Raw genomic sequence first — 55762 nt, forward strand, 5'->3', positions numbered from 1 at the left:
AACTATAATGAACACTGTACGATTTCAAATGACATCGGAGGTAATTCATGAATAATTCGACTTTCAGAAAAAGAGTAGTGTGGTTTATTAATAGCGAAATCGACCGCGTGTTGATTAATCTCAAGAACGGGGCGGTCAATAAAGAAAATGCGATAGGAAGTTTAAATACGTTATATCAGGCCGCATCGACGATAAAAGATTCTGATACTATGATACATATATGCAAGGTCATTGACAAAATTAGAGATTCTAAGCATACCATTGGTTTGTTCTACTTTACGGAAATGAGAAAAGAATCTTATTAATAGAGACTAAAAAGCAGGGTGCTTGCGGTTCATGCAGGCACCCTGCTTTTTGGTGCGCCCGGCATGGTTGCTAACTCTAGTTCAAGTCCCAAACGGTTAAGGCGCTAACGGAATGGAGAGGTTGACGTTCGTGCCAGAAGCTGGGCGATCTATGGCGGCAAGATTGGATTAACCGCCAATTTTTAAAGGAAGAGGAAAACATGCCTTTGTCCGTTACGGTGAGGAGAGGCATCGAGTTTATCGAGCCGATCACGTCTTTCTATTGGGAGAGCATGAGTGGCGGGGGAAAAACTTTCAACCTTTTTACAACGAAATCGTGAATATTCCATTGTTTCTATGGGATCCAAGATACAAGGCGCAAAGCATGAGAAGCTACGCTCTGGTGCAGACGATCGATTTGGCTCCTACGCTCCTGCATTATTTCGATATACCCGTTCCGGGTGATATGCAGGGCAGATCGCTGCATTCCGTTCTGGAAACCGGAGCAGCCATCAGAGAAGTGTTAATCCGTTCCTATACGGCGATATGCTGTTTGATCTTCAAAGCGATCCGAAGCAGCAATCCGTCATCGAGGATCAGGAAGTGGAAGCCGGCATGATCAGGCATATCGCCCGGCTTATGAATGAAAGTGACGCCCCCATAGAGCATTACGAAACTCGATATCGATCCTGGTTATGACGAAAAAAGTGAAAAATAATAAGACAACGTGGCATTTTAATTATAGTATAGAGACAAAGAGGATGAAGGGAGAATGAAAAAGGATGTTTGAGCATCTCGTTGCCTTTAAATTTCACGAAAAGCTGGAGTCGAGCAAAGAAAAAGAATTGCTTGAAACTTTGCATGGCTTTAAGGATGTCATCCCTGGCATTATCGAGCTGACCGCAGGGTTGAATCAAACGCATGAAACGGATAATATCCATGGCTATACTCTGGGACTCCGCGTCACCTTCGCCGACCGGCAAGCCTTATTGGATTACGGTCCGCACCCGGCTCATCAAGCTTTTGTGAAAATGCTCGACGGGTTGATTGCTAATGTTATCGTTGTTGACTATCCGAACGGCTGTTGAAGTCGCGCCGGCAGATAAGCAGCCAGCCGCAGGCGCAGCCGGTCCGGGTTGTTTTTCGTGCTGGTGGGAGGGGATATAGCAATAGCAGGATGCACGGTTCAATTCCATTTGGTATAATTACATCTACTATTAAGCATGGCAACAAATATTCCGAAAGTACGGTGGCTTATAAACGATGGGTACAGCAGCATTGAATGATAAACGAATTGTGATCGCAGGATCGCGCAAAACGGATGAAATGGCTCTGATCGTAGAAAAACAGGGCGGCACGCCAATCATACGTTCTCTCCAGGGCTTAACGATGTTTGAGGAGACGGCGCTGGCCGAACCTTTGCGATCGTTCGCAGAGCGGGGAGCCGATTGGGTCATATTGACGACGGGAATGGGTTCGGACAGCTTAGTGAATACAGCAGAAAGACTAGGTATTAAAGATGAGGTGTTGAACGCATTATCGAAAGCGAAAATTGCGACAAGGGGCTACAAAACCTCCGCATTTCTCAAGAGGAATAATTTCCAGGCGGTTGTCAGCGATGATGACGGGACGATGCAGAACCTTATTGAAAACTTAGACCGTTATGATTTCCAAGGTCAGCGGGTTTGGATCCAGCTTCATGGGGAGCCGGCGCCAGAGCTGGTAAGTTTTCTAGGGAACAAAGGAGCCGCGCAGGTAGAAACGGTATTGCCTTATAGGCATGTTCCTCCAGAAGCTGGCGCGTTGGATACGTTTATGTCTGACCTTGCGGAGAGAGCTGTGGATGCGGTCTGCTTTACGACGGCGGTTCAGGTTCATTATTTGTTTAAGTACGCTAAGGAAGCAGGACTTGAAGGGGTGCTGATTGAAGCCTTAGAGGGGCCGGTCGTGGCAGGCGCGGTTGGTAAAGTAACGGCTCAAGCGCTTAAAGAGTATGGAGTGAAGCGGATAATCGTGCCGGAGCTGGAGCGAATGGGCGCATTGATTATTGAGCTAGCCCGATATTATGAAGATGCTGGGCGATAGGATGCTGAATAAGGGGTAAAGAGGAGGGGTTGTCCACTTGGACAGCCCCTTTTTTGGCAGCAAAAAAAAGTTATCTTAAAGGGTGAGATTACCTCGTTTGTGAAATTAGATTATATCAATTACAGAAGGATTAATGGAGACGAAATAATCATGCGGACAATTTCCGCGTTGTCCCCTAGCACATACAATAATGGTGTATAGCCTAATCGGTGCTGGAAGGGGAGTAGCGCTGTGAGTAAGCGAACTTTAATGGTCGTGTCGCTTGTCATTTACGTATTGCTGGCCATTTTATTCATCATCTTATCCATTTTCCACTAAACACATAGCTGACAAAGGACTGCCCTGAGAGTAGAGCTTTCTGCTTCAGGGCAGCCCTTCGCATTTCTGCATTCATTGAGATACCTTGTCTTGGCAGAACTTCAGCTTCCGATAATCCTTTGGAACGATGCCCTTCGTCTCACGGAATATGCGGGAGAATGTTTTGTAGGAGCCGTAGCCTACCTCGAGCGCAATTTCCGCGACGCTCATGTCGGTGGAGACAAGAAGACTGCACGCATGGCGCAATCGCAAATCATGCAGGAAATGAACGAAGGTTTGTCCTGTCGTCTGCTTGATGACTTCGCTTATCCGCGAGACGCTTAAGGAGAAGCGGCTTGCCAGGTCGGAAAGCGCCAGATCATCCTGATAATGGCGGTGGATATGGTGAATGATAGGCCAAACGGATGCATTAGCTTTGGTAACCGCTGGTGTAACGGGTAACGCCGGAGCAGCCTTCCTGCGATACCGGTCAAAGCAAGCCAATATTTCTTTCAGCCGGATCTGCAGCATCGTTCGCCGCCAGGGCTCCTGCCCCTTATATTCGCGATACATATCTTCTATTAAAAATCGCATCCGCTCATTTTCCGGACCGCTTAGCTGAACGAACGAAGGCATCGCATTTTGTGCGATTAAATCCATCAGTCCCTCTTCCTGACCGGGCTCCATAAGCAGGTCCATGCTGAACATGCAATTATATAAGACTAAGGTGCTTCCCGGCTCGGTGAACAGCTCATGAACCTGATATGGCAGCACAAACGTGAACGTGCCGGGCAGCATTTGATGCTTGGCATCATTAATGGATTCGGAGCCTCTGCCGTCGACGACATAAGAAAACTCCAAAAAATCATGCCGATGCGGACGGAAACCGTGATAAAGCCGATTTAAGCTAATATGGAGCGGAGAAGATGTGTTCATATTTGGATACGTTTTCAAATAATCGGGTATATAGGTCATGAAATGGTTGATTCCTCCGAAAAATTGAGACTTTTTCCGAAAAACAAGCACGCTTTATTGTCCTGTATATTCTAACATAAATATTGTGATCAGGCTTTAGCTTAAGGATGAGAAGTGTTGAGGAGGAATTATATTGACAACTGCAAATAAAATTAGAATCGGTATTATCGGCGCAGGCAACATCGGCGGCGTGCATGCAAGCGAGTTTTCCAAATTAGCGGAGCTTTGCGAAATTACGGCGATTACGGATGCGTACTTGCCGCTTGCCGAGGAGAAGGCGAAGCAATATGGCATCATGAATGTGGCTGCCTCACCAGAAGAGCTTATACAGCTTGCGGATGTAGATGCCATCATCATCGGCGTGCCTAACCAATTCCATGCGCCGCTTGCCATTCAAGCGATTGAAGCAGGCAAGCATGTGCTGCTCGAGAAACCGATGGGCATTAACGGCGATGCAGCGCGGCAAATTATGAAAGCAAGTCAGAGCTCGAGCAACGTCGTGATGATCGCTCATCAAATGCGCTGGGAATCGGTTCCGATGCAAATCAAGGAACAAATCGACCGCGGCGAGCTTGGCAAAATCTATACGGCAAAAACGGGCTGGTTCCGCCGCAAGGGCATTCCGGGCTGGGGAACCTGGTTTACGCAAATGGATCAGTCAGGCGGCGGACCGCTTATCGATATCGGCGTTCATATGCTTGATTTGGCATTGTATTTGATGGGCAATCCGAAGCCGGTATCCGTATACGGGGCGACTTACGCGGAGTTCGGTCCAAACCGCAAAGGCATTGGCACTTGGGGCAAGCCGAATTGGAACGGCAAATATGACGTTGAGGATCTGGCGACAGCTTTGATCAAAATGGAGGACGGCAGCACCTTGTCGCTGGAAGTGAGCTGGGCGGTTCATATGGATACGGATAACACGCCGTTCATTCATTTGATGGGCTCGGAGGGCGGAGCAAGCTATCGCGGCGCTCAGGGCAAGCTGCTGACGGAGAAATTCGACCGGCCAATCGAGACGGAGCTGCGCAAGGCGGACAACGATGAAGGCGAGCGCGCCCGCTTAAGCCGCCATTTCCTGGAGTGCATTCGCGATGGCAAGCAGCCGATTACTTCGGTCCTGACGGGTCTGACTAACAATTTGGTGCTTGATGCGATCTATGAATCGTCCCGTACGGGCAATGAAGTAAAGCTGGATTGGAACTTGGGATAAACAAATACAAATAAAGAGAGGTATTATCCTATGCTTAGAGGTTTAACTGGTGCCGGTCTTGGCCGGATTGAAAGCGATGAGCGGTTCATCGAGCTGGCCGCGGCGAACGGGTTCCACGCGGTTGATCTGGATGCTGCTTCGCTCGTAGAGCGCCACGGCGTGGAAAAAGCCCGCGATTTGCTTGCAAGCCATAACATCGTGATTGGCTCGATCGGACTGCCGGTCGAATGGAGAACGACGGAGGAGGCTTTTCTTGAAGGGTTAGCCAAGCTTGCTCCCGCTGCTGCGGCTGCGGCAGCGCTTGGATGCACGAGCTGCTGCACGTACATTTTGCCTTCGACCGATTTGAAGGCCGCGCATTTCATGGCGCTGGCAACGCGCCGGTTGCGCACTTGCGCGCAAATTTTAGGAGCGTACGGCATTCGTCTCGGCCTTGAGTTTGTCGGTCCGCATCATTTGCGCACGCGCTGGGCGAATCCGTTCATTTGGACGCTTGAGGAGACGCTTGATTGGATCGGAGCAATCGGAGAAAGCAATGTAGGCTTGCTGTTCGATGCGTATCACTGGTATACGAACGGTCTAACGATTGCCGATATCGAAGCGCTTCGCGCGGATCAAATCGTGCATGTGCACATCAATGACGCGCCAAACGTACCGGTGGAAGAAGCGCTCGACAACGGCCGCATTTATCCGGGCGAGGGCGTTATCGATCTGGTTGGCTTCCTTCAGGGGCTGAACAAAATCGGCTACAAAGGGGCCGTATCGCAAGAAATTTTGACGGCAGAGGCTCCAAACCAGTCGCCTGAGGAGCTTGTGCTCCGCTCTAAGGCCGGATTTGATAAAGTATTTGGTGCTGCAGGCTTGTAATCGAAAAGCAAGGGGCTGTCCCAAAAGTCAGGTTTGAAGACTTAGGGACAGCCTCTTTCATTTGGCGCCTAGCTAGCTTCTAGCTTGGTGCAAGCAAGAAATTTGTAAGCGAAAAGTGGCTCAACACAATAATCAGTGCTTGACGTGTTTAGGCTTCACCTTAACGGACATAGAAGCCCTTATATGTGAAATTTAGGGTTGAATGGCTTTCTATCGGACTCAGAAGCCGTTATTTAACCATAATGAAGCCCAATCGTATGGATTTGCGTGAAAGCTTAGAGGTCAGCCTTTTTTTATTGTGTTGCTGTATGACGAGCCGTAACGCTAATTTTTATATGAATTTTCACGAAATCTAATGGGTACTGTAGGAGAGGACATTTCCGTTATGATAAATAATGACCGTTATTTGAGACGAATCTTTGAAAGCGATAACAGGAGACCGTAAACATGGGACAATGGGAAAAAGAGAAGCATCCATGGATGCTTTGGTACAAACAACCGGCCGCAAGATGGGAAGAAGCGCTGCCGATCGGCAATGGCCGATTGGGCGGCATGGTATTCGGCGGTATCGATAAGGAACGTATTCAACTAAATGAAGATACGTTATGGTCAGGCTTTCCGCGCGATACGAACAACTATGAGGCATTGCGTTATTTGAAGCAAGCGCGCCGGCTTATAGCGGAGAAGCGGTTCACAGAGGCGGAGAAGCTGATTGAAGCCAGAATGCTGGGTTCGAATACAGAATCGTATCAGCCGATGGGCGATTTGTATGTGGTTCAGCATTTTGCGCAAGAAGACGCCCGTCCCGTTAACTATACTCGACAGCTGGATTTGGATGCAGGGATCGCATCGACCAGCTTCCAGGCCGGAGATACCTTCTATAGACGCGACACATTTGTGAGTGCCGTTGATCAGGTATTATGCCTGCATTATGAAGCGGCTGGAGAACGATTGCTGTCATTAACTGCATCGCTGCTAGCCTCCATACAATTCGAGCTGTCTTCGGATAGCAGCAAGTCCATTGTCATGCACGGGCGGTGCCCAAGCCATGTCGCTGATAATTATATGGGCGATCATCCGAGGTCGGTGCTGTACGAGGCCGACTGCGGGATTACTTATCAGACAAAGCTCCAGGTGAGGCTTGAAGGCGGTGAAGCGTCGGTCAATGGGGACAGCCAATTCGTTATTCGAGGCGCGCGTTCCGTTACGTTTCTGCTATCCTCTGCTACAAGCTTTGTGAGTTTTGATCGTCAGCCGGTTAAAAGCGAAGCCGAGCTGCGCGAGCAGAACGTTCGCATACTGGCAGCGGCATCTTCCTTTGGCTACGGGCAGCTTCGCACGCGTCATATTCAGGATCATCGAAGCCTATACCAGCGCGTGCAGCTTGACCTTGGGCATACGCCCAATGAGCAGCTGCCGACGGATGTGCGTCTCGAAGCGTACAAGAGAGGAGAGCTGGATCCCCAGCTGGAAGGGTTATATTTCCAATATGGCCGCTATCTGCTGATGGCTAGTTCGCGTCCCGGGACTCAGCCTGCGAATCTGCAGGGAATTTGGAACGACCGGGTGCAGCCCCCATGGAACAGCGATTATACGACGAACATCAATACGCAAATGAATTATTGGCCGGCCGAGTTATGCCATTTGAGCGAATGCCATGAGCCGCTGCTTCAAATGATAGACGAGCTTAGCGAGAACGGAGCGCGCACCGCGGCTATCCATTATAACTGCGGAGGCTGGGTGGCTCATCATAACGTCGACCTGTGGCGCTCCGCCACTCCTACAGCGGGCCATCCGAGCTGGGCATTCTGGCCGCTTGGCGGCGTTTGGTTGACACAGCATTTGTGGGAGCATTATTTGTATAATCCGGATGAGAGCTTCCTTCGGGAAAAAGCATATCCGCTTATGAAGGGAGCGGCTTTATTTTGCTTGGACTGGCTGCAGGAGAACGAGGACGGGCAGCTCATGACCTCTCCATCCACGTCGCCTGAAAACAAGTTTCTATCTTCTGACGGAGAAGCAAGCAGCGCAGCTGAATCGTCGGCAATGGATATTACGCTTATCGGCGAGCTGTTTGAGCATTGTATAGAAGCGTCGAAATTGCTCCGGCTCGACGGGCAGCTTGCAGAGCGAATGTCCGCTGCCCGCAGCAAGCTTCCACCGCTGCAAATATCGCCGGAAGGCCTGCTTCAGGAATGGCATGAGCGGTTTGCGGAGCAGGAGCCGGGGCATCGGCATGTATCGCATCTTTACGGCTTATACCCGGGAACGACCATCAATCGTGAAGAGACGCCTGAGCTTCTGGAAGCGGGAAGAAGGTCGCTTGAGAGCCGGATTAACAATGGAGGCGGCCATACGGGCTGGAGCTGTGCTTGGCTCATCAATCTATATGCGCGATTGCAGGATTCAGAGTCGGCGTACCGCTTCATCCATACTCTGCTCGCACGCTCGACGCTGCCGAATCTATTTGACGATCATCCGCCGTTCCAAATCGACGGCAACTTCGGCGGCTCGGCAGGTATCGCCGAGCTGCTGCTGCAAAGCCATCTCGGGAGTATTGAGCTGCTCCCGGCGCTCCCGTCCGCTTGGCCGAGCGGCTTTGTGAAAGGGATCAAAGCAAGAGGCGGCTTCATCGTCGATATCGAATGGAAGAAAGGCAAACTCATATCCGCACGCATTCAGTCGACGCATGGGTCAACCTGCAGCCTGCGCTACCATGCCGGCTTTGCCCTTCATGCATCCGACGGTACGGCGGTCGATGCTTCCAAGCCATTCGCAACGAAAGTTAACGAATGTTTTATCGTTTCACCAGCAACCTTATAAGGAGTAACCGACAATGACGATAAAAACACGATTTCCGTTTGAGAACATAGAACTCCCGCTCGAGGAGCGCGTAACCGATCTCGTCTCCCGGTTTACGCTGGATGAGAAAATCGAATCGATGGTACAATACCAGCCTGAGATCGACAGATTAGGTGTCAAGCCGTACAAACATGGCACCGAAGCGGCGCACGGCATGGCCTGGCTGGGCGAGGCGACGACATTCCCGCAGCCGATCGGACTAGGCTGTACTTGGAATCCGTCCTTAATGAAGGAGATCGGTTCCGCGATTGGCGACGAAGCGCGCGTTTACTTCCAGCGAAACCCTGCGATTAACGGGCTTACGCTTTGGGCTCCGACCGTGGATATGGAGCGCGATCCGCGCTGGGGTCGAACGGAGGAAGCGTATGGCGAGGATCCAAAGCTGACCGGCGAGCTTACAACATCGCTCGTGCAGGGCATTCAAGGCGATCATCCGCAATATTTCAAAGCGGTGGCGACGTTGAAGCATTTTATCGGCAATAACAATGAAATCAATCGCGGCAGCTGCTCGGCAAGCATCGACCCGCGCAATATGAAGGAATATTATCAAGCCGCATTCAAGCCTGCCTTCGTAAAGGGCGGCGCGCAATCGATGATGACCTCGTACAATTCCGTCAACGGGATACCGACGATTTTGCACGGGGATGTCAACAAGGTAGTGAAAGAGGAATGGGGCATGAACGGCTTCATCGTTAGCGATGCTGGCGATTTGCTCGGTATCGTAAACGACCATAAATACTATGAGACGTATAAAGAAGCGGTAGCGCATGCCATCAAGGCCGGTATCGACAGCATTACCGACGAGAAAGAGAAATGCTGCGCCGCGATCCGCGAGGCGTTGGCAGAAGGGCTGCTCACGGAGCAGGATTTGGACAAAGCATTGATTAACACGTTCCGCGTTCGTTTCCGTTTGGGCGAATTCGATCCTGCTGATCAGATGCCGTATGCAAACGTACCTGAATCGAAGCTTTGCGCACCGGAGCACGGCGAATTGTCGCTGCAAGCGGCACGCGAATCGATCGTATTGCTCAAGAACGAAGACAAAGCACTGCCTTGGAATAAAGAGAAGCTGAACAGCGTCGCTGTTATTGGACCGCTCGCCGATGCCGTTTACCGGGATTGGTACTCCGGATCTCTTCCTTACAAGGTTACGCCGCTTGAAGGCATTAAGAGCAAGCTGGATGGAAAGAACGTAACTTTCAGCAGCGGAAATGACCGCATCATTCTGAAATCGTCGGCAAACGGTCAAGCGCTTCAAGCTTCTGCTGGGGACGGGGGCAGACTTCAAGCCTCCGGAACGGAAGTGGCAGGCGAAGTATTTGAATTAACCGACTGGGGCTGGGGCAGCTATACGCTGGAGAGTAAATCCTCAGGCAAGCTGCTTACGAGCGCGGACGATGTAAATATCGCAGCGGCGGCTAGCGAAGCGTTTGGCTGGTATGTCAAAGAGGTGTTCAAGCTCGACGAGCAAGATAACGGCCGATTTGCGATTCGGACCTGGAACGGCAGGCTGGTTACGGCGCCTAACGGCGGTGCGGATTCGCTCCAAGTGAAAGAAGATGAATCAATCGGCGAAACAGAACTGTTCACAAAGGACGTTATGGCGGATGGCATCGCAGAAGCGGTAGCGGCGGCGAAGGCGGCCGAAACGGCGATCGTCATTGTCGGTAACAACCCGCTTATTAACGGGAAAGAAGAAATTGACCGACCAAGTTTGGATCTCGCAGCTTCGCAGAACGAGCTGATCAGCGCAGTGTACGCGGCTAATCCGAATACGGTCGTTGTCGTCATTGGCAGCTATCCGTTTACGTTGAATGCCGTTAACGCACAAATTCCGGCGATCGTATATTTATCTCATGCGGGACAAGAGCTTGGCAACGCGCTTGCCGATATTTTGTTTGGCGACTATTCGCCGGCGGGCCGCCTGAATATGACGTGGTACAAATCGGAGGAGCAGCTGACGGACCTGATGGACTACGATATTTTGAAGGGCAAGCGTACGTATTTGTATTTCGATGGGGAGCCGTTGTATCCGTTCGGCCACGGACTAAGCTATGGCTCATTCCGCTACAGCGCGCTTGAAATTACGAACAATGCAACGAGTATGGAAGGCAATGTGACTGTACAGATTCAGGTGACGAACGAATCGTCCGTTGCGGCAGACGAGGTCGTGCAATTGTATGTACGCACGGAAGGCTCCAGAGTAGAACGTCCGCTCAAAAAGCTGGTCGGATTTACCCGCATCAGCTTGTTGCCAGGAGAAACGAAGGACGTTCAATTGATCGTTCCTGCCGAAGAGCTCGCGATATGGGATGTCACACGTGGTCGGTTTTGCCTTGAGACAGCTGAGTATACGTTTACCGCGGGAGGCTCCTCCGCAGACGCGAAGGTATCCGCAACGATTACGATTGCAGGAGAGACCATTCCGCCTCGTAATCTGGCATTGCAAACGAGCGCAGAAAACTATGACGAATACGCCAACGTGTATTTGGACGAAAGCAAAGAAGGCGGTACATGCGTCCGTTTATCGCAGCCAGAGGGTTGGATCAAATTCGCGGATGTCGACTGGTCAAACGGTTCATCTGCCTTTGCAGCGCGCGTTTGCGGCGGAGCGGAGGGCGGCGGAATTTCGGTCCTGATCGGAAATGCGACGGGTGCCGAAATCGGCTCCTATACGGTAAGTCCTGGCGGCGAGCAGGATTGGGAGACGATTCGTATCGAACTGCCAGGCTCGAAGCTGGAAGGCGACTTGTTCATTAGCTTAGAGGGAAGCGTCAAGCTAAGCAGCTTCCATATCCGGTAGTAACGATTAAAGGAGCTGTTCTCAGGATCGCAGACGCGACTGGAGGCAGCTTCTTTTATGTTTGCTCATGCGCAAGTTTGCTTTTTCGAGGAGTCCGACTTATCCTTTAGAATAACAAAGTATATGGAAAGAGAGGCTTTTAATCTGCCATGATGGATATTCAAATTGATTTATACCGCGATTGGATTAATACGGCGAAAGAAGTGTTTCGGGGCTCGGGACATCCTCTCCCTGACTCGATAAGCGACAGCGAGGCTTCTCTGGCTTATTATCTTCAGTCTGCGCCGAGCGAGGAAGAAGCATATATGCAAAGTGAGGCGAATAAAGAAAAGTTGCTTGAGCTGAAAAATATCATTTTAACAAACCTATATCAGAAAGCTTGCACTTAAAATGAACAATATTCGCATCAAAAACAAACTTATTTTTTCTTTCATACTTGTTGTGTTCGTTCCAGTGCTCATTGTGGGTATCTTTCTGACGGTTGCCTTTCGCCAAAATGTGCTTGACCAGGCGACTCAGCAAATAACGAACAATGTCGAGCGCATCAAGAAGCAGACCACGGATATTATCCGGATGCCGATTGAAATATCGGACAAGCTCCTCGTCGACAGCCGTCTGACGAATATCGTCAATACGCAGTACAAGACTACCTATGACGTTGTTGAAGCCTTTAGGGAATTTCACGATTTCCGCGATTATATTCATCTGTACCGCGAGATTTATAACATCCGCTTCTACACGATGAATAAGACGATTTTGGAAAATTGGGAGTTTCTGAAGCTGACAGCGCCCATAGCCGAATCCGGCTGGTACCAATCGGCTATGAAGCAGGAAGGCATACACTGGGCTTACATCCAAGATGAAACTAAAAGCAATCGTAAAACGTTAAGTCTCATTCGCAAAATAACGTTTCCGACCTATCGGACAAGCGGCGTTCTTGTCATCGGAATCAATCAGGTCGAGTTGAACGCGATGATTAGCCAAGAGCCGTTCGATACGATGATTATGGATGACAGCGGAGCGATTATTGCAGCCAAAAATCCGGAATGGGTCGGTCACAGCATAACGGAATTGGATTTTGCCAATCAATTGACGAATATCGCGGAGGGTACCTACGAATTCAAATTTGATGGCAAGCCGTCCAAAATCGTCGTTGAAAATCTAATTCCCTCGTCAAGCAGAAACGGTCTGAAAATCGTCTCGGTATTTACGATCGACAGCATTGTAAGCGGTGCGAACCGAATAAGCCTGCTCGGGTTTGGTATTATTATGCTCAGTCTCGTAATCGCGTTTATATTAATTTACATTTTCTCAGCCATCCTGGCCAAGCGAATGCTCGTTCTGAACAAGGATTTAAATAAAGTCGCGATGGGCGATTTGAATGTCATATCGAATGTGACGGGAAACGACGAAATCGGGATTTTGTCTAAGCAATTCAATAATATGGTCGTCAGCATACGCGGACTAATGGATGAGGTGACGGAGTCGCATAAGCAGCAAGCGCAGCTGCAGCTGCGGCAGAAAGAAATTAAGCTGAAGATGATGGCTAGTCAAATCAATCCCCATTTTCTGTTCAATGCGCTTGAATCGATTCGGATGAAGGCTCATATGAAGGGAGAAACGGAAATTTCTGTGATCGTTCGCATGCTGGGCAAAATGATCCGCCGAAATTTAGAGGTCGGTACGAAGAAAATCGCTTTAAAAGACGAGCTGGAGATCGTACGCTGTTATTTGGAAATTCAAAAATTCAGATACGGGAATGACCGTCTGACCTTCCGTCTCCATATTGACGAAGCCGGTCGTGAAATCGAAGTCCCGCCGCTTATTATTCAGCCGCTAATTGAGAATGCTGTTGTTCATGGGTTGGAAAATAGGGCTGAGGGCGGCTACGTTTCCTTAACGACTATCGTAAGCGGCAGTATGCTTAAGGTAGAAGTTGCCGATAATGGAATCGGCATTAGCGATGAGAAAATCCGTGAGATCAGCGATTCGCTGCATGATATGGAGGAAGAAGAGGAATACCGGATTGGTCTGCGAAACGTCCATCAACGGCTAGTCATGATATACGGCGATGGCTGCGGGCTTACGATTCATAGCGAAACGGGCATCGGTACGCGAATTACGTTTGAAATTCCGATAGGGGGTCATCCAAATGCATAAGGTGTTGATCGTCGACGATGAACCGATGATTCGAGAAGGTCTGAAGACGTTGGTCGATTGGGAAAAGCACGGCTTCACGGTCGTTGGCGTCGGAGCAAGCGGCAAAGAGGCGGTCGAGAAGCACCAAGAACTCGGTCCTGACCTCCTATTAATCGATATTCGAATGCCTGTAATGGACGGGCTTCAAGCGATAGAGCAAATTAGAAAAACGGATACAGCATGCCATCTATTAATTTTGAGCGGATATGCCGATTTTAATTATGCGAAGCAAGCGATCGCTCACAGCGTGGACGGTTATATTTTAAAGCCGATCGACGAGGATGAGCTGGAAAGCTATATCGAGCGGATAAGCGCGCAGCTTAAGAAGGAATCCGAGCAGCAGCTAAGCTCTGAGCAAACGACCATTCTTTTGCGCGAGGAGCTGCTTCAGCAGCTTTCGAAGGGGAAGTTTGACGCTGAGCTTGCCGCTAGCCAAGACTTAAAATCATTGCTGGGCGCTCAGGCGAAGTATTATCAGCTTCTGCTTATCGAGCTGTACAGCCGGGAGCATTCACTAACTATGAATGCGACGCTTAAGAAGAAGCTGACAGATATCGTGGAACGAAAGCAGATTGGCTGGGTTTTTTCCGCCGAGCCTTTTGTTGGCGTGCTGCTTAAGGATTATTTATTGCAAAATGATTCCCGCGAGCAAATAAGGCAATGGATCGAGGATTGCTGCGGCGAAAGAGTCCGGTTCGCAGCCGTCGCCAGCGAGCCGGTTCGAGATCCGGAGGAGCTTAGGCAGTGGTCGGAAGCAGTGGCCGGACTGCTTAAGCAGCGGTTTATGCTGAAGGGCCAGCAAATCCATATCGCTACTTTATCATCCGATCCAAGGCAGTCAGATGACAATCAGCGGGACGGGCTGTCCATTGATACACTTGCGCAGAAGCTGTATTATATGCTCGATATCGGCAGCAAGGAGGGCGTGAATAAAGCGCTGTTGGAGGCTTCTAATCAAATTTGCAACAACGAAAGCTCCGAGCAGGCAATCAAGTCCTGCTGGGCGCAGCTGCTTACGATCGTACTGAACAAAGCGGCGACCTTTAATCCGCACCTATCCGTGCAAGAGGACTTGAAGATGATTACCGCTTTATATCTCGCCCATCATTATGATGAGATGCTCGAACAGCTGCGGGAGCGGTTAGCGGATCTGGCCTTAAAGCTCGGAAAGTCTGACAGCTCCTCCGTCATGAAGCAAATGACAGATTTCATCGAGCGGCATTACAGTGAGAACATTAAGCTAGAGACGCTTGCGGATCTTTTCAATTACAATAGCGGATATCTGGGCAAAATGTTCAAAAACTACACCGGAGACCATTTCAATACCTATCTCGACCAGGTTAGGATTCAGCATGCGATCGAGCTTTTGCAGGAGGGACTAAAGGTGCATCAGGTGTCGGAGCGTGTCGGCTACGCGAATGTCGATTATTTTCATAGCAAGTTCAAGAAGTATAAAGGCGTATCTCCTTCATCCTTCAAGAATGCATCCGGAAAACCGGGTGCCGATTTATAAGCAAGACGTCAATACGGCTGCATTCTTACGAATCGCGAGCGGTACTGGCGTCTTTTTTTATGCCTTTCGGCCGATAATCCAACATAATGAAAGCGCTCGAAAGTGCTTATTTTCATATGATTTTAGGTCTAATTTATCGGGTGTAATGGCAGGGGCTTAATCGTTTATGATTAGTACAGATAAGAGAGGGTAAGCTACGCACATACAAAGAGGAAGCTTACGGAGCCGTTTTTGCCTGGAGCAAAGATACTAGGAGGATCACAGATGAAACCGCTAACAGAAGGTGCCCTAAAGGCAGAGGTGGTACAAAAAAGGAACCGTTTTTGGTTCAAAGCTTTTCAGCAGCGTTACTTGTATATGATGTCACTTCCATTCGTTATATGGATTTTCATTTTCAGTTACGTGCCTGTATGGGGCTGGCTGACCGCCTTCCAAAACTACAAACCAAAGGATTCAATTCTTAACCAAACGTGGGTCGGACTCGATAATTTCATCGAATTATTTCAAGATGAAAGATTTTATATCGTTTTGCGCAATACGCTGGCGATGAGCACGATGGGTCTTATTGTAGGATTCACGATTCCTGTCATTTTCGCGCTGTTGCTGAATGAAATGAGAGGACAGTTTTTCAAACGTTCGGTACAAACGATCTCGTATTTGCCGCATTTCGTGTCCTGGGTCGTAGTAGCGGGACTCGTATCGAAGATGCTGTCTACGGACGGCGGGGCCGTAAACCAATTGCTCATGTGGCTTGGCTTTATTGATGCTCCGATTCAGTTTATGGCCAAAGGCGAATTGTTCTGGGGTATCGTAACGTTGTCTGACCTGTGGAAGGAAATGGGCTGGAACTCGATCATATTTCTGGCCGCGATGGCGGGTATCGATCCGGAGCTTTACGAAGCCTCTACCGTTGACGGCGCGGGCCGATTCCGCAAAATGTGGCATATCACGCTGCCGGGCATTCGGACAACCTTTATGGTCCTTTTCATCCTGTCGATCGGCCACTTAATCAGTATCGGCTTTGAGAAGCAATTTTTGCTCGGCAATCCGCTAGTCTCCGATTATTCAGAGGTACTCGATTTGTATGCGCTCAAGTACGGGATCCAAATGAGCCGATATTCGTATGGTACGGCCATTGGTATATTCAACTCCGTAGTCAGCATCCTGCTCGTGTTTATCGCGAACGGCATTTACAAACGGGTCACCAAAGAATCGATCATATAGGAGGTAAGGCGTATGCAAGGAGTTGCAAAAAAACAAACAGGCGATAAAGTTTTTGACTTATTCATCTACGTATTCATGGCGATTGTAGCAATCGTAACCTTATATCCGTTTCTGAACGTGCTCGCGATTTCGTTCAACGACTCGGTCGATACGGTACGCGGCGGATTGACGATCTACCCGCGTGAGTTTACGCTCAAAAACTACGAAACGATTTTCGGCTTCGAGGGACTGCTCACGGGCTTTAAAAACTCCGTCATTCGGACAGTGCTCGGAACGCTGATCGGTGTCATATCGGCTTCGATGATGGCTTATACGTTGAGCCGTCCCGATTTTCAGGCAAGAAGATGGATGTCGGTCGTATTCGCCCTTACGATGTATTTCACCGGCGGACTTATTCCGGGCTTCCTGTTGATGAAAAACCTGGGCTTAATCGGTACCTTTTCCGTTTACATCATTCCTGCCATTTTGAGCGTTTGGAACGTGTTCGTAGTACGCTCCTACATTGACGGGCTGCCGTACGCGCTTCAAGAATCAGCGAAAATCGACGGCGCGAATGATTGGACTATATTTTGGAAGGTTATCCTTCCTCTTTGCCAGCCCGTACTTGCAACCATTGCGTTGTTCATCGCTGTCGGTCACTGGAATTCCTGGTTTGACACTTATTTGTTCAATAACCGGAATGCCGAAAACACGACGCTGCAATATGAATTGATGAAGGTGCTTCTGTCCACCCAAACGGGAAGCAACTATCGTGACCCGAACGCTCAGCAATCGCTTGCGGCCGTATCGCCCGAGTCTATTAAAATGGCGATAACGATTGTCGTAACGGTGCCGATCCTGCTCGTGTATCCCTTCCTGCAAAAGTATTTCGTAAAAGGGATGACACTGGGCGCAGTAAAAAGCTAATGTTGGTAATAGCAGAATTCCTGTTATATACATGCTGTTCATGCACAAGAAAAAAAGGGAGGCTTTTAAGCAATGAAAAGAAAATTGCAAATGGTTCTAAGCTTGATGTTGGCACTTGTATTCGTATTCGTCACCGCTTGCGGCAATTCGAATAATGAAGGCAGCACAAACAGCGGAACGAATGGAACCACGAACGATGGAACAAATGCAGCAGAAACGGCAGAGCCCATTACGATCCGTATTGCGTCTGGCGACAACAACCCGAGCTGGGATGACATGAACTCTGATGTCGGCAAAGCGATTAAAGAAAAAACTGGCATTACGATTAAACAAGAATTTCCTGTCGGCGGAACGGATTCTGATATGTTCGCCCTGATGGTAGCGAGCGATGATTATCCAGATATGGTTATGCCAAAAGGCAGCGCAGGCAAGCTGGTTGACGCCGGCGCATTGATCGACCTTCGTCCGCTGATCGAGGAGCACGCTCCAAATCTGCAAAAGATATATGGCGAATATTTCAACCGCCTGCGCTGGAGCGAAGAGGACGAAGCGATTTACACGCTTCCGCAAGGCGGAGTAGGCCAAACCTATTTCGATGCGGGCGGCGGCTTCCAATTACAGCACCAAGTGCTTGAAGCAGCAGGCTATCCTGAGATCAAAACCGTTAAAGATTATGAAGCGGCGATCAAAGCCTACATCGAGAAAAATCCTACAACGCCTGACGGACAACCGACAATAGGAATGTCGCTTAATGGCGGAGAATGGCAGATTTTGATTTCCGTAACTAACCCTGCGTTCTATGCGACCGGTGCACCGGATGATGGCGAGTTTTATATAGATCAAGAGACTCATGAAGCAATCATGCATTATCAACGCCCTATTGAAAGAGAATATTTCCGTTGGCTCAACCATATGAACAATATCGGCCTTCTTGACAAAGAAAGCTTCGTTCAAAAATACGATCAATACAAAGCAAAAATTGCTTCCGGCCGCGTTCTTGGTCTGATCGACCAAAACTGGGATTACGGCGAAGCTGAAAATGCTCTGAAGGCTGAAGGCAAGTTCGGTTCGACCTATGCAAGGTTCCCTGTAACCTTGGATGAAACATTCCAAGATCATTCGTTCCAAGGCACCGGCTACATCGCAGGTTATGGTGTCGGTATTACGAAGGATGCGCAAGATCCAGTACGCTTGATCAAATTCCTTGATTACCTTGCTTCTGATGAAGGTCAAGTACTCGTAAACTGGGGTATTGAAGGTCAGCACTATAATGTAGAAGATGGCAAACGTGTCATTCCTGCAGATGTACAAGAAATGAAATCGAACGACAATAATACGTTTAAGAAAACAACGGGTATCGGCAACTATTTGATCTCTGCCCGTTACGGTGACGGTGTGAAGGATCCTTCCGGCAACTATTACACGACGACTTTCCCGGAGCAAATTCAAGCGTCATACTCGGAACAAGACAAGAAGACGCTTGCGGCATATGGCGCAACGACATACAAAGATCTATGGCCTGCTGACGATGCTTTCCCTGAGCGCAAGTACGGCGCAGCTTGGACGCTGCCATTTGAAACGGGCTCCCAAGCCAACGTTATTTTCCAAAAAACGCAAGATATTATGAAGAAACGCATCCCGGAAGCAATTCTTGCTAAACCGGAAGATTTTGATAAAATTTACGATGCTTTCTTGAAAGATCTGGAAGATGCAGACGTGGCGAAATTGAATGCCGAGTTTACAAAGATGGTTAAGGATCGTGTAGCGCTTTGGTCAAAATAAGCTTAAAATAGGCGAGAAAGAAGAGAGCTCATAGCATGGGCTCTCTTCCCTCATTAACAATGATCTGAAGGAAAGAAGGGAGAACGGCTTTTATGATACATAATAAGCTTCCTAAAATATGGTATGGCGGCGACTATAATCCCGAGCAGTGGGATGATGCGACAATGGAAGAGGATCTGCGGATGTTTAAGCTGGCGGACATCGATGTCGCGACGGTAAATGTCTTCTCATGGGCGCGCATTCAGCCTAGCGAAGACGTTTATCGCTTTGAAGAGCTGGACAAAATCATAGATAGACTGCATCGGGACCATATTTCGATATGTCTGGCGACTAGCACCGGCGCTCATCCGGCCTGGATGGCCAAAAGATACCCGGATGTGACGCGCGTAGATTACGAGGGACGCAAGCGGAAATTTGGCGGCAGGCATAATTCCTGCCCAAGCAGCCCAACCTATCGTAAATATGCAGGTCTTGTCGCAGGCAAATTGGCAGAACGCTATAAGGATCACCCCGCGCTAGTCGCTTGGCATATCTCGAATGAGTATGGCGGTTATTGCTATTGCGATAATTGCGCCGAGGCATTCCGAATTTGGCTGCAGAAGCGCTACAACACGATTGAGCAGCTCAATAAAGCTTGGTATACAAGCTTCTGGGGCCATACGTTTTATGATTGGGACGAAATCGTGCCGCCGAACGCGCTTAGCGAGGAATGGGGCGAGAACCGTACGAACTTCCAAAGCATTTCTCTGGACTACCGCCGTTTCCAATCGGACGCTTTGCTCGAATGTTATTTATCCGAATATGAGGAGATTCGCAAGCACTCTCCGGACATCCAAATTACGACTAATTTGATGGGTACATACCCGGAGCTGGATTATTTCAAATGGGCCAAACATATGGATGTTGTATCTTGGGATAACTATCCTTCCATTGATACGCCGGTTAGCTACACGGCGATGACACATGCGCTTATGCGCGGTCTTAAGAGCGGACAGCCGTTCATGCTGATGGAGCAGACGCCCAGCCAGCAAAACTGGCAAGCGTACAATGCTTTGAAGCGGCCGGGCGTTATGCGCTTATGGAGCTATCAAGCGGTAGCGCATGGCGCGGATACGGTCATGTTCTTCCAGCTGCGACGTTCGATCGGCGCATGCGAGAAATACCATGGCGCCGTGATCGAGCATGTCGGTCATGAGCATACGCGCGTGTTCCGCGAATGCGCGGAGCTTGGCCGTGAGCTCACGCATTTATCCGATAAGCTGCTTGATTCCCGCATTGACGCTAAGGCGGCCATCGTATTTGATTGGGAAAACCGCTGGGCGGTCGAGCTTTCAAGCGGACCAAGCGTCGCACTCAAATACGTCGACCAGGTTCATAAATATTATGACGCCTTGTTCGAATTGAACATTCAGTCGGATATGATCAGCGTTGAAGAAAATTTGGAGCAATATGACCTTGTTATCGCACCGGTCATGTATATGATCAAACCCGGCTTTGCTGAGAAGGTGGAATCCTTCGTCGAGCGCGGAGGAACGTTCATCACAACCTTCTTTAGCGGCATTGTAAACGAAACGGATATCGTCACAACGGGCGGTTATCCGGGCAGGCTGAGAAAAGTACTCGGCATTTGGGCGGAGGAAATCGATGCTCTGCTGCCAGGCCAGCAAAATCAAATCGTAATGAAAAAAGCGGACGGCGCATTAAGCGGAACTTATACCTGCAGCATCCTGTGCGATCTCATCCATTCGGAAGGCGCAGAGGTGGTAGCGGAATACGGCTCTGATTTCTACAAGGGCATGCCTGTCGTCACCGTCAACAAGTTCGGTAAAGGAGAAGCATGGTACATCGCATCAAACCCTGACCAGCATTTCCTGCAGTCGCTGCTAAAGAATCTATGCGAGGCCAAAGGCATCGAGCCGGTGCTGGCGGCTCCTTCGGGCGTAGAGGTGACGCGCAGAAATAAAGACGGCAAATCGTTTACCTTTATTTTGAACCATAACGCAGAAGCGGCAGACCTGCAGCTTTCAGCAGAGCCGCGGAAAAATTTGCTGACAGGCGAGCTCGTAAGCGGAGCATTCAGCTTGGCTGCAAAAGCAGTAATGATCCTCGAGCGATCCTAGTCGCCTTACGTTTTGTGGCAGGATAGGCGGAACAAGCTCCCAATATGGGTATTCGTGCATATACTATGGTTAAAAGCCCGACATGAGAGGAGTAGTGCTTATGTCTACGAAACGCCGGCAGCCGTTCACAATCAGCTTACTCGTGCTCGTCCTGTACGTATTGTTAGTCCTGTTATTGTTCGCTATATGTCTATAAGAAAAGGATTGTCCCGAACCGGTTTATAGGTCTGCGGCAATCCTTTTTTTTGCTGGCATAATGCTACCTCCTATTACAAATAATGAACGAGAACAGACGATGCGGAAGATGTCATTCAGACCTAAGAAGAATCCGCGCGGCAGATAAGGAGAGTGCAGCATTGGCAACCAAAAGAAAACGCGGCCATAATTATAAGAAGATGTCCATGTCGCCAAAGGAATATCAATCATTCGCCAAAACGATGGAGCCTCCGCGGTCGATATTTGCGAATTGCATAAAGGCATTCGTTTTCGGCGGCGCGATATGCGTGGTTGGACAAGCCATTTCGGAGCTGTATGTGCATTTGATGGGAATGACTCAGGAAGCGGCAAGCAATCCTACGGTTGCAACGCTTATTCTGATATCCGTTATTTTGACGAGCCTTGGCGTATATGACAAAATCGCGCAGTGGGCCGGAGCGGGATCAGCCGTGCCTGTAACCGGGTTCGCGAATTCGATGTGCTCTGCCGCGCTTGAACATCGCAGCGAGGGGCTCGTGCTTGGCGTTGGCGGCAATATGTTTAAGCTGGCCGGATCGGTCATCGTTTACGGTACGGTTGCAGCTTTCTTCGTCGGTATAGCCCATCTCATTCTTGGAACTGGGGGTCAGTAATATGCTGCGCGGGAAACAATCGTGGTGGTTTGAGAAGCGCCCCGTTATTATCGGCGAAGCTACCGTCGTCGGTCCGGATGAAGGAGAGGGACCGCTCGCAGCCGATTTTGATCTGGTTCATCCGGAGCTGGACATGCAGCAGAAAAGCTGGGAGAAGGCGGAGAGATTGCTTCTGGAGCAGGCGTCCGAGTTTGCCATCCAGAATGCGCGCATTGAACGCGACCAGCTGCAATTTTATATTGGCGGAGATTTGATGAACCAAATTATTAGCAACAGCTTTGCAGCGCGTTCCCTCGGTATTCCGTATCTCGGTGTATTTGGCGCTTGTTCCACCTCGATGGAGTCGCTGGCTCTCGCGGCTTTGCTTGTTAATTCAGGAGCCGGAAGCCATGTGCTCGCAGGCACGTGCAGTCATAACTGTACGGCGGAGAAACAGTTCCGTTATCCAACCGAATACGGTTCGCAGAAGCCGCCGACTGCGCAATATACGGTGACCGGCGCAGGTGCTGCTATTGTAGCCGACCGGGGCGAGGGCGCGGTCGTGGAGTGCGCGACAATCGGTAAAATCGTCGATTTGGGTATCAAGGACCCGTTCAATATGGGAGCGGCGATGGCTCCGGCGGCTGTAGATACGATTCAAGCCCATTTTAATGATACAGGAAGATCTCCTCGCGATTACGATTTAATTGTAACGGGCGATTTGGCCGGGGTTGGACATCCTATTGCCGAGAAATTGCTGCTGCAAAACGGCGTACCCATGAATGACACGGTATTCAACGATTGCGGTCTGATGGTATACGATGTAGAAAAACAGAAGGTGCAGGCCGGGGGCAGCGGCTGCGGCTGTTCAGCTGTCGTTACTTACGGACATCTGCTGAAGCGGATTAAGAAAAGCGAATTAAACCGGATTTTAGTTGTTGCTACTGGCGCACTGCTATCGCCCCTTTCATTTCAACAAGGTGAAAGCATACCGTGCATTGCGCATGCCGTAGCTATCGCAAGAAAGGGGTAATGGTCATGATCTTTTTGTGGGCTTTTTTAGTTGGCGGCGCGATTTGCCTACTCGGACAATTAATGTTTGACGTGCTTAAGCTGACGCCGGCGCATACGATGGCAACTCTCGTTGTGATCGGAGCGATCGTCGATGGCTTTAATCTATACGATCCGTTGGTGAAATTCGCCGGAGCCGGAGCAACGGTGCCTATCACAAGTTTCGGCAATGCGCTCGTGCACGGTGCATTGACCGAGCTGCACAGCCAAGGATGGATCGGCGTGATCTCCGGTATTTTCAAAGTAACAAGCGCCGGTATATCGGCCGCTATCATATTTTCATTCTTAGCTGCGCTGGTCGTCAGGCCAAAGGGCTAGGTTTTGATTAAGCTTTGGAGGATCCTGTGTGATCCTCCAATTTTTTTTGTAGTGAAAAGATTTGTGCAGGGTAAAGGAAGTACTGTAAAATAGTAGTATTGAAGTTTTTACTCAACGTTATTTTTCGGGAGGTTATGAAATGGATATTCGTCCTGCAAATATGCAATTATGCGCCGCTATTCTACGAAACTTAGAAACTTGTATCCTGGGAAAACAGGAAGAAATCCAAAGATTGTTAATCGCTGTTATTGCTGGCGGACATGTTCTGCTCGAGGATGTGCCGGGAACGGGCAAGACGCAATTAGTGAAAGCGTTGGCAAAGACGATTGGCGGGCAATTTCGACGCATTCAATGTAACCCCGATTTACTTCCGACCGATATTACGGGCGTATCCATTTATCATCCGAAGCAGGAGGCTTTTTTATTTCGCCCGGGTCCGGTAATGGCAAATATTTTATTGGCGGATGAGATTAATAGAGCGACAACGAAGACGCAATCCGCTTTGCTCGAAGCTATGGAGGAAGGACATGTAACGGTTGACGGCGACACTTACGAGCTGCCGCGTCCGTTCGTTTTGCTCGCTACGCAAAATCCTATCGAGTTCGAAGGAACCTATACATTGCCCGAAGCGCAGCTAGACCGGTTTATGATGAAGCTGTCGCTCGGCTATCCGAATGAAACGGATGAACGGCAAATGGTGTTATCTAATGAAGGAATACATCCGTCCGACCGTGTAGAGCCCATGATTAATATAGCGGATATGCTCCATATTCAAGATCAGGTTCTGCAGGTGCATATTGATGAAGCCGTCGGCAAATATTTGGTTAGCTTGATCCGAGGCACGAGAGAGCACGCAAGCGTCATGCTTGGCGCAAGCCCTCGGGCGGCGCTTTCGCTCGCGAGAGCGGCAAAGGCAAGCGCATATATCCGGCAGAGGCAATTCGTCACGCCGGACGACGTCAAGGAGCTTGCGCCTTATGTGCTGGCTCATAGATTGCTGCTAAGAACAGAAGCGAGAATGAACGGGCTTAAAGCGGAGGATATCATTAATCAGGTGATTCAGACCACGAAAGTGCCGGTTCGGCTAGAGCGCTAATCTGATGATAGCCATCAAATCAACTAAGCTGCGTTGGCAGCTTGTCGCGGTTACTTATACGACCAGCCTCTTTTATTTCCTGTTTCAAGGCGGGAAAACCGCATTCATGCTTTTTATTATTTTGAATTTGCTCATCGTTTACTTGCTGCTTGGACGATGGAGCGGCATTCATAAAGTGAGCGGGAACAGAAGCTATGTCGGCCCGGGTACATCGACGCATGATCATTCGCTATCTGCCGGCAGCTCGCTTGAAGTCAGCTTAAACGTGAAAATTCCAGGTTATTATCCGCTGCCATATGTCATCGTTAGAGATCAATTGCATCGCCATAACGGTCAGAAGCTTGCTTTCGAAACGTCATTCGTGCCTAATTGGAAGCGGAGCGGGCAGGTGGCCTACCAAACGCCGCCGCTCCAGCGCGGCGAGTATCGATTTACGCATACGGAATGTCTATCTTACGACGTGTTCGGCTTGTTCGAGCATGCCGGGCATTTCGGATCGGAAACCGTATTTAGCGTACTTCCCCAAACGGTTCCGCTTAGGCAATGGCATGGCGTGCAGCGAGGGATTCGAGGTCCGTATTCGCATGCTGCAGCTTCCCGCTCGGCGAAGGAGACGACGCAGATTAACGGCGTCCGCGAATATTTGTACGGCGATCGTTTGTCCCGCGTTCACTGGAATGCTACCGCCAAGACCGGACAATGGAAGTCCAAAGCGTTCGAGCGCGAATCGCTTCCCCGCACGCTTGTTATTCTCGACCGAAACCCCGTCGGCTATAACGGCGAACTGGCGACGCGTTTCGAGCTGGCCGTTTCCGCGGCTGCTTCGCTGCTTGAGAAAGGGCTGAAGGAAGATACAGCTATGGGATTGCTCTCGATCGGCGAAAGCATGACGATGATAGATCCAAAGTCGGGTCTGGTCCAGCGCAATTTATTAATGAAGCATTTAACTTTTGTTGATGCGGATGCCCCGTGCCCGCTTTACGCTTCCCTGCAGCGGGCGGATCATATTCTGGAGCCGGGCTGCTTTGCTATTATCATTACCCCGGACACGGGCGCTGACGTTATCCGAAGCATGGAGTGGCTGTCCCGCAAAGGGATCCTCCCTTGCATGCTTCATATTTCATCTTCCACGGATAAGCTAAGCCATCATCCTTCATGGAAGCATGTGATACGCGATCGGGGATGGCCGGTATTTGAAATAAGCCAGCTCCAAGAGCTCCCTGTCGTACTGGAAGGGGGAGGAATGGCATGAAGCGCGGGTTAAAAGGCTTTGCCGCTTATTTAACGGCCGATTGGTACGAGAAGCTGTCTTCTGTATTTATCGCCGTTATTTTAGCCAATACGATTGCTATTTTTGAAAGCTACTGGTGGGATGAGACATACGCCATTGCTTACTTTACGATTTTTATGGCTGCGGCTGTCGATGTTTTGCTTCCGCATCGCATGCGGTTCATCAAGCTGCTGCTTCAAACAGCGGGCGCCATCATGATTACGACTCAGCTGGCTAGAATGGATTGGATCGTCGGAAGGCCTGAGCGCTGGCAGGAATGGGTTTGGTGGCTGCAAGTGCATGCCGTACAGCTTCATCCGTTCATATGGATTAGCGCAGTACTGCTTATGCTTCATGTTCTGTTCGGAATTTGGACGACGACACGGGCGCGCATGTTCGGTTTAATCGGCGTAAGTCTGCTGATTTTGACGATTGCGGATTCATTTACGCCGATTTGGCTCTGGGATGAGGCAGGAATGGTCGTGTTCATCGGGCTGCTCTGGCTCGTCGCGAACCACTTGTCCAGGCTGCAGCGCAATCATCCGAGAAGCTGGGAGGAGCTTCTCGAATATCCGCTTCAATTGATACTTCCGATTGCGCTCGTACTCTCTGTACTCATGACGGTTGGTTTGAACATGCCGTCACTCTCTCCGATTTTGCAGGATCCCTATACGATTTGGAAGGAATCCAGGGGAGAGAAGGTTCGGGTGTTTATCGGCGACAAAGGGGCGGATTCGAGAACGCCCGGCAGCACCGGCAATGCAAGCTCCGGCTACAGCAGGAGCGACGAGCTGCTTGGCGGCGGCTTTGAGTATGATTATTCACCGATGATGACCGTATCTACTTCGCACCGCAGCTACTGGCGGGGAGAGTCAAAGTCCATATATACCGGCGATGGCTGGGTAGATGGAGATGCAGAGGCTGATGATATAACCCGCGTCCAAAAGGGCGTTGAGCTGTCGAGCTTTGACGAGCCCCCTGCGGCAGGCTCCATTCAGGTTGATCAAATTGTGACCATGATCCGGAAGGATTCATATCCCGTATTGTTCGCAGCCTCTCCAGTGGCGAAGGTGAATTGGGTCGGAAATGATAAAGCGCCGATACCGAACGGCTTAATTTGGATGCCCGGCTCTTTGGAGCTTAGGCTGCTTGATTGGTCCGTCCAATATGAGAATTATCCGAAAGCCTACTCGTTAACCTCATCTGTTCCGGTATTGGACGAAGCTGCTCTAAGAAGCAGCCAAGCCGGGTGGCCGGGTTCGGCGAACGCGGCACGCAACGCATTTTATTTGCAATTACCGGATACGCTGCCCGCGCGGGTAAAGGAGTTGGCCGAGGAGGTTACCTCCGAGGGCACTAACGACTACGATAGGGCGAAATTGCTTGAAGCCTATTTGCAGCTTAACTACTCGTATAACAATAAGCCGGACGAGAGTAAGCTTACCGGCACAAGCGTCGATTTCGTCGATCGGTTTTTGTTTGAACTGCAGGAAGGATATTGCGATTATTTCTCCACTTCGATGGCCGTTATGGCGCGGAGTCTGGGTCTGCCCGCTCGATGGGTGAAGGGCTTTGCGCCGGGCGCGCTTCCGGTCAGCGCCTACGGGCCCCCAGAGGAGTATATGGGGGAGGAACTAAACCCGACAGGAGCAGGCACGTATACGGTTCGCAACTCAGACGCGCATTCCTGGGTTGAAATTTATTTCGAGGGCTTCGGATGGATTCCTTTCGAAGCAACCGCTGGTTTTTCGTTCCCTTATTCGGTGGCGGAAGAAGAAACAGAGCCGCTGCCGGAAGTGGATACGGATGGAGCAGAGGTGTCCTCGCCCAACGCGGCCAAAGGCGGTTCCAACGGAAAAGTTTGGGCTTGGAGCTCCGTCTCATTGCTTGCTGCGGCGGCGGCAGCTTGGCTTATCCTCCGTCGCGGGCAGGTAGTTGCCGCATGGCGCAAGCTCAGGCACGGTTCGTATACGTCAAATGACAGAATCGTAATTGAAACGCAGAAGCTGCTCCGCATATGCAAGAAACGGGGCATGGAGCGTCAGGAGCATGAGACGATGCGCGAAGCGGTGCTTCGTTGGTCGCAAAGCCAGAAGCGGTTGCGTGACGATTTCCGGGCGGTGCTCGACGGCTTCGAGCGGGCGAAATATAGTCCGGTCATCGCATCCGCCGAAGAAGCGGACCGGTTTGTCATTAAGGTTAGATCGCTGATCGATCAATTAAGATAAGAGGGTAGTCGATATCCTTATTCAGTTTATCCATGTCAAAGTTGCGGAATTGCCGTCTTCCATTGAAAATGGGGACGGTTTTTTTGCAACAAATTTGGTTTGTATGGTATAGTTTCGTAAGATAGCAGGCAGAAAGCAGAGGGATACCGATTATGTTTGAATGGCTGTTGCCGCATGTGCGCGTCAATACAGTATATGAAATTAATTTAGATGAGCTGCATTCACGAGGCGTTCGCGGCATCATTACGGATCTTGATAATACGCTTGTCGGTGCGAAGGAGGCGTTAGCAACGCCCGAGCTGGTGCAGTGGCTTGATTACGTGCGCTCACGCGGCTTTCAGGTGGTAATCGTTTCTAATAATAATGAGACGCGCGTTGGAAAGTTTGCCGGGCCGCTGAATATTCCATACATTCACGCCGCACGCAAGCCGGCACGCAAGTCCTTCCGCAGAGCGCTTGGCGTTCTCGGCTTGGCTGCAGAGCATACGGTCGTTATTGGCGATCAGATGTTGACGGATGTGCTTGGCGGTAATCGGATGGGACTCTATACCATACTTGTCACCCCGATTGCACCGGCGGATGAAGGAATCATGACGCGGGTGAATCGTCGGATTGAACGTTTCGCGTTAACTCGTTTAAGGAAAAAAGGGTTATGGTATGAGGGGGAAACCAAGTGAAGCAACAACAGCTAAGTCAGGCATCAGCGTCATGCGCGGGCTGCGGCGTGCAGCTGCAGTCGGAGCAGTCCGACCGGCCCGGATATTTGCCCGCAGCTGCGTTGGAACGCGAGCCGGTTATTTGCCAGCGATGCTTCCGCATTCGCAACTATAATGAAGCTTCATCGGTTGCAGTCGATCAGGATGACTTCCTAAGACTGCTCGGCAGCATCGGAAGTACGGACAGCCTAGTCGTGCATATCGTCGATTTGTATGATTTCGAAGGGAGCTTGATAACGGGACTTCAACGTTTTGTCGGCAATAATCCCGTCCTGCTTGTCGTGAACAAGATCGATCTGCTGCCGAAAGCGATGAACGTCAATCGCCTTCGCAATTGGGTACAGAAGCAAGCCAAGGCGGAAGGGCTGCGCACGGTCGATATCGTACTGTGCAGCGCAAAACGAAACATGGGCTTCGAGCATGTCATCGATGCGCTGGAGAAATACCGCAACGGACGCGACGTCTATGTGGTCGGCGCCACCAATGTAGGCAAGTCCACGCTCATTAATCGGCTCATTCGCGACTATAGCGATATGGAGCGCGAACTTACTACATCGCGTTATCCGGGGACGACGCTTGATGCCGTGCATATCCCGCTCGAGGATGGGAAAGCGATTATCGATACGCCGGGTATTGTCTATGAATCCCGGATGACCGAGGTCGTGCCGCGCAGCTTCCTAGGCTCCTTATTGCCGGACAAGTCGATAAAGCCGCTTGTCTATCAATTGAACGAGGGCCAAACGCTATTTATCGGCAGCCTGGTTCGGTTTGATTTTGTCGAGGGTGACCGTCAATCGTTTACCTTCTATATATCCAATGCGCTTAACATGCATCGTACAAAGCTTGAACGGGCTGAGGAGCTGTATGCCGATCATCGCGGCCAATTGCTTGGCGGACCTACGCTCGAGGAGCTGGAAAGCATTCCGGCATGGACAAGGCATTCGCTGCGCGTGAAGCGCGGTGTAAGCAAAGATGTGTTCATATCCGGTCTCGGCTGGATTCAGGTAAACGGTACGGGCGGAGCGCTAATTGACATTTTTGCGCCCAAAGGTGTAAAGGTCATGCTTCGCGACTCGATGATTTAACTTTGGGCTTTGGAAGGAGAACTCACAGTGACGAGTGCTGGCGAAGGCAATCGAATAGACAGTCATACAGTACTTTTCGGAGTTATCGGCAATCCGATTAGACATTCGAAGTCGCCGATTATGATGAACCGGGCATTTCGGGAAACAGGAATTAACGGCAGTTATCATGCGTTTCACGTGACGAGCGAGCGTCTGGCCGATTTTGCGTCTGGCGTGCGGGCGATGGGAATCCGCGGGGTGAACGTGACGATTCCACACAAGCTGGACATTATGCCGTTGCTGGATGACATTGATGCCGGCGCGCAAGCCATTGGCGCCGTTAATACGATCGTGAATGAGGACGGGCGGCTTATTGGCTATAATACGGATGGTATCGGCTACGTGCGTTCATTGAAGGAAGAAGCGGAGCCGGAGCTTGCAGGCAAAAGGATTGTCGTACTGGGTGCGGGCGGCGCGGCGCGGGGGATCATTTATGCCCTTACGAAGGAAAATCCGGCGCATATTGCAATCGCTAACCGATCCGTGGAGCGCGCCGAGGAGCTCGCCGAAGCATTCCGAGATCATTTGGTCATCGAATCGGTTCGGAATGAACAGCTGCAAACGGCATGCCAGCAAGCGGATATCGTTATTAACACAACTTCCGTCGGCATGTTTCCGAATACGAATGAAACGCCGGTCGATGCCGCCTGGCTAAAGCCGGGCGCGGTCGCAAGCGATTTAATATACAACCCGTTAAAAACAACGTTTTTGCAGCAGGCCGAGCAGCGCGGCTGCCGTATTCACGGCGGTCTGGGCATGTTCATCTATCAGGGCGCTTACGCCTTCGAATATTGGACAGGCCAGCCCGCGCCGGTCGCTGCAATGCGCGAAACCGTGCTAGCCTCCCTGCAAGGCTAACAAGACTTGACTATAGAAACTACTCCGACGATTGATCGAGATGAAAGAAGGAACACATACTATGCTTACAGGTAAACAAAAACGTTATTTAAGATCATTAGCCCATCATTTGACGCCAATCTTCCAGGTCGGCAAAGGCGGTACAAACGATCACCTCATTCGCCATATCGAGGAGTCCATCGAGTCCCGTGAGCTAATCAAGATTTCCGTTCTCAACAACTGCCTGGACGATCCTAAGGAAATCGGCGCAGAGATCGCAGCGGCAGCGGGCGCCGAGCTTGTCCAAGTTATCGGCAAAACGATCGTCCTCTACAAGGAATCCAAAGACAACAAACAAATCGAGCTTCCCAGCGCTGCTAGGAAATAAAGCATCGATTTAGCAATGATTTGGATTTCGTATGATTATTGAAATGGAATTGAATGGGTAGCGAAGCGGACAATCGTTCTGTAGAAACGTAGTGGTCGCTTCTTGTTCTCGGATTCTTACCTTTAAATGTTTAGTCTAATCAAAGAATCCGAGAACGAAAGCGATCGTAAGAATGATTGGCCCGCGCAGCGAATGACATTCAAGCCTTTTTCAATAGAAGGTTTCGAAACAAAGGAGGAGCGAAGAGCGTGAGCAAGATCGGCATTATGGGCGGCACCTTCGATCCGATCCACCTCGGCCATTTGATCGCGGCGGAAACGGCGCGCCAGCAATGCGGCCTGCACGAGGTATGGTTCATTCCGTCCTGCGGCCCTCCGCTCAAATCGGATGAACCGGGCGTCAGCAGCCAGCGGCGCTTTGAGATGGTGTGCGGAGCGATTGAAAGCAATGCTGCATTCCGAGCTTTGGATATCGAATTGCTGCGCGGAGGCGTAAGCTATTCGTACGATACCGTAACAGAGCTGCAGCGCCGCTACCCGCGTAATTCTTTCTCTTATATTATCGGATCCGATCGGATAAATGATCTGCCGCAATGGTATAAAATCGAGCAATTAGCAAAGTATATTACGTTTATCGGATTGGAGCGGCCCTCCGATCCAATCCTTATCGAAATGCTGCCGAGCTATTTGAAGGAACGGATAACGCTCATTCAAATGCCCGCAATCGATATTTCGTCAACCGCAATAAGAGGTAAGGTGAGTGAAGGGCAATCCGTTCAATATTTAGTGCCCGATTCTGTGCTGAGCTACATAAGGAGGTACAGTCTGTATGAATCGTGAGCAAATGATCGAAAAGGTAAAAGTTGAAATGCCGGAGCGTAGATGGCTTCATACGCAGGGCGTAATGGAAACGGCGGTTGTATTGGCCGAACGGTTCGGCGAGGATCCGGTGCGCGCCGAGCTTGCAGCCATTTTGCACGACGTTTCCAAATATTGGCCGACTGAACGTATGGCGGGTATTATTCGCGACAAGGGCTTGCCGGCTGAGCTGCTGCTTTACGATAAAGAGCTTTGGCATGCGCCTGTTGGCGCTTGGGTAGCTGAGCATGAGTACGGCGTAACGGACGCAGGGGTGCTTGATGCGATAAGATACCATACCTCAGGCAGACGAGGCATGTCGAAGCTAGAGAAGATCGTGTGCTTGGCCGATTATATGGAGCCGGGACGGGATTTTCCCGGCGTTGACACCATTCGGGAACTAAGCCGGGAGCATCTGGACCAAGCGCTGCTGGCGGGCTTTAATTCTACAATTTCCTTTTTGTTAGAGAAGGGGAAACGGATATTTCCGCTAACGCTGGAAGCGCGCAATTGTTTGCTCGAATAAAATAGATAACAGGAGGCTGAGCCTATGGCGGTACATTCGGATGAATTGCTTCAAATAACGGTCGCGGCAGCGGAAGATAAAAAAGCGGTGCGGGTCGTTGCTTTAAATTTAAAAGAAATTTCATTGGTAGCCGATTATTTTGTCATTTGCAGCGGCAACTCGGATACGCAGGTGCAAGCCATCGCTGCCGAGATCAGAAAGCAAGCGGAGAAAAACGGCACACGCGTTCGCGGCATCGAAGGTATGGACACGGCCAGATGGGTTCTGATCGACCTTGGCGACATTATCGTCCATGTGTTTCACCGCGATGAACGTGATTATTATAATATTGAGCGGCTATGGTCCGATGCGAAGGTCGTGGAATTCGCATGAGCTTCGTAGCGGGGACTACACAGACGTTAAGGGTGGCACGCGAGGTGTCGCCCTACGGCTATTTCTTAAGCGACGGCGAATCGGAGGTACTCTTGCACTATACCGAGCTTGTCGGCTCAAAGCCGAAAATCGACGATGAAGTAGAAGCCTTTCTGTTCTATGATTCGGAGGACCGTTTGGCAGCTACGATGAAGAAGCCTCTGCTCCAGCTCGGCGAGTTGGCCCGGCTGCAGGTTGCGGACGTTCATCCAAGGCTCGGCTGTTTTCTTGAAATCGGCTTAGGCAGACAATTGCTTCTGCCTCTCTCTGAGCTTCCGGAGAGCATCGATTACAGGCCGCTGCCGGGCGACGAGGTTTTTGTCGTCATGAAGCATGACAAGATCGGCAGGCTTGTCGCGAAGATTGCCTTCGAAGAAGAACTGTCGGAGCTTGTATTTCCTGCACCTGCAAGCTGGAACAACCAGTGGGTGGAGGGCTGGGTAACAAAGACGCTGCAGCTGGGCTCCTTTGTCATCATCGACGGCGGGGTTGTCGGCTTCGGGGTGTACGGACTGATTCCGAGCTCTGAGCGTATCAGGCCGCTTCGTCTTGGAGAGCGCGTAAAGGCACGAGTTACCTTTATACGTGAAGACGGCAGGGCAAACCTGTCGATGGCGCAGCGAAAAGAGGTTGGGCGAGTTGAGGATGCCGACCGGATCCTTGCATTTCTTAAAGAGAGGCCGGGCGGCGGAATGCCTTATTCCGACCAGACGGATGCCGACATTTTAAAACAAAAATTCGGAATCAGCAAAGGTGCATTTAAACGCGCTTTAGGAAAGCTGATGCGAGAAGGCCTTATAACGCAGAAAGGGAGCTGGACGTATTTGGCGGCAGCGGAAGAGGCGAACGAAACGGAGGGTACTGCCGCATCGCAGCTCGAAGCCTCAGGCACGCTTTCTGAAGGAGTTGACAAGAAATGACGCGTTCGTACGGACAGTTCGCGGCCGTATACGATCAATTAATGGAAGACATGCCCTACGCCGAATGGTTGGGCTTTGCGAGAGCGGGCTGGTCGCGTTACGGCATGCCTGCGACGGTTGTTGATCTCGGCTGCGGCACCGGCAGCATCTCTATTCCGCTGGCTCGATCGGGCTTCCATGTATTCGGCATTGATCTATCCTCGGACATGCTCACGGTCGCGCGCAGAAAATGGGATGATACGCCTCAGCTCGTCACGCGTCCGCGTCCGGGCTCTATCAAGTGGCTGCAGCAGGATATGCGGGAATGGGAGCTGCAGGAGCCCGTTGATACGGTCATATCGTTCTGTGATTGCTTGAACTACTTGACGGAGGAAGCAGACATCGAGGCTGCCTTCAGGGCAACCTACGCGGCGCTGCGCAGCGGCGGCTCGTTCCTGTTCGATATGCATCCGCCCAAGCAATTAATCCGTTACGCTGAAGAACAGCCGTTTGTACTCGATGAGCGGGACGTCGCCTATATTTGGACCTGCGAGTTCGAAGAGGAGCGATGCGAGATCGAGCATAATCTGACGATATTCGCCCGCGATAACGATTCGAGATTTTACCGTTTCGAGGAATCGCATGTCCAGCGCGCATACGATCCCGACTGGATCGAGGCGTCGCTGCGGCGTGCCGGCTTCCATACCGTCGACCGCTATGCCGATTTCGAGCTGAAGCCTGCGGGTCATGAGTCCGAACGACTTTTTTTTGCGGCAATCAAATAGATTCGAGCGCCCGGGAGGGGCTGTCGACTTAGGTGAATGGCCTTAGTCGACAGCCCCTCCTTTCACGATTTGGACGCGAATGTGGACACGTTCATATTCGTCGCTGCATATAGTGTAATCATAATGAATTGTCGAAATATGCCGTTTCCCGCACTAATCTCTCTATTAGCGTTTATCCAGTTCGGAGGCTATGCCATATACCAGATATGGCGCTTCGGCGTTTCCCGTTATTCGCGAAGAGCGTCCGTCAGACGGCTGCTCATTCCCGCCGAAGCGGAGACCCGGCGTATCTCGGCAAGCTTCAATTTCTTCACGGTTTGAGATAACTCCGCGTTGTCCTGCTCTAATTTATCTACGTAAGCAAGCAGCTCAGGGGCTGTGAAGCCGGCGTCCAGGAACAGCTTCTCTATCAATTCCCGTATTTGTCCGGCGTTTTTTTTTACGTCCATTTCTACCTCCGATATAGCAATAAAATGTCACTATCCCATCATATCCGTATCTGTTAGAATAGTCGAGTGCGCCCCAAAAACAGATTCATATTTTCTCCATAATTTTCATTGACTCCTCCTATATATTGATGTAGAATCAAGAAATCGAACTACATATTGATGTATATAGGTGCCTGCAATGATTCACTTTGTAAATCATGAACTAGCGCAGCTGACGGAAATGCTAGTCAGAAGCGCTTTTTAAATGCTTAAATCCAGTAGGGGAGCGAACGTGTTATGCTAGTCGTCTATGATTCCAAAACGGGTAATGTCAAGCGTTTCATCAACAAATTGAATATGCGCGCAGTGCCTATTGATGAGAAGCAAGAGGTGGACGAACCGTTCGTGCTGGTCACGTACACGACAGGGTTCGGTCAAGTTCCGGAGAAGGTAACTTCGTTCCTGCGAAGCAATGGAAGCATGCTTCGCGGCGTATCCGCGAGCGGCAACCGGAACTGGGGAACGGGGTTCGCGAAGAGCGCGGACACGATCTCGGAAATGTACGATGTTCCTGTCATATTGAAGTTTGAATTATCGGGTACGAATCAGGATATGCAGCATTTTGTCGAAAGGGTGCGAACCATTGAAGCATATTGAATTGAATAACGAATTGATGCAGCGCGGCGCGGACGGATTTTACCAGCTGAATAAAGATAAAGAGGCTGTTGCCGCATTTATGGAGGAAGTCGAAGAGAAAAGCGTCAAGTTTGATTCCCTTCGCCATAAGCTGGACTATTTAATAGAAAACGATTATTACGATAATGTGTACGATAAGTATACATACGAGCAGGTTGAAGCTGTTTTTAATTTAACGGCAGGCAGCGGCTTCGAATTCCAATCCTACATGGCAGCGTCGAAGTTCTACAAGGACTATGCGATGAAGACGAACAATAAAGCGCAATACTTGGAGCAATACTCCGATCGCGTTGCCATCGTGGCGCTGCATCTTGGCGAAGGCGACGCAGCCAGAGCGCTAAGGATTGCCGAAGCGATGATCGATCAACGCCTGCAGCCGGCTACTCCGACCTTCCTCAATGCCGGCAAAAGCCGCCGCGGCGAAATGGTATCCTGCTTCCTGCTGGAGATGGACGATTCACTTAATTCGATTAATTACGTGTTAGGCACATGCATGCAGCTTTCCAAAATCGGCGGCGGGGTTGCCGTCAACCTGTCGAAACTTCGCGGACGCGGAGAGCCGATCAAGGGCGTAGAAGGCGCAGCGAAAGGCATTATGCCCGTCTTGAAGCTGATGGAGGATGCATTCTCCTATGCGGACCAAATGGGGCAACGCAAAGGCTCCGGCGCGGGGTACTATAATATTTTCGGCTGGGACATCATTGAATTTCTGGATTGCAAAAAAATTAACGCCGACGAGAAAGCGCGGATCAAAACATTGTCGATCGGCCTTATCATACCGAATAAATTTTATGAGCTAGCCGCTCAAAACAAGCCGCTCTTCGTGTTCGGACCGCATTCCGTACAGAAGGCATACGGCAAGCATCTCGACGACATGGATATGGATGAGATGTACGAGGAATTGCTGGCTAACGACCTGGTTACGAAAAAGAAAGTCATGAACGCACGCGACATGCTGACAAAAATCGCCTCGATTCAGCTGGAATCCGGCTACCCATACATTATGAATAAGTCGAATGCCAACAGCATTCATGCTTTGAAGGATATCGGTTCCATTAAAATGTCTAACCTGTGCACGGAAATATTCCAGCTGCAGGAAACTTCGGAAATCAAAGATTACGGCTTCGACGACGTGATTAGACGCGATATCAGCTGCAACCTTGCTTCGCTTAACATCGTTAATGTCATGGAGCACAAAAAAGTGAAGGAATCCGTCCATGTCGGTATTGAAGCCTTGACAACGGTCAGCGATTTATCCAAAATCGACAACGCTCCGGGCGTTCGCAAAGCGAATGAAGAGCTTCACTCGGTCGGACTTGGCGCTATGAACCTAAACGGCTACCTGGCCAAAAACAAAATCGCTTATGAAAGCGAAGAAGCGAAAGATTTTGCCGGCGTATTCTTCATGATGATGAACTACTATTCCATTGAGCAGAGCATGGAAATCGCCAAGGAGCGCGGCGTTACGTTCAAAGATTTCGACCGCTCCGAATATGCGAAGGGCACATATTTCACGCGTTATGTCGAGAATGACTTCCGCCCGAAGACCGACCGCGTGAAGGAATTGTTCGAAGGCATGGACATTCCATCGCCGCAGGATTGGGCAGCATTGAAGGAAAAGGTACAGAAGCACGGTTTATATCATGCTTACCGTCTGGCTATTGCGCCTACGCAAAGCATTTCGTATATCCAAAATGCGACTTCCAGCGTCATGCCGATCGTCGAGCATATTGAAACTCGTACATATGCGAACTCGACGACCTATTATCCGATGCCTTACCTGGCACAAGAGAACTACTTCTACTATAAATCGGCTTACAACATCGATCAGTTCAAGCTGATTGATCTTATTGCGGAAATTCAGCAGCATGTTGATCAAGGCATTTCGTCGGTGCTGCATGTAAATAGTAACGTGACGACCCGCGAGCTTGCGCGCTTCTACGTTTATGCTGCGCAAAAAGGGCTCAAATCGCTCTATTACACGAGAACAAAGCGCCTTTCCGTCGAGGAATGCACAAGCTGTGCCGTGTAAGTCCCATTCTAATGATGCTTATGTAGCAAAGAAGGAGCTCACCAAATGAAAGCAGTGAACTGGAACCGGCCGGACGACGATTTCACATTAACGTTCTGGCAGCAAAATGTGATGCAATTTTGGACGGATGAAGAAATTCCTCTGTCTGACGATAAAATGGACTGGATGGATATGACGGACGCCGAGCGCACGCTATACAAAAACGTGCTCGGCGGACTGACCTTGCTCGATACGATTCAAGGCGGCATCGGCATGCCGAAAATTTTGGAGCATGTGGACGGCTTGCAGCGCAAGGCGGTGCTGTCCTTCATGTCCATGATGGAGCAAATCCATGCGAAGTCGTACAGCAGCATATTCACAACGCTTGCATCCGGCGAGGAAATCGACGATATTTTCAAGTGGGTCGAGCAAAACGAGCAGCTGCAGAAGAAAGCGAACCTGATCGCTTCGTGGTACACGAACATTACGGGCCCGAAAGAGCTGTATAAGGCGATGGCGGCTTCCGTATTTCTGGAAAGCTACTTGTTCTACAGCGGCTTTTTCTATCCGCTTTACCTTGCCGGCCAAGGTAAAATGACAAGCAGCGGCGAAATTATCGACTTGATCCTGCGTGACGAGAGCATCCACGGCTTGTACGTAGGCGTGCTCGCACAGGAGCTGTTCCAGACGTTTAGCTCAGAAGAGCAATCACAGCTTCAAACCGAAGTTTACGCGCTTCTGAACGAGCTGTACGAGAACGAGATCATCTACACCGAGCATCTGTATTCGCCTCTAGGTTTAGCCGAAGAAGTGAATGCCTACGTGCGCTACAATGCGAACAAAGCGTTGATGAACCTGGGGTTTGAGCCGCACTTCCCGGAAGAGCCGGTTAATCCGATCGTATTCAACGGAATCAGCACGCACACGAAACAGCATGATTTCTTCTCCAAGAAAGGCAACGGCTACGTCCGTACCATTCACGTTGAGCCTTTGAACGACGACGATTTCGTTTTCAACTTTTAAATATTAGTCATAATTGACACAAGCAAATCGCTCTCACTCTTGCCGGGCTGGCAAGGGGAGAGCGATTTTTGATCTGAACAGGACTAGGGGAGGGAAATGACTTGATTGCTATCCATGGTTTAAACAAAACATTTCAGGTTGCAAAACGTTCATCAGGTGTGGGACAGGCGGTTAAAGCATTATTTCGCAGGGAATACACTTCCGTGGAGGCGCTTCATGACATTAGCTTTTCGATTAAGCCGGGCGAAATCGTCGGTTATATCGGACCGAATGGCGCAGGCAAATCTACAACCATCAAAGTGATGAGCGGAATACTTGTACCCGATAGCGGAACCTGCTCTTTCTGGACGAGCCGACCATCGGGCTGGATGCCGTGTCCAAAATCGCCGTTCGCCGCTTCATTCGAACGATTAATAAAGAAAAGGGCGTAACCGTCATTTTGACGACGCATGATATGAACGACATAGAAGCTTTGGCGCAGCGCATCATTTTAATCGGCAAAGGGAGGCTGCTCTTTGATGGGAGCATCGATGCCATTCGCCATTCATTCGGAACGCACAAAACGTTAACCGTCGTGTACCGCCATTATCCGGAGCGGCTCGAAATCCCGGGAGCAGAGCTGCTCTCTTGGTCACCCGAACGTTCCGTATTAAGAATAGATACCGCAAAAACGCTGATATCAGAAGTGCTGCTCCAATTGTCGAAGCAGGTAGAGCTGCTCGATGTAGAAATGGACACGCAGCCGATCGAGGAAATGATCGTTCAATTGTATAAGGAGCATCAAATATAATGAAGGCGTACATTTCTGTCTTTAAGCTGCGTCTTAACAATGGTCTGCAGTACCGCACGGCTGCGCTTGCCGGCATCGCGACCCAGTTTTTTTGGGGCTTCATCATTATTATGGTATTCGAGGCGTTCTACAGTCAGGCTTTGATCGATCCGCCCATTTCATTGACACAGCTGATTACTTACGTGTGGCTGCAGCAAGCCTTCTTGGCCTTCGTTATGTTATGGTTTCGGGACAATGAGCTGTTCCAGCTCATTACGTCCGGGAATATCGCTTACGAGCTTTGTCGGCCGAGCGGCATTTACGGCTTATGGTATGCGAAGCTGCTTGCGCAGCGGCTGGCGAGCGCCCTTCTTCGAAGCTTGCCGATTCTGGCAGTCGCTTTCTTCCTGCCGCAGCCTTACCGGCTGCCGCTGCCGGCTGATCCGCTCACTTTTATATTATTTGCCGCTACGCTGCTTCTCGGGCTATTGATTATGGTTTCCCTTTCGATGCTCATGTACATATCGGTATTTATTACGCTGTCCCCGGCGGGTTCTCTGCTTATGTTCGGCGTAACGGGCGAGTTTTTGGCCGGCATGATTATTCCTGTGCCTTTGATGCCTGAATGGCTGCAGCGCATCGTTTACGTGCTTCCGTTTCGGTGGACGGCGGATTTTCCGTTCCGGATTTATTCCGGACATATCCCGGCAGATGAAGCCCTTTTCGGCATTTTGATTCAGCTTATTTGGCTTGCTGCGATAATCGGAGTCGGCAGGCGCGCCATGGCTGGCGTTTTACGAAAAGTTGTGGTTCAAGGGGGGTGATGACGATGAAACTTTATTGGAAATACATCGTTATTTTATTTAAATCGCAAATGCAGTACCGAACATCCTTTTGGCTGCTGGCGTTAGGGCAGTTTCTCGTTCCGTTCTCGGCGTTTGCCGGTCTTTATTTCCTGTTTGAACGGTTTGGGCAGATCAGGGGCTGGTCGTTCGATGAGGTCGCGCTCTGCTTCTCCGTTATTCATATGGCTTTTGCGATCAGCGAATGTTTTGCCCGCGGCTTTGATTCCTTCTCGGTCTTGGTCGCTGGCGGTGATTTCGACCGGCTGCTGGTGCGCCCGCGCGGCACCGTCGTCCAGGTTCTCGGTTCGAAATTCGAATTCACCCGCGCAGGCCGTTTGCTGCAAAGCGTTATGGTATTGATATGGGCGATCAGCCAGTTAGCCGTAGACTGGACCGTGCTTAAAGCAATCACCTTGCTCCTCATGGTGGCAAGCGGCGTTTTTATCTTCTCAGGCATCTTCATGCTCGCTGCTGCGATGTGCTTTTGGACGATCCAAGGACTTGAGATCGCGAACATCTTTACGGACGGCGGCAGGGAAATGGGGCAATATCCGTTAAATATTTATCAGAAATGGGTGTCGCGTTTTTTTACGTTCATTATCCCGTTCGGCTGCGTGAATTACTTGCCGCTGCTTTATATTTTGGATAAAACGACGGGAAATGAGCTGCCGTACATGGCAGCTCCGCTTGCAGGTATTCTCTTTATAGTGCCATGTCTGCTAATATGGAGAATCGGGGTGCGTCATTACCGGTCGACGGGATCGTAAATCGGGTTACTAAGAAAGGGGGAGACGAACAATGAAATCGATCGAGGTGCAAGAGCTTGCGGAAAAGTTTTCATTGGAAGTGCTGGCGGGCGCGGACAAGCTGGACCGGAAGATACTCAAAGCGCGGGCGTATCGTCCGGGGCTTGAATTTGTCGGCTACTTTGATTTTTTTCCGCAGGAGCATGTACAAATTCTTGGCAAAAAAGAAATTACTTATTTGCATACGTTGACGGAAGCAGAACGAAATCATCATATTGGAAACATCGTCAAATATCATCCGCCATGCTTTGTCGTTACATCCGATCAGGGAGGACTGAAGTATTTGACCAAATATTGCGAAGAGGAGGGCATCCCTTTGCTTCGGACAAAAGTACTGACTGCTCCATTCCTAGGCATGCTGGATGCTTATCTCCTTAAATCGCTGGCTCCCGAAATATCGGTTCACGGCGTTTGCCTGAATGTATCGGGCATAGGCATCTTGCTGCGCGGCAAATCGGGCGTGGGCAAAAGCGAAACCGCGCATACGCTAATCAGGCGCGGCCATCGGCTCGTGGCGGACGACATCGTCGTACTCAAGAAGCTGAGCTCGCAAACGCTGCTCGGCAGCCATAACGAGAAGACGAAGGAATTTCTCGCTCTTCGCAGCGTCGGTCTTGTAAATGTGGTGAGGCTGTACGGCAGGAAGGCGTTTCAGGATGAGACGCGCATCGCGCTTGACATTGAGCTCACGAAATGGCGGGATAATGAGCTGAACAATGACTTGGAGCTGGAGCCCAGGTTCACGGAGTATATGGATGTACGCATCCCGCATATTGAAATACAACTGCAGCCGGGAAGAGATGCAGCGGGTTTGATTGAAGCGGCGGCTAATAACTGGTACCTTAAACAGCAGGGCTACAGCGCGGTAGAGGAGTTCATGAAGCGGCTCGAGTTTGAGTAGCCATATATTAGGAAACATGATACACTATGGGCAGAAAGCTCATCCTAGCGCACAAGTCCTACAGATTCGAAGGAGGAAATCGCGTGGAAAACTGCTCAATCGTTACAAAGCCCGCTCTCCATTTAGCTGGAATCAGCTATTGCGGCCCTTATTCAACCTTTCCGGATGAGGCCATTCGGCTGCAAACCGAGTTTTTGACACGGAAGCATGAGCTTAACGACAAATCCAAGTCGACCGTGCTGTACAGTCCGTATTTCGGAAACGAAGCGTTTGCTACGTACTGGGCTTGCTACGAGGTGCAGCATCTGGAGGAAGTGCCTCCAGGCATGGTGCAATTTACGATCCCGGCACATCGCTATGCGATGGTGGCCTGCTCCAACAAACGGATCGGTGAAGGTTATGAGCAGCTGCATACTTGGATTAATGAAATGCGGCTTGAGAAGCAAGAAAATGCCGTATCGCTCGAATTATTTTATATCGACGAGCATCATTTGGAGGAAGAGCCGGTCGAACTGCTCATCCCTCTCAAAGGTTAACCTATATATAGTGCTTGCACGCGAACGAAACAGAGTATCGAATGGCCGACATTCGCTCTGGTTCGTTTTGCGAAGGCAAGTTTTTTTTTGTTTGGAAAGGAGCGGCAGAGAAATGAGTTATGCGATGTATATCGTTGATGCCTTTACGAAGGAAAGCTTTCGTGGAAATCCTGCGGCGGTTTGCATGCTGGATGCGCCTAGGGAAGACGAATGGATGCAGCGGGTAGCATCAGAAATGAACCTCTCAGAAACGGCGTTTTTAGTGCCTGTTGCCGAGGGTTACGATCTTCGTTGGTTTACGCCGGAGGCGGAGGTCGATTTATGCGGGCATGCTACGCTCGCGACTGCTCATGTTTTATGGGAGACGGGGCGGCTGGCCGGGGATGAAACCGCGGGCTTTATGACGAAGAGCGGGCTTTTGACGGCCCAAAAAGCGGGAGATTGGATCGTAATGGACTTTCCTGCAGAGCCGCCGGAAGCGTCGAATGCGCCTGAGGAGCTTTTGCAGGGCTTAGGACTAATTCCTAGATTTATCGGACGCAACCGGATGGATTTTTTCGTTGAGGTCGACAGTGAAGAGACGGTGCGAACCCTGCGTCCGGACTTCGCACTGCTTGCGCGGCTGCCGGCACGCGGCGTTATCGTGACGAGCCGCTCATCGGGCGGGGACTACGACTTTGTTTCGCGCGCCTTTTATCCAGGAACGGGCGTAGATGAGGATCCTGTCACAGGCTCGGCCCATTGCGCGCTTGCGCCGTATTGGGGGAAGCGGCTGCGTAAGGATGAGCTTGTTGGTTATCAGGCATCGAAGCGCGGCGGCATTGTGAAGGTGCGGCATGATGGCGCCCGGGTCTATTTGTCGGGACAAGCAGTGACCGTTCTTAAGGGTGAATGGTATAGCTGATTCCCAACAGATGTAATGCGGATAATGTAGCTAGGAGATTCGCTGCATCTAAATCGTGCAGGGGAGACGGAATTGGCTAGTATTTTGGTTGAAGATTTAAAAAAAATGGTTTGGACGGTTTTTCGAAGGTAAATTAATAATGCGATGAGGTCACACTGCTGTTCGCACTAAAGTTTGTTCCTAATAAAAAAGGACCAGTCAAAACACGCAAATAAAGTGTTAGACTGGTTCTTTTTGCGTTATCGTCACCTGTTAACTCAGCGTACCAAGTTTAACGGACAGAGAAGACCTTATGGCTCAAAACGAAATGGAATTACGGTGCTGACGGACCGAGAGGCCGTTATTATGTAGATATGGATGAAATTACGAAGGTTTTGGTAGTAATAGAGACTCTGGTGTCCGATACATCAGCCATATAGCTGCTTTTCTACGACAGTTGTGCAAGCGATTGCGATACTTTTGATTCCGTTTGCACTTTCTTGATTTATCGCTCAAAACCCCGCCGTTACCGGCTTCAAGAATGTCTAATTGCCGGAAAAAGAACGCTCCCGCCATAATAAGGGTACACCGCTGACGAAGCGATGAAAGATACCCGGAGGTGAACGGAAATGAAACAGGTTGCAGCTCCAAACCTAAAACGGCCATCTCCCCATTATCGGCCAAGCGTGCTGCGGAGGTTGCAAAAGGACAAGTGGCTGTACATTTTGCTGCTGCCTGGATTGTTGTATTTCTTACTATTCAAATATGTTCCGATGTGGGGCGTTCTGCTCGCCTTCAAAAATTATCAGCCCTATACGGGCTTTTGGAACAGTGAATGGGTTGGCGTGGATCACTTTAGAATGTTTTTCTCAAATCCGGAGTTTTTTATGCTTCTTCGAAATACGCTCGTATTATCCTTTTACAATTTAGTCTTTTTCTTTCCGGCGCCGATCATCCTGGCCATTCTGCTCAATGAGGTGCGAATCGCCATATTCAAAAGATCGGTTCAGACCTTGATTTACGTTCCGCATTTTATTTCGATGGTTATCGTGGCGAGTATGACTTACGTGTTTCTAACGACGGCAGGCGGACCCGTCAACGAGCTGTTATATGCGCATACCGGTCAGAAAATCGAGTTTTTGGCAAGTCCGGAGTGGTTTAGACCGATCATTATTGTCCAAACGATTTGGAAGGAATGCGGCTGGGGAACTATCATATTCCTTGCGGCGCTTGCAGCGGTTGATGTCGAGCAATATGAGGCTGCCATTATGGACGGCGCGAACCGCTGGAAACAAACATGGCATATTACACTGCCTTCCATTAGCAGCACGATCATTATTTTGCTTATTTTGCGAATGGGGAATGTACTTGAGAACGGCTTTGAACAAATCTATTTGATGCTTAACCCGCTTAACCGCGAGGTTGCAGAGGTGTTTGATACTTACGTGTATATGATGGGAATTACGCAAGGCGCATTCAGCTACAGTACGGCGGTCGGTCTATTCAAAGCCATCATAGGCGTCATACTCGTGCTAGGCAGCAATTACTTGGCAAAAAAATTCGGACAATCCGGACTTTATTAAACGGATCTGCGAAGAGAGGAGAGCTTACCTATGTCCAAAACGTACAGAACCGCATCGGGAACGGTTTTCGATGTCGTGAATTATATTTTTCTGGGAGCCTTTGCAATCGCGGCCGTCCTTCCGTTCATTTATGTCATATCCGGTTCTTTCGCAACCGACGAAGAGCTTACGAGGAGAGCGGTATTTCTCATTCCTGAAACGTTCTCTCTGGCGGCATACGAATTTATCTTCTCTACAAATACGATCATGAAGAGCATCGGAGTGTCCATGTATGTTACCATCGTCGGCACGGCAGTCAATTTGTTCTTTACCGTCACGATGGCGTATCCGCTTGCCCGCCGGGGATTAATGGGACGCAACACGGTGCTCAATCTGGTCATCTTCTCCATGCTGTTCGGCGGCGGGATGATTCCGACTTATCTCGTTATTCGTGAGCTGCATTTGCTTGATTCGTATTGGGCGCTCATCCTGCCCGGAGCGATTAGCGCCTTTAATCTGATCATCGTGAAAAACTTCTTTCAGGAGCTCCCGCCCGGTCTGGAGGAAGCGGCAAAGATTGACGGCTGCACGGAGCTCGGCCTCCTATGGCGGATCGTGCTTCCACTCTCGAAGCCGGTTCTCGCAACGTTCACCTTATTTTACGCGGTAGGGCATTGGAATGATTTTTTCTCCGCATTGCTCTATATCAACAATCCGGAGAAGTGGCCGCTTCAGGTGCTACTGCGCCAAATTGTGCTGCTGTCGCAAGCTGCTGCCGGGGATTTGAACGCGATGGATCCGAACTTCGTGAAGCCGCCGGACCAGTCGATCAAAATGGCGGTCATCGTAGTTGGAACCGTTCCTATTCTGTTAGTCTATCCGTTTCTTCAGAAGCACTTTGCCAAAGGAGTTCTGATCGGCTCGATTAAAGGCTAATCGCGGTAATTTCTATCTGCCGGAGGGCGGCATGTCCGATGGCAGACAGTTTTACGATATAATACAAATATCTAAGGGAGGTACATCTATGAAAGGAAATCGTAACAGAAACAAGAAATGGGCATCGCTGCTGCTAGTCGGCACGCTTGCCGCAAGCACGCTAGTCGGCTGCGCTCAGCAAAATAACGGTACGAATAACGTAACGCCCAGCAATGCCGCGCCTGACTCCGCCCCTGCGAACGAAGGCGATAAGGTGGAGGCAGCGCTGCCGCTGAACATCATGCTTCCGATTTTCAAGACGAATTATCCGAAGGATGACAGCCCGGTTGCCGCGGAAATCGAGAAACGGACGAATACGGACATTCATTTCGAATGGGTGCCTAATGCTTCCTACGTGGACAAATTCAACATTACGCTCGCTTCCGGCAAGCTTCCTACCATCATGTACGTGCCCGACGTGAAATCGCCGAGCTTTGTCAATGCCGCAAAATCAGGCGCGTTCTGGGAGTTGGGCCCTTACTTGAAGGATTATCCGAACTTAAGCGGCGCTAACCCGGTCATCTTAAACAATTCATCTGTTGAAGGAAAAAACTACGGCATTTACCGGGGCCGCGCCCTCGGCAGAAACGGTGTCTATTACCGCAAGGATTGGCTGGATAACGTAGGCTTGCAGGTACCGCAGACCATCGACGAGTTTTATAATATGTTGAAAGCGTTTAAAGAACAGGATCCGGACCAGAACGGCAAGGACGACACGTACGGCTTGGTGCTTGTTAAGTGGACCGGCCAATGGTCGAGCGGCTTTGACAACATCAAATTATGGTTCGGCGCTCCGAACAAATGGGGTGATGTGGACGGACAGCTCGTGCCTGACCACATGACTCCGGAATACCTGGAAGCGTTAAAGTTTATGAAAAAGCTCTATGACGAAAAGCTGATTAATCAAGATTTCGCAATTATGGATTCGGCCAAATGGACCGACCCGATAGTGAACAACCAGGCCGGCGTCATTATTGACGTCGTGGACGGAGCGGCGCGCGCCGACGATAAAATTCATGCTGCGCTGGCCGCCGAAGGCAAGGATCAGCCGGATGTGCATTACATGGACGTGTTTGGTGGAGTAAAGAGCGCTGACGGCGAGCTTCACACGCTTCCTACATCGGGCTTTGCCGGCATGCTGGCCGTTCCTAAGTCGGCTGTCAAGACGGAGGAGGAGTTGAAGCGGGTTCTTGCATTCATCGATCAATTGAATGAACCCGAGATGCAGACGATGCTCGGCTACGGCTTGGAAGGCAAGCATCACACGATCGAGGAGGATTCAGTAGTCGTTAGCAAGGATACGGTGCTGATGGAATCCGAAGTTGAAGGCTTGAACCAAATGCTGACATTCATTCCGGAGGACCGTGCGAAGAAGGTGAAGCAGACACCGCTGCGCTTGAAGCAAACCGAGCTGCAGAAGGAGAACGAGCAATATATCGTGGCCAACCCTGCTGAGCCGTTCATCTCGCAGGTATATACGGAAAAAGGAGCGCAGCTGGATAATATTTTAAATGACGCGCGAATTAAATTCATAGTCGGACAAATCGACGAAGCCGGTTTCCAAGCAGCGCTGGAGCTGTGGAAGAACAACGGCGGCGATGATTTGGTGAAAGAGATGAACGAGCTGTATGCAGCCAGCAAGTAGGTAGTAGCACGATAGAAACAGAGCCCGCAAAGCGTATTGCGGGGCTCTGTTTTTTGCCGCAGTTCGAAAGAATGAGAGAGGTGCCAATAAAAAGGTCTTGTTCATTTGCTAAGATTTGATATATTCTTGTTCAATAGAATTGAATGCGATTACAAGTGACAATTGCGTTTGCAAATCCATTTCGAATTCGGTTGGTGAGAATATGCTTAAGGAAATGAAAACGAGAATACTGAATCGTAGAAAAGGCAAGTCCAGTACGAAAGGCAGGTTTTACCGGAAGAGCTTGATCATGCTCCTCATCGTAGCCAGCATTCCGGGTCTGATCACAGGAGCGCTCGTGTATGGAATGGCAGGCGGCCGGCTTGAGAAGGAGCTGCTCCACCTGCATAATGTCCAGATCGAGCAAAGAGCGCGCAACATCGATGCGCAGCTTACGAATCTGGAGCTTATGCTTTCTCATTGGGCGTTTGACAGTAAATTCGATTACAGTCTCAAAGACAGCAATTTTGTGCAAGATTTCGCGAGAGCGCATGATATTACGAAGACGCTGCTCGTAATGCAGGGCTCGAATACGATGAATAAGGTTGTCGGACTTTATTTAAACGGGGATGATCCGTCCATCCTGTTCGAGCCTGAGTACGGGATTGTGACTTCGAAGCCGGTACAAGCCGTGTACGAAGAGCTGCTTCAGTCGAAGAAGGTGACATATTGGACAGATGTGGCCTTTGACCCGCAGCGTCCGCAGGCGAAGGATTTGACGCTCGTCCATCATATACCGGGCGGGAGCCATCGTCCCTTTGGCGCACTCCTGATACGTTTAGATAACGAGAGAGTCGGCGATATGCTGCGTACGATGACGCCGTATGACGGCGGGGAAACGTTTTTCCTGCAGGATAATGGCGCATTGTTCGCCTCTACGAACGGGAATGATGCGGAGTCGCCGTTCACCGCGGCACTGCGAGAAGGGATAATGGTCCGAGGCTCCGCAGAGGGCTCGTTTTTCTTCGATTACAGCGGTGCCACCTATACCGTTACTTACGGCAAGTTTTCACGAATCGCAGACAGCTGGACGTACGTCTCTGCTTCTCCGATTACGAGCATTACGGCGCCAGTCGTATTTATATCAAAAATTATTTTCACGGTGAGTCTTAGCGCGCTGCTGCTTGCCGCCCTGCTTGCCTGGCTGGCATCGCGCAGCATATATTCGCCTGTCAACCGGTTGATGACCGTACTTATGGCAGGCAAATCATACGCGCAGGAGCAGCATGACGAGTTCTCGCTCATCGAAAGGCAATGGCATCATTTGAACAGGGAAAGCTCAGAGCTTCACTCCAAGCTGTCTGAGCAGCTCCCGCACGTGAAGGAGAGCTTTCTGCATCAGCTGCTTCAGGGTTATCTCTATGCTTATTCGGAGGAAGATCTGCTGGGGAGAATGGAGCGGTACAAGTGGAAGGTGAGCGAACACCAATTTATCGTACTGTACATGCAATTGACGGGCATAACGAGCTTGGAAGGAAAATTCAAATACGGAGATGAAGGCTTGGTCACCTTTGCGGCCGTCAATATGATCGAGGAATTCGCCGAGAAGCACTTTGAGCAGAGCAAAACGATCAATTTCCATGATCTCGCTGCAGGGATGCTTCTTATCGTACCGAAGGACCGCTCCTATAAGGAGGAGCTTGAGGTGTTCGGCGAGGAGCTGACGAATGCCGTTAATCGGATCTTAAAAATGCGGCTAACGATCGCCATCAGCGAGCCTGCGGCTGCGATATCTCATATCCCGCTGTCGTTCGAAGAGGCGAAGCACGCGGCCAGCCAGCGAAACTTCGAGAACGAAAATCAACTGATCGACATCGGGCAGCTTCATGCCCGCGGGGAAGGCGCGGAAGAACCGCCATATCCGTTCACGCTGGAGCGCGAATTCATTCAGGCGCTTCGGACGGGGCAGGAAACGGATGCATATGAGCTTCTGAATGCCTTCTTAAGCGCGTTGTCCTGCAAAGGAGCTAAGGCGGTAGATGTCCAGCAAGGGATGCTGCACTTGCTCGGCAGTGTCCAGCACGCCATACTAGTTTCCGGCATTCAGCCGACGCGGTTGTTCAAATACGTGAATATGTATGAGCAGCTGTCGCAAATCCGGGAGCCCGAGCTTATTTTGACATGGTTTCGGGAGCGGGTATGCGATCCGTTTCTGAAAGAGCTTGGCGGCCGTTCGGATTCTCAGGTCCGGAGCCTAATCGAACAGGCGATGATCTATTTGCAGCAAAATTACATGAACGACATTTCACTCGATAACTGCGCGGATCACATTGGGACGAATCCCTTTTTCTTGAGCAAAACGTTCAAGCAGGTAACCGGAAAAAACTTTATCGACTATCTAACCGGACTGCGGATGGATAAAGCGAAGGAGCTGCTGCGGGAATCCGCTCTCAAAATTAACGATGTCGCCGAGCAGGTCGGTTACCAGCACAGCTACTTCAACCGTATTTTCAAAAAGCTGGAGGGTATGACGCCAAGCCGTTATCGGGAGCTAAGCCAGGCGGAATAACCGCTCGGCAATATAATGCTATTGCGATAAAAATGTGCAAAGCCCTTCGGCCCCTTGATCAAAAAAGTCTCATTGTTTGCAAACATTCGCCTCTTTAGGATAAAGGTATGCGTAAAGCAGAACCTGCAATCATAAGGAGGCTTTTAACATTGTCATCACAACAATCTGTTAAGCTGCGCTTTCTGAAGGAGCCGGCCGCTGCGCCGGTTGGCTTGACCTGGGGCATCCCATGGAAGGAAGGCGAGCTGCTCCGGGAGGAATCGCTTACTCTGCAGCATGCGGACAGCGGAGAAGAAGCGGCGATGCAAAGCTGGCCTTCGGCATATTGGCCGGACGGCAGCGTCAAATGGTCGGCACATGCCGCGGTCTCAATGACTGCCGCGCCGGATAGATATAAGGTCGTGAAGGGAAAAGGAGTGGACTCGCAGCATAAGGTAACCGTGCAGGAAACGGAAGAAACCATTTTGCTGGATACCGGCGTTATGAATTGCTTGGTCAGAAAACAGGGAAAGCAGCTGATCACAAGCATTGTCCGGAACGGTGTAGAGGTATGCAGCGGCGGGACGCTCGTTTCGATCAAGGAAAGCAGAAGCCATGTGTCCGGCGTAAAGACGATCCGTGAGGAAAGCTTCGAAAGCCGGATCCATAAAGCGGTTGTCGAGCAAAACGGTCCGGTCAGGGCAGTCGTGAAGCTGGAAGGCAAGCATCGCTCGGAAGCAGGAACGAGGGAGTGGCTTCCATTCTCGCTGCGTTTGTATGTTTACGCCGGTTTGGAAATGATTCGTATCGTGCATACCTTCCTTTACGACGGCAATCCGAACACGGATTTCATAAAGGCGTTAGGAATTGCCTTTACGGTCCCGATGAGGGGTCCTTTATATAATCGTCATGTCCGGCTGGCGGGAGACAGCGGATTTTTCAGCGAGTCTCCGAAAACGCTGCATACCCGCCGGACGAAGGGGAAGTACAGAGAGCTGTTCGAGAAACAGACGCAAGGCGAGTCTGTCCGCTTCGATGAGAAGGAGGACAGCTATTTTCTCGGGCTGCTGGACGATTCTGCGGTATGGGAGGACTACAAGCTTGTACAGCGATCCTCTGAGCATTACTGGATTTGGAAACGAACGAAGGAGGAATGCTGCTGGCTGAAGACAGCGGAAGGCAGACGAGCGGGCGGACTTGGCTATGTGGGCAGCGAGGGCGGCGGATTAGCGGCAGGACTACACAGCTTCTGGGAAAAGCATCCCGCCGGTTTGGAAATACATGGAACAACGGGACGGGAGGCTGCATTCACGATCTGGTTCTGGTCGCCGGACAGCGAAGCGATGGATCTTCGGCATTATGATACGGAGACTCATGTGGAATCGTCCTACGAAGGGGCGGAGGAGCTGCGGGCAACTCCTTACGGCATTGCCAACACGAGCGAATTGACGGTTTGGTGCAAGGCGGAAACGCCGGGACCGCGGCAGTTGCAGGAGATGCAGGAGCAAATCGAGTCGCCGCCGATGCTTGTATGCGAGCCGGAATATTTGCATGAAACGCGGGCATTCGGTTTTTGGAGCTTGCCGGACCGGAGCACGCCGGCAAAAGCGCAATTGGAGGATCGACTGGACAGCATTGTCGAGTTCTATCAATCTGAGGTCGAGCAGCGGAAATGGTACGGCTTCTGGGATTACGGCGATTTCATGCACAGTTACGATCCGGTCAGGCATGTTTGGAATTATGACCTCGGCGGCTGCGCCTGGCAAAATACGGAGCTCGTGCCGAACATGTGGCTATGGGTTATGTTCCTCCGGTCGGGCCGCGAGGATTTGTTCCGGCTTGCCGAAGCGATGACCAGACATACGAGCGAGGTGGACGTCTACCATTTCGGCGAATATGCCGGGCTTGGTTCCAGGCATAACGTTGTTCATTGGGGCTGCGGGTGCAAGGAGGCCCGAATCGCCATGGCCGGCCTGCATCGTTACTACTATTATTTGACCGCCGATGAGCGTATTGGGGATTTGATGGACGAGGTAAAGGATGCGGATTTCTCGACCGTTAATCTGGATCCGATGCGAGCTTATTTTCCGAAGGATGAGCACCCGACGCATATTCGAATCGGACCGGATTGGGCGGCCTTCAGCTCCAATTGGATGACAAGGTGGGAGCGGTTCGAGGACACGTCCTACCGGGATAAAATTTTGGCAGGCATCGCATGTGTCAAGGAAGCGAACTTCGGTCTTATTTCAGGACCGACCTACGGCTATGATCCAAAGACGGGCATTCTTTCCTCGCTGGGCGATGACAATTGGGGAAGGCATTTGGCGATATGTATGGGCGCGCCGCAGGTTTGGTTCGAGCTGGCCGCGATGCTGAAGGATCCCGTATGGGAAGCGATGATGGCTGATTTCGGCATCTATTATAACTTGCCGCAGGACGAGAAGGATAAAGTAACGGGCGGCGCGGTCAGTCACAACCGCTTCGAGCATCCGGTGCTCAGCATTGCCATCGTCGCGTTTGGCGCTTTCTATAAGCAGGATGGGCGGACAGCGCGGGATGCATGGGAAGTGCTGCTGCAAAATCCGTTCGCGCGCGTCAAGCTTCAGGAAGAGGCCAGTACGGTGACTTATGTCGACAAGCTGCAGGAGATCGATTGGATCAATACGAACGAAGCAGCTCAATGGTCACTGAATACGATTATAAGCTTGGAGCTGATCGCGGATTGGCTTCCGAGCGATGCGGCGGGGGACGAACGATGATTGCGCCGGAATGGAGTCTGCTCTATCACAATACATTAGGCACGTTTGAAGAGGTGCAGCATTTCCGAATGGAAGGGGAAGCGTCCATCTCCTTCCCGATGGGAAGGCTGCGGCTGAAGAGCGTAAGAGATGCCGAGGAAGGACAGAAGGCGAACTTTGTGTGGTGGTGTCCGGAAGACTTTCCTGCGGATATCGCGGTGACATGGGAGTTCAGGCCGATTCAGGAGCCTGGCCTTGCGATTTTGTTTTTCGCTGCCAAAGGCGCAGGCGGGGTTGATTTGTTCGATACGGCTCTAGCGCCTCGAACAGGTGAATACGAGCAATATCATCATGGTGAGCTCGATGCCCTGCATCTCTCGTATTATCGGAGGCGTTGGCCTGAGGAGAGGCAGTTTCACACCTGCAACCTGCGCAAGAGCTACGGCTTTCATCTCGTCGCTCAAGGTGCGGACCCTCTGCCTCCGGTTGCGGATATTACAGGCTTCTATCGGATGAAGCTCATAAAGCGGGGCGCGCGCATCGACTTCTCGATTAACGAACTTCCCGTGCTGTCATGGGAGGATGACGGCATAACGTTCGGCCAGCCGCTTGGAGCGGGGAAAATCGGCTTTCGGCAGATGGCTCCTTTTGTGGCGGAATATGCGAATTTAAAGGTTTACGAGTTGATGGAAGCGGGAGAGGCCGGAGTTTTGGAGAAACCAGTCTAGAGGGGAGAGAAACCGGAAATGCCGAAAATATTGCTATGTTTCCCGGAAGGCAGACACAAAGCGCTGACCATGAGCTATGACGATGGAACGGTTGCGGATCGAAGGCTGGTTGCTATTTTTAACCGTTACGGCATTAAAGGAGCGTTTCACTTGAACAGCGGCTTGTTCGGCGTGCCGGGCCGATTATCGGAGGAGGAAGCAGCCGCGCTGTATGCCGGCCATGAGGTGTCCGCCCATACGTTGACGCATCCGACCATCGCCAGATGTCCGAAGGAGCAAATCGTTCATGAGGTGATGGAGGATCGCAAGGGGCTGGAGCGGCTTGCGGGGTATACCGTTCGAGGCATGTCATATCCGAACGGATCGTTTAACGAAGAAATTAAACGAATGCTGCCTGCGCTCGGAATCGAATATGCGCGTGTCGTACAGACGACGGGCCATTTCTCGATGCCGGATGATTGGTTTGAATGGAAACCGACCTGCCATCACAAGGATCGGCTGCTGGAGCGGGTGGACGATTTCATCCGGCTGCATAAAACGCAATACTTGTATCTCATGTACGTCTGGGGACACAGCTATGAATTCGACAACGATGGCAACTGGGAGCTAATAGAGCAATTTTGCGAGCGGGCGGGCGGACATGAGAATATTTGGTATGCTACTAACCTGCAAATCGTGGATTACGTCAAATCATACGGTCAGCTGAAGTTTTCTGCGGATTTGAGCTTCGTATTTAATCCGGCGGCAAGCAGCGTTTGGCTAAGTGTCGACGGCCGCATCGTGGAAGTGAAGGGCGGCAGCCAAATCAAACTTGCATAGGGGGAACTTAGGATGAAACAAGAGACGATGGAAGCGATTCTGCTTGGAGAAATAGATATTAGCGCGGCGGGTCCGCGCTGCAAGATGCTAATTGGCGATTTGAACGGTGACGGGCGGATGGAGCTGCTGCTCGTGCAGTCCGATAACCGGCAGGATGTGCGTTATATTCCCCATCAGGTGCAATGCTTGACCGCATTTGACCTGAGCGGCAACCTGCTTTGGCAGACAGGAACGCCGGATCCGGGGGCGGGCAGCCAAGGCTCCGATTATCCGGTCCAAATTTATGACATCGACGGTGACGGCAAGCTTGAGGTATTGATAGTCATGGACGATCAATTTCAAGTCATTGACGGGGCAACGGGAGAGAAGAAGCGATCGTATCCGCTGCCCGATCCGCATGCTCACGATTGCATTATTATTGCGAATTTGTCCGGCGGAGATAGAGCCGCTGACATTATATTGAAGGATCGCTATCATAAGATGTGGGCGATGGACCGGAACTTTCAGCTTTTGTGGACGCATGAGGGCAATCCGGGACATTTTCCGTGGGTTTTCGATCTAGACGGGGACGGGAAGGACGAGGTGATGGCGGGCTATGATCTGCTCGACTCGGGCGGCCGCCTGCTATGGAGCTGCAAAAATTTGGAGGATCATGCCGATTGCATTTGGGTCGGGGACGTAAACGGAGACGGAGAACCCGAACTCGTCATTGGCGGAAGCGTGACGGTCATGTATGATCGCAGCGGCACGGAGCTGTGGCGGCATGAAGGATCGGTGGAGTCGCAGCATATCGCTCTCGGACGGTTCCGTGACGATATCCCGGGCCTGCAGATCGCCGGCCTGGACCGTCTTGTGCGCGAGGATGACGGACTCGGGCTGAAGGGAAAGGACGCCCTGTTTCTACTCGACTCCGAAGGCCGGGAGCTGTGGAAGGAAGACCGCAAGACGGATGGCTGGCTGACGATTATTGAAACGTTGCGGCACTGGGAAGCGGGCGCGCCCGATTATATATTGGCTTACCGCAGAGGAGGCGGCGTAAATCCGACTTTATATGACGGGCATATGAATCCTGTCGTCCAATTTCCTTCGAACGGTTATGCGGTGCATGCGGATTTGCTGGGAATAGGAACGGAGCAGGTCGTTATTTATAACGATACTGCCGCTTTCATTTATGCCAGCCAATTTGTTGAATGGACTGAAAAGACTGGCGGCAGTCATCCGCTGCCTCAGCCGAAGCGCCTCTATAGTTCGACGCTATATCCTGGCGGGGAGGCCTAAATACTTCTTCAGTAACTACACGCTCTCGAGTCTCGATAAGCGGGCTATACTGGATTTCTACTTAACTCAGTCCTGTAATTGAATGATCGCTGATAGATAACAGGGTTGT

General features: G+C 50.6%; 49 protein-coding genes. 47 read left to right on the forward strand and 2 right to left on the reverse strand.

Annotated elements, in window-relative coordinates; all coding sequences use genetic code 11:
• Positions 1-483: 483 nt before the first annotated feature.
• From L1N85_RS27645 to L1N85_RS15390, 3 genes are all read left to right on the forward strand, one after another.
• Positions 484-903, forward strand: coding sequence for a sulfatase/phosphatase domain-containing protein (locus tag L1N85_RS27645; protein ID WP_328285224.1), 420 nt, complete (start codon positions 484-486; stop codon positions 901-903).
• Between the two features lie 163 nt (positions 904-1066).
• Positions 1067-1372 carry a Dabb family protein gene (locus L1N85_RS15385; protein ID WP_235239967.1) on the forward strand — a complete coding sequence of 102 codons (306 nt, stop codon included), beginning with the start codon at positions 1067-1069 and terminating at the stop codon, positions 1370-1372.
• A gap of 175 nt (positions 1373-1547) precedes the next feature.
• Complete coding sequence (locus tag L1N85_RS15390) at positions 1548-2369, forward strand: uroporphyrinogen-III synthase (protein ID WP_235239968.1); 822 nt, start codon at positions 1548-1550, stop codon at positions 2367-2369.
• A gap of 390 nt (positions 2370-2759) precedes the next feature.
• On the opposite strand, the gene L1N85_RS15395 is transcribed toward L1N85_RS15390, so the two are convergent.
• Positions 2760-3641, reverse strand: a complete 882-nt coding sequence (locus L1N85_RS15395) for an AraC family transcriptional regulator (protein WP_235239969.1) — start codon at positions 3639-3641, stop codon at positions 2760-2762.
• 133 nt (positions 3642-3774) lie between these two features.
• Here L1N85_RS15395 and L1N85_RS15400 point away from each other — a divergent pair, with 133 nt between their 5' ends.
• The 26 genes from L1N85_RS15400 (at position 3775) to L1N85_RS15525 (ending at position 34483) form a co-directional block, all read left to right on the forward strand.
• On the forward strand, positions 3775-4854 hold the full coding sequence (locus L1N85_RS15400) for a Gfo/Idh/MocA family protein (RefSeq protein ID WP_235239970.1): 1080 nt from the start codon (positions 3775-3777) through the stop codon (positions 4852-4854).
• 30 nt (positions 4855-4884) lie between these two features.
• Positions 4885-5721 carry a sugar phosphate isomerase/epimerase family protein gene (locus tag L1N85_RS15405; RefSeq protein ID WP_235239971.1) on the forward strand — a complete coding sequence of 279 codons (837 nt, stop codon included), beginning with the start codon at positions 4885-4887 and terminating at the stop codon, positions 5719-5721.
• A gap of 447 nt (positions 5722-6168) precedes the next feature.
• Positions 6169-8544: a glycoside hydrolase family 95 protein gene (locus L1N85_RS15410; protein ID WP_235239972.1), complete on the forward strand. Its 2376-nt coding sequence runs from the start codon at positions 6169-6171 to the stop codon at positions 8542-8544.
• Positions 8545-8557: 13 nt separating this feature from the next.
• Positions 8558-11386, forward strand: coding sequence for a glycoside hydrolase family 3 C-terminal domain-containing protein (locus tag L1N85_RS15415; protein ID WP_235239973.1), 2829 nt, complete (start codon positions 8558-8560; stop codon positions 11384-11386).
• Positions 11387-11535: 149 nt separating this feature from the next.
• Positions 11536-11775, forward strand: coding sequence for a hypothetical protein (locus tag L1N85_RS15420; RefSeq protein WP_235239974.1), 240 nt, complete (start codon positions 11536-11538; stop codon positions 11773-11775).
• A 1-nt stretch (position 11776) separates the two neighbouring features.
• Positions 11777-13546, forward strand: a complete 1770-nt coding sequence (locus L1N85_RS15425; RefSeq protein WP_235239975.1) for a cache domain-containing sensor histidine kinase — start codon at positions 11777-11779, stop codon at positions 13544-13546.
• Positions 13539-15098, forward strand: coding sequence for a response regulator transcription factor (locus L1N85_RS15430; RefSeq protein ID WP_235239976.1), 1560 nt, complete (start codon positions 13539-13541; stop codon positions 15096-15098). Before L1N85_RS15425 ends, L1N85_RS15430 begins: the two co-directional genes overlap by 8 nt.
• Positions 15099-15362: 264 nt before the next feature.
• A complete protein-coding gene (locus L1N85_RS15435; RefSeq protein WP_235239977.1) occupies positions 15363-16322 on the forward strand; it encodes an ABC transporter permease in 960 nt (319 codons plus the stop codon).
• Between the two features lie 12 nt (positions 16323-16334).
• On the forward strand, positions 16335-17228 hold the full coding sequence (locus tag L1N85_RS15440) for a carbohydrate ABC transporter permease (protein ID WP_235239978.1): 894 nt from the start codon (positions 16335-16337) through the stop codon (positions 17226-17228).
• 72 nt (positions 17229-17300) lie between these two features.
• Positions 17301-19010 carry an ABC transporter substrate-binding protein gene (locus tag L1N85_RS15445; protein ID WP_235239979.1) on the forward strand — a complete coding sequence of 570 codons (1710 nt, stop codon included), beginning with the start codon at positions 17301-17303 and terminating at the stop codon, positions 19008-19010.
• A 92-nt stretch (positions 19011-19102) separates the two neighbouring features.
• Positions 19103-21130: a beta-galactosidase gene (locus L1N85_RS15450; protein WP_235239980.1), complete on the forward strand. Its 2028-nt coding sequence runs from the start codon at positions 19103-19105 to the stop codon at positions 21128-21130.
• A 356-nt stretch (positions 21131-21486) separates the two neighbouring features.
• Entirely contained in the window at positions 21487-21978 is a 492-nt protein-coding gene (gene spoVAC, locus L1N85_RS15455; protein ID WP_407946444.1) for a stage V sporulation protein AC, read from the forward strand.
• A gap of 1 nt (position 21979) precedes the next feature.
• On the forward strand, positions 21980-22990 hold the full coding sequence (spoVAD, locus tag L1N85_RS15460) for a stage V sporulation protein AD (protein WP_235239981.1): 1011 nt from the start codon (positions 21980-21982) through the stop codon (positions 22988-22990).
• A 5-nt stretch (positions 22991-22995) separates the two neighbouring features.
• On the forward strand, positions 22996-23346 hold the full coding sequence (gene spoVAE / locus L1N85_RS15465) for a stage V sporulation protein AE (protein ID WP_235239982.1): 351 nt from the start codon (positions 22996-22998) through the stop codon (positions 23344-23346).
• 139 nt (positions 23347-23485) lie between these two features.
• The gene (locus L1N85_RS15470) at positions 23486-24442 is read left to right on the forward strand and encodes an AAA family ATPase (protein WP_235239983.1); all 957 of its coding nucleotides are present in this window, start codon (positions 23486-23488) and stop codon (positions 24440-24442) included.
• Between the two features lie 4 nt (positions 24443-24446).
• Positions 24447-25694 carry a DUF58 domain-containing protein gene (locus L1N85_RS15475; RefSeq protein WP_235239984.1) on the forward strand — a complete coding sequence of 416 codons (1248 nt, stop codon included), beginning with the start codon at positions 24447-24449 and terminating at the stop codon, positions 25692-25694.
• The gene (locus L1N85_RS15480; protein ID WP_235239985.1) at positions 25691-27940 is read left to right on the forward strand and encodes a DUF4129 domain-containing transglutaminase family protein; all 2250 of its coding nucleotides are present in this window, start codon (positions 25691-25693) and stop codon (positions 27938-27940) included. Before L1N85_RS15475 ends, L1N85_RS15480 begins: the two co-directional genes overlap by 4 nt.
• A 152-nt stretch (positions 27941-28092) precedes the next feature.
• Positions 28093-28617 carry a YqeG family HAD IIIA-type phosphatase gene (locus tag L1N85_RS15485; RefSeq protein WP_235239986.1) on the forward strand — a complete coding sequence of 175 codons (525 nt, stop codon included), beginning with the start codon at positions 28093-28095 and terminating at the stop codon, positions 28615-28617.
• A complete protein-coding gene (gene yqeH / locus L1N85_RS15490) occupies positions 28614-29741 on the forward strand; it encodes a ribosome biogenesis GTPase YqeH (protein ID WP_235239987.1) in 1128 nt (375 codons plus the stop codon). The genes L1N85_RS15485 and yqeH overlap by 4 nt, the downstream gene beginning before the upstream one ends.
• A gap of 27 nt (positions 29742-29768) precedes the next feature.
• Positions 29769-30638, forward strand: coding sequence for a shikimate dehydrogenase (aroE, locus tag L1N85_RS15495; RefSeq protein WP_235239988.1), 870 nt, complete (start codon positions 29769-29771; stop codon positions 30636-30638).
• 61 nt (positions 30639-30699) lie between these two features.
• Positions 30700-31005: a ribosome assembly RNA-binding protein YhbY gene (yhbY, locus tag L1N85_RS15500; RefSeq protein WP_235239989.1), complete on the forward strand. Its 306-nt coding sequence runs from the start codon at positions 30700-30702 to the stop codon at positions 31003-31005.
• A gap of 266 nt (positions 31006-31271) precedes the next feature.
• On the forward strand, positions 31272-31844 hold the full coding sequence (gene nadD / locus L1N85_RS15505; RefSeq protein WP_235240012.1) for a nicotinate-nucleotide adenylyltransferase: 573 nt from the start codon (positions 31272-31274) through the stop codon (positions 31842-31844).
• The gene (gene yqeK / locus L1N85_RS15510) at positions 31834-32388 is read left to right on the forward strand and encodes a bis(5'-nucleosyl)-tetraphosphatase (symmetrical) YqeK (protein ID WP_235239990.1); all 555 of its coding nucleotides are present in this window, start codon (positions 31834-31836) and stop codon (positions 32386-32388) included. Before nadD ends, yqeK begins: the two co-directional genes overlap by 11 nt.
• A gap of 24 nt (positions 32389-32412) precedes the next feature.
• The gene (gene rsfS / locus L1N85_RS15515) at positions 32413-32760 is read left to right on the forward strand and encodes a ribosome silencing factor (RefSeq protein WP_235239991.1); all 348 of its coding nucleotides are present in this window, start codon (positions 32413-32415) and stop codon (positions 32758-32760) included.
• Positions 32757-33719, forward strand: coding sequence for a CvfB family protein (locus tag L1N85_RS15520; protein WP_235239992.1), 963 nt, complete (start codon positions 32757-32759; stop codon positions 33717-33719). The genes rsfS and L1N85_RS15520 overlap by 4 nt, the downstream gene beginning before the upstream one ends.
• The gene (locus tag L1N85_RS15525) at positions 33716-34483 is read left to right on the forward strand and encodes a class I SAM-dependent DNA methyltransferase (RefSeq protein ID WP_235239993.1); all 768 of its coding nucleotides are present in this window, start codon (positions 33716-33718) and stop codon (positions 34481-34483) included. The genes L1N85_RS15520 and L1N85_RS15525 overlap by 4 nt, the downstream gene beginning before the upstream one ends.
• Before the next feature lie 227 nt (positions 34484-34710).
• Here the strand turns inward: L1N85_RS15525 and L1N85_RS15530 are convergent, their stop codons facing one another.
• The gene (locus L1N85_RS15530) at positions 34711-34932 is read right to left on the reverse strand and encodes a hypothetical protein (RefSeq protein ID WP_235239994.1); all 222 of its coding nucleotides are present in this window, start codon (positions 34930-34932) and stop codon (positions 34711-34713) included.
• Positions 34933-35208: 276 nt separating this feature from the next.
• Between L1N85_RS15530 and nrdI the strand changes: the two genes are divergently transcribed.
• The 18 genes from nrdI (at position 35209) to L1N85_RS15620 (ending at position 55653) form a co-directional block, all read left to right on the forward strand.
• The gene (nrdI, locus tag L1N85_RS15535; RefSeq protein ID WP_235239995.1) at positions 35209-35568 is read left to right on the forward strand and encodes a class Ib ribonucleoside-diphosphate reductase assembly flavoprotein NrdI; all 360 of its coding nucleotides are present in this window, start codon (positions 35209-35211) and stop codon (positions 35566-35568) included.
• Positions 35555-37639 (forward strand): class 1b ribonucleoside-diphosphate reductase subunit alpha, encoded by a 2085-nt coding sequence (gene nrdE, locus L1N85_RS15540; RefSeq protein ID WP_235239996.1) that lies wholly within the window; start codon positions 35555-35557, stop codon positions 37637-37639. Before nrdI ends, nrdE begins: the two co-directional genes overlap by 14 nt.
• A 45-nt stretch (positions 37640-37684) precedes the next feature.
• Positions 37685-38641: a class 1b ribonucleoside-diphosphate reductase subunit beta gene (gene nrdF / locus L1N85_RS15545; protein WP_235239997.1), complete on the forward strand. Its 957-nt coding sequence runs from the start codon at positions 37685-37687 to the stop codon at positions 38639-38641.
• A 101-nt stretch (positions 38642-38742) separates the two neighbouring features.
• On the forward strand, positions 38743-39072 hold the full coding sequence (locus L1N85_RS27650) for an ATP-binding cassette domain-containing protein (RefSeq protein ID WP_328285222.1): 330 nt from the start codon (positions 38743-38745) through the stop codon (positions 39070-39072).
• Entirely contained in the window at positions 39015-39431 is a 417-nt protein-coding gene (locus tag L1N85_RS15555) for a hypothetical protein (RefSeq protein ID WP_235239998.1), read from the forward strand. The genes L1N85_RS27650 and L1N85_RS15555 overlap by 58 nt, the downstream gene beginning before the upstream one ends.
• The gene (locus tag L1N85_RS15560; protein WP_235239999.1) at positions 39431-40234 is read left to right on the forward strand and encodes an ABC transporter permease; all 804 of its coding nucleotides are present in this window, start codon (positions 39431-39433) and stop codon (positions 40232-40234) included. Before L1N85_RS15555 ends, L1N85_RS15560 begins: the two co-directional genes overlap by 1 nt.
• 5 nt (positions 40235-40239) lie before the next feature.
• Entirely contained in the window at positions 40240-41022 is a 783-nt protein-coding gene (locus tag L1N85_RS15565) for an ABC transporter permease (protein ID WP_235240000.1), read from the forward strand.
• A gap of 31 nt (positions 41023-41053) precedes the next feature.
• A complete protein-coding gene (gene hprK, locus L1N85_RS15570; RefSeq protein ID WP_235240001.1) occupies positions 41054-41962 on the forward strand; it encodes an HPr(Ser) kinase/phosphatase in 909 nt (302 codons plus the stop codon).
• A gap of 83 nt (positions 41963-42045) precedes the next feature.
• Positions 42046-42498: a GyrI-like domain-containing protein gene (locus L1N85_RS15575; RefSeq protein ID WP_235240002.1), complete on the forward strand. Its 453-nt coding sequence runs from the start codon at positions 42046-42048 to the stop codon at positions 42496-42498.
• Between the two features lie 112 nt (positions 42499-42610).
• Positions 42611-43402 carry a PhzF family phenazine biosynthesis protein gene (locus L1N85_RS15580; protein ID WP_235240003.1) on the forward strand — a complete coding sequence of 264 codons (792 nt, stop codon included), beginning with the start codon at positions 42611-42613 and terminating at the stop codon, positions 43400-43402.
• A 608-nt stretch (positions 43403-44010) separates the two neighbouring features.
• Complete coding sequence (locus L1N85_RS15585) at positions 44011-44964, forward strand: ABC transporter permease (protein WP_235240004.1); 954 nt, start codon at positions 44011-44013, stop codon at positions 44962-44964.
• 30 nt (positions 44965-44994) lie between these two features.
• On the forward strand, positions 44995-45879 hold the full coding sequence (locus L1N85_RS15590; protein WP_235240005.1) for a carbohydrate ABC transporter permease: 885 nt from the start codon (positions 44995-44997) through the stop codon (positions 45877-45879).
• Between the two features lie 88 nt (positions 45880-45967).
• Complete coding sequence (locus L1N85_RS15595) at positions 45968-47563, forward strand: extracellular solute-binding protein (protein ID WP_235240006.1); 1596 nt, start codon at positions 45968-45970, stop codon at positions 47561-47563.
• 214 nt (positions 47564-47777) lie between these two features.
• Positions 47778-50111, forward strand: a complete 2334-nt coding sequence (locus L1N85_RS15600) for a helix-turn-helix domain-containing protein (RefSeq protein WP_235240007.1) — start codon at positions 47778-47780, stop codon at positions 50109-50111.
• 149 nt (positions 50112-50260) lie between these two features.
• Complete coding sequence (locus L1N85_RS15605) at positions 50261-52849, forward strand: exo-rhamnogalacturonan lyase family protein (protein ID WP_235240008.1); 2589 nt, start codon at positions 50261-50263, stop codon at positions 52847-52849.
• Entirely contained in the window at positions 52846-53556 is a 711-nt protein-coding gene (locus L1N85_RS15610) for a DUF1961 family protein (protein ID WP_235240013.1), read from the forward strand. Before L1N85_RS15605 ends, L1N85_RS15610 begins: the two co-directional genes overlap by 4 nt.
• Before the next feature lie 18 nt (positions 53557-53574).
• Positions 53575-54375, forward strand: coding sequence for a polysaccharide deacetylase family protein (locus tag L1N85_RS15615; protein ID WP_235240009.1), 801 nt, complete (start codon positions 53575-53577; stop codon positions 54373-54375).
• 12 nt (positions 54376-54387) lie between these two features.
• The gene (locus L1N85_RS15620) at positions 54388-55653 is read left to right on the forward strand and encodes an FG-GAP-like repeat-containing protein (protein WP_235240010.1); all 1266 of its coding nucleotides are present in this window, start codon (positions 54388-54390) and stop codon (positions 55651-55653) included.
• The last annotated feature ends 109 nt before the right edge of the window (positions 55654-55762 follow it).

The organism is Paenibacillus alkaliterrae (assembly GCF_021532375.1).
Lineage (GTDB): Bacteria > Bacillota > Bacilli > Paenibacillales > Paenibacillaceae > Pristimantibacillus > Pristimantibacillus alkaliterrae.

What these genes read in the sequence shown, in the direction of transcription:
- L1N85_RS15385 (WP_235239967.1), top strand. Translation starts at nt 1,067, where the DNA reads ATGTTTGAGCATCTCGTTGCCTTTAAATTTCACGAAAAGCTGGAGTCG.
- L1N85_RS15390 (WP_235239968.1), top strand. Translation starts at nt 1,548, where the DNA reads ATGGGTACAGCAGCATTGAATGATAAACGAATTGTGATCGCAGGATCG.
- L1N85_RS15395 (WP_235239969.1), bottom strand. Translation starts at nt 3,641, where the DNA reads ATGACCTATATACCCGATTATTTGAAAACGTATCCAAATATGAACACA.
- L1N85_RS15405 (WP_235239971.1), top strand. Translation starts at nt 4,885, where the DNA reads ATGCTTAGAGGTTTAACTGGTGCCGGTCTTGGCCGGATTGAAAGCGAT.
- L1N85_RS15410 (WP_235239972.1), top strand. Translation starts at nt 6,169, where the DNA reads ATGGGACAATGGGAAAAAGAGAAGCATCCATGGATGCTTTGGTACAAA.
- L1N85_RS15415 (WP_235239973.1), top strand. Translation starts at nt 8,558, where the DNA reads ATGACGATAAAAACACGATTTCCGTTTGAGAACATAGAACTCCCGCTC.
- L1N85_RS15420 (WP_235239974.1), top strand. Translation starts at nt 11,536, where the DNA reads ATGATGGATATTCAAATTGATTTATACCGCGATTGGATTAATACGGCG.
- L1N85_RS15425 (WP_235239975.1), top strand. Translation starts at nt 11,777, where the DNA reads ATGAACAATATTCGCATCAAAAACAAACTTATTTTTTCTTTCATACTT.
- L1N85_RS15430 (WP_235239976.1), top strand. Translation starts at nt 13,539, where the DNA reads ATGCATAAGGTGTTGATCGTCGACGATGAACCGATGATTCGAGAAGGT.
- L1N85_RS15435 (WP_235239977.1), top strand. Translation starts at nt 15,363, where the DNA reads ATGAAACCGCTAACAGAAGGTGCCCTAAAGGCAGAGGTGGTACAAAAA.
- L1N85_RS15440 (WP_235239978.1), top strand. Translation starts at nt 16,335, where the DNA reads ATGCAAGGAGTTGCAAAAAAACAAACAGGCGATAAAGTTTTTGACTTA.
- L1N85_RS15445 (WP_235239979.1), top strand. Translation starts at nt 17,301, where the DNA reads ATGAAAAGAAAATTGCAAATGGTTCTAAGCTTGATGTTGGCACTTGTA.
- L1N85_RS15450 (WP_235239980.1), top strand. Translation starts at nt 19,103, where the DNA reads ATGATACATAATAAGCTTCCTAAAATATGGTATGGCGGCGACTATAAT.
- spoVAD (WP_235239981.1), top strand. Translation starts at nt 21,980, where the DNA reads ATGCTGCGCGGGAAACAATCGTGGTGGTTTGAGAAGCGCCCCGTTATT.
- spoVAE (WP_235239982.1), top strand. Translation starts at nt 22,996, where the DNA reads ATGATCTTTTTGTGGGCTTTTTTAGTTGGCGGCGCGATTTGCCTACTC.
- L1N85_RS15470 (WP_235239983.1), top strand. Translation starts at nt 23,486, where the DNA reads ATGGATATTCGTCCTGCAAATATGCAATTATGCGCCGCTATTCTACGA.
- L1N85_RS15475 (WP_235239984.1), top strand. Translation starts at nt 24,447, where the DNA reads ATGATAGCCATCAAATCAACTAAGCTGCGTTGGCAGCTTGTCGCGGTT.
- L1N85_RS15480 (WP_235239985.1), top strand. Translation starts at nt 25,691, where the DNA reads ATGAAGCGCGGGTTAAAAGGCTTTGCCGCTTATTTAACGGCCGATTGG.
- L1N85_RS15485 (WP_235239986.1), top strand. Translation starts at nt 28,093, where the DNA reads ATGTTTGAATGGCTGTTGCCGCATGTGCGCGTCAATACAGTATATGAA.
- yhbY (WP_235239989.1), top strand. Translation starts at nt 30,700, where the DNA reads ATGCTTACAGGTAAACAAAAACGTTATTTAAGATCATTAGCCCATCAT.
- nadD (WP_235240012.1), top strand. Translation starts at nt 31,272, where the DNA reads ATGGGCGGCACCTTCGATCCGATCCACCTCGGCCATTTGATCGCGGCG.
- yqeK (WP_235239990.1), top strand. Translation starts at nt 31,834, where the DNA reads ATGAATCGTGAGCAAATGATCGAAAAGGTAAAAGTTGAAATGCCGGAG.
- rsfS (WP_235239991.1), top strand. Translation starts at nt 32,413, where the DNA reads ATGGCGGTACATTCGGATGAATTGCTTCAAATAACGGTCGCGGCAGCG.
- L1N85_RS15520 (WP_235239992.1), top strand. Translation starts at nt 32,757, where the DNA reads ATGAGCTTCGTAGCGGGGACTACACAGACGTTAAGGGTGGCACGCGAG.
- L1N85_RS15525 (WP_235239993.1), top strand. Translation starts at nt 33,716, where the DNA reads ATGACGCGTTCGTACGGACAGTTCGCGGCCGTATACGATCAATTAATG.
- L1N85_RS15530 (WP_235239994.1), bottom strand. Translation starts at nt 34,932, where the DNA reads ATGGACGTAAAAAAAAACGCCGGACAAATACGGGAATTGATAGAGAAG.
- nrdI (WP_235239995.1), top strand. Translation starts at nt 35,209, where the DNA reads ATGCTAGTCGTCTATGATTCCAAAACGGGTAATGTCAAGCGTTTCATC.
- nrdF (WP_235239997.1), top strand. Translation starts at nt 37,685, where the DNA reads ATGAAAGCAGTGAACTGGAACCGGCCGGACGACGATTTCACATTAACG.
- L1N85_RS15560 (WP_235239999.1), top strand. Translation starts at nt 39,431, where the DNA reads ATGAAGGCGTACATTTCTGTCTTTAAGCTGCGTCTTAACAATGGTCTG.
- L1N85_RS15565 (WP_235240000.1), top strand. Translation starts at nt 40,240, where the DNA reads ATGAAACTTTATTGGAAATACATCGTTATTTTATTTAAATCGCAAATG.
- hprK (WP_235240001.1), top strand. Translation starts at nt 41,054, where the DNA reads ATGAAATCGATCGAGGTGCAAGAGCTTGCGGAAAAGTTTTCATTGGAA.
- L1N85_RS15580 (WP_235240003.1), top strand. Translation starts at nt 42,611, where the DNA reads ATGAGTTATGCGATGTATATCGTTGATGCCTTTACGAAGGAAAGCTTT.
- L1N85_RS15585 (WP_235240004.1), top strand. Translation starts at nt 44,011, where the DNA reads ATGAAACAGGTTGCAGCTCCAAACCTAAAACGGCCATCTCCCCATTAT.
- L1N85_RS15590 (WP_235240005.1), top strand. Translation starts at nt 44,995, where the DNA reads ATGTCCAAAACGTACAGAACCGCATCGGGAACGGTTTTCGATGTCGTG.
- L1N85_RS15595 (WP_235240006.1), top strand. Translation starts at nt 45,968, where the DNA reads ATGAAAGGAAATCGTAACAGAAACAAGAAATGGGCATCGCTGCTGCTA.
- L1N85_RS15600 (WP_235240007.1), top strand. Translation starts at nt 47,778, where the DNA reads ATGAAAACGAGAATACTGAATCGTAGAAAAGGCAAGTCCAGTACGAAA.
- L1N85_RS15610 (WP_235240013.1), top strand. Translation starts at nt 52,846, where the DNA reads ATGATTGCGCCGGAATGGAGTCTGCTCTATCACAATACATTAGGCACG.
- L1N85_RS15615 (WP_235240009.1), top strand. Translation starts at nt 53,575, where the DNA reads ATGCCGAAAATATTGCTATGTTTCCCGGAAGGCAGACACAAAGCGCTG.
- L1N85_RS15620 (WP_235240010.1), top strand. Translation starts at nt 54,388, where the DNA reads ATGAAACAAGAGACGATGGAAGCGATTCTGCTTGGAGAAATAGATATT.